The organism is Kribbella hippodromi, from assembly GCF_039531045.1.
Classification (GTDB): Bacteria; Actinomycetota; Actinomycetes; order Propionibacteriales; family Kribbellaceae; genus Kribbella; species Kribbella hippodromi.
In genome coordinates this window covers 1-57,187 of the sequence record NZ_BAAAPH010000016.1, presented here as the reverse complement: position 1 = coordinate 57,187, position 57,187 = coordinate 1, and the positions used below count along the sequence as shown (strand labels likewise).

General features: G+C 68.2%; 54 protein-coding genes (1 of these 54 cut by a window edge). 33 read left to right on the top strand and 21 right to left on the bottom strand.

Features of this window, described 5'->3' with window-relative positions:
* The 3 genes in view from ABD260_RS23770 to ABD260_RS23760 are tightly spaced (at most 48 nt apart) and all read left to right on the top strand, a layout consistent with a single transcriptional unit that may run on beyond the window.
* Positions 1-433: the 3' portion of an amino acid ABC transporter ATP-binding protein gene (locus ABD260_RS23770; RefSeq protein WP_344236463.1), read on the top strand. 344 nt of this gene lie to the left of the window's left edge; the window shows 433 of its 777 coding nt (coding positions 345-777); its start codon lies off the left edge, out of view; the stop codon is at positions 431-433.
* A gap of 48 nt (positions 434-481) precedes the next feature.
* A complete protein-coding gene (locus tag ABD260_RS23765; RefSeq protein WP_344236461.1) occupies positions 482-871 on the top strand; it encodes an ATP-binding protein in 390 nt (129 codons plus the stop codon).
* Positions 868-1,668, top strand: coding sequence for an RNA polymerase sigma factor SigF (locus tag ABD260_RS23760; RefSeq protein WP_344236459.1), 801 nt, complete (start codon positions 868-870; stop codon positions 1,666-1,668). The genes ABD260_RS23765 and ABD260_RS23760 overlap by 4 nt, the downstream gene beginning before the upstream one ends.
* A 123-nt stretch (positions 1,669-1,791) precedes the next feature.
* On the opposite strand, the gene ABD260_RS23755 is transcribed toward ABD260_RS23760, so the two are convergent.
* Positions 1,792-2,202: a hypothetical protein gene (locus ABD260_RS23755; protein WP_344236457.1), complete on the bottom strand. Its 411-nt coding sequence runs from the start codon at positions 2,200-2,202 to the stop codon at positions 1,792-1,794.
* Positions 2,203-2,586: 384 nt separating this feature from the next.
* Here ABD260_RS23755 and ABD260_RS23750 point away from each other — a divergent pair, with 384 nt between their 5' ends.
* Positions 2,587-2,838 carry a WhiB family transcriptional regulator gene (locus tag ABD260_RS23750; RefSeq protein ID WP_130383822.1) on the top strand — a complete coding sequence of 84 codons (252 nt, stop codon included), beginning with the start codon at positions 2,587-2,589 and terminating at the stop codon, positions 2,836-2,838.
* An 84-nt stretch (positions 2,839-2,922) separates the two neighbouring features.
* On the opposite strand, the gene ABD260_RS23745 is transcribed toward ABD260_RS23750, so the two are convergent.
* A complete protein-coding gene (locus ABD260_RS23745; protein ID WP_344236455.1) occupies positions 2,923-4,401 on the bottom strand; it encodes a sensor histidine kinase in 1,479 nt (492 codons plus the stop codon).
* Between the two features lie 105 nt (positions 4,402-4,506).
* On the opposite strand from ABD260_RS23745, the gene ABD260_RS23740 reads away from it, so the two are divergent.
* Positions 4,507-5,412 (top strand): DUF2785 domain-containing protein, encoded by a 906-nt coding sequence (locus ABD260_RS23740; RefSeq protein ID WP_344236453.1) that lies wholly within the window; start codon positions 4,507-4,509, stop codon positions 5,410-5,412.
* Here the strand turns inward: ABD260_RS23740 and ABD260_RS23735 are convergent.
* Positions 5,409-6,377, bottom strand: coding sequence for an endonuclease/exonuclease/phosphatase family protein (locus ABD260_RS23735; RefSeq protein ID WP_344236451.1), 969 nt, complete (start codon positions 6,375-6,377; stop codon positions 5,409-5,411). The two genes, ABD260_RS23740 and ABD260_RS23735, sit on opposite strands and share 4 nt — an antisense overlap.
* A gap of 81 nt (positions 6,378-6,458) precedes the next feature.
* Between ABD260_RS23735 and ABD260_RS23730 the strand changes: the two genes are divergently transcribed.
* From ABD260_RS23730 to ABD260_RS23720, 3 genes are all read left to right on the top strand, one after another.
* Positions 6,459-6,725 carry a DUF3311 domain-containing protein gene (locus tag ABD260_RS23730; RefSeq protein ID WP_344236449.1) on the top strand — a complete coding sequence of 89 codons (267 nt, stop codon included), beginning with the start codon at positions 6,459-6,461 and terminating at the stop codon, positions 6,723-6,725.
* Between the two features lie 62 nt (positions 6,726-6,787).
* Complete coding sequence (mctP, locus tag ABD260_RS23725) at positions 6,788-8,365, top strand: monocarboxylate uptake permease MctP (RefSeq protein ID WP_344236737.1); 1,578 nt, start codon at positions 6,788-6,790, stop codon at positions 8,363-8,365.
* Between the two features lie 223 nt (positions 8,366-8,588).
* A complete protein-coding gene (locus ABD260_RS23720) occupies positions 8,589-9,305 on the top strand; it encodes a DUF5317 domain-containing protein (protein ID WP_344236447.1) in 717 nt (238 codons plus the stop codon).
* On the opposite strand, the gene ABD260_RS23715 is transcribed toward ABD260_RS23720, so the two are convergent.
* Positions 9,270-10,496: an HD-GYP domain-containing protein gene (locus ABD260_RS23715; RefSeq protein ID WP_344236445.1), complete on the bottom strand. Its 1,227-nt coding sequence runs from the start codon at positions 10,494-10,496 to the stop codon at positions 9,270-9,272. The two genes, ABD260_RS23720 and ABD260_RS23715, sit on opposite strands and share 36 nt — an antisense overlap.
* A 47-nt stretch (positions 10,497-10,543) precedes the next feature.
* Positions 10,544-11,890, bottom strand: coding sequence for an HD-GYP domain-containing protein (locus tag ABD260_RS23710; RefSeq protein ID WP_344236443.1), 1,347 nt, complete (start codon positions 11,888-11,890; stop codon positions 10,544-10,546).
* A gap of 278 nt (positions 11,891-12,168) precedes the next feature.
* Between ABD260_RS23710 and ABD260_RS37625 the strand changes: the two genes are divergently transcribed.
* Positions 12,169-12,243, top strand: coding sequence for a 50S ribosomal protein bL37 (locus ABD260_RS37625; protein WP_369759046.1), 75 nt, complete (start codon positions 12,169-12,171; stop codon positions 12,241-12,243).
* Between the two features lie 293 nt (positions 12,244-12,536).
* Complete coding sequence (locus ABD260_RS23705; protein ID WP_344236442.1) at positions 12,537-14,996, top strand: helix-turn-helix domain-containing protein; 2,460 nt, start codon at positions 12,537-12,539, stop codon at positions 14,994-14,996.
* A gap of 15 nt (positions 14,997-15,011) precedes the next feature.
* Here ABD260_RS23705 and rsrA read toward each other — a convergent pair whose 3' ends face one another.
* Genes rsrA through ABD260_RS23685 form a run of 4 tightly spaced genes read right to left on the bottom strand, consistent with a single transcriptional unit; the run spans position 15,012 to position 17,537 of the window.
* The gene (rsrA, locus tag ABD260_RS23700) at positions 15,012-15,290 is read right to left on the bottom strand and encodes a mycothiol system anti-sigma-R factor (protein WP_344236441.1); all 279 of its coding nucleotides are present in this window, start codon (positions 15,288-15,290) and stop codon (positions 15,012-15,014) included.
* Positions 15,287-16,009, bottom strand: a complete 723-nt coding sequence (locus ABD260_RS23695) for a sigma-70 family RNA polymerase sigma factor (protein ID WP_425553380.1) — start codon at positions 16,007-16,009, stop codon at positions 15,287-15,289. The genes rsrA and ABD260_RS23695 overlap by 4 nt, the downstream gene beginning before the upstream one ends.
* Before the next feature lie 52 nt (positions 16,010-16,061).
* Positions 16,062-16,703 carry an alpha/beta hydrolase family protein gene (locus ABD260_RS23690; RefSeq protein ID WP_344236439.1) on the bottom strand — a complete coding sequence of 214 codons (642 nt, stop codon included), beginning with the start codon at positions 16,701-16,703 and terminating at the stop codon, positions 16,062-16,064.
* 48 nt (positions 16,704-16,751) lie between these two features.
* Positions 16,752-17,537: an SOS response-associated peptidase gene (locus tag ABD260_RS23685; RefSeq protein ID WP_344236438.1), complete on the bottom strand. Its 786-nt coding sequence runs from the start codon at positions 17,535-17,537 to the stop codon at positions 16,752-16,754.
* A gap of 81 nt (positions 17,538-17,618) precedes the next feature.
* On the opposite strand from ABD260_RS23685, the gene ABD260_RS23680 reads away from it, so the two are divergent.
* Positions 17,619-18,068: a MarR family winged helix-turn-helix transcriptional regulator gene (locus tag ABD260_RS23680; RefSeq protein ID WP_344236437.1), complete on the top strand. Its 450-nt coding sequence runs from the start codon at positions 17,619-17,621 to the stop codon at positions 18,066-18,068.
* Between the two features lie 4 nt (positions 18,069-18,072).
* Complete coding sequence (locus tag ABD260_RS23675; RefSeq protein WP_344236436.1) at positions 18,073-18,552, top strand: universal stress protein; 480 nt, start codon at positions 18,073-18,075, stop codon at positions 18,550-18,552.
* A 129-nt stretch (positions 18,553-18,681) separates the two neighbouring features.
* Here the strand turns inward: ABD260_RS23675 and ABD260_RS23670 are convergent, their stop codons facing one another.
* Positions 18,682-19,497 carry a hypothetical protein gene (locus ABD260_RS23670; RefSeq protein ID WP_344236434.1) on the bottom strand — a complete coding sequence of 272 codons (816 nt, stop codon included), beginning with the start codon at positions 19,495-19,497 and terminating at the stop codon, positions 18,682-18,684.
* Positions 19,498-19,794: 297 nt separating this feature from the next.
* On the opposite strand from ABD260_RS23670, the gene ABD260_RS23665 reads away from it, so the two are divergent.
* The 4 genes from ABD260_RS23665 (at position 19,795) to ABD260_RS23650 (ending at position 25,930) form a co-directional block, all read left to right on the top strand.
* Positions 19,795-22,113: a sigma-70 family RNA polymerase sigma factor gene (locus ABD260_RS23665; protein ID WP_344236432.1), complete on the top strand. Its 2,319-nt coding sequence runs from the start codon at positions 19,795-19,797 to the stop codon at positions 22,111-22,113.
* Between the two features lie 424 nt (positions 22,114-22,537).
* Positions 22,538-23,821 carry an aspartate--tRNA(Asn) ligase gene (gene aspS / locus ABD260_RS23660; RefSeq protein ID WP_344236430.1) on the top strand — a complete coding sequence of 428 codons (1,284 nt, stop codon included), beginning with the start codon at positions 22,538-22,540 and terminating at the stop codon, positions 23,819-23,821.
* Positions 23,821-24,678 (top strand): phosphotransferase family protein, encoded by an 858-nt coding sequence (locus ABD260_RS23655; protein WP_344236428.1) that lies wholly within the window; start codon positions 23,821-23,823, stop codon positions 24,676-24,678. Before aspS ends, ABD260_RS23655 begins: the two co-directional genes overlap by 1 nt.
* Positions 24,679-24,685: 7 nt before the next feature.
* The gene (locus ABD260_RS23650) at positions 24,686-25,930 is read left to right on the top strand and encodes a M20/M25/M40 family metallo-hydrolase (RefSeq protein ID WP_344236426.1); all 1,245 of its coding nucleotides are present in this window, start codon (positions 24,686-24,688) and stop codon (positions 25,928-25,930) included.
* On the opposite strand, the gene ABD260_RS23645 is transcribed toward ABD260_RS23650, so the two are convergent.
* From ABD260_RS23645 to ABD260_RS23635, 3 genes are all read right to left on the bottom strand, one after another.
* Positions 25,912-27,150: a serine hydrolase domain-containing protein gene (locus ABD260_RS23645; protein WP_344236424.1), complete on the bottom strand. Its 1,239-nt coding sequence runs from the start codon at positions 27,148-27,150 to the stop codon at positions 25,912-25,914. The two genes, ABD260_RS23650 and ABD260_RS23645, sit on opposite strands and share 19 nt — an antisense overlap.
* 31 nt (positions 27,151-27,181) lie before the next feature.
* Entirely contained in the window at positions 27,182-27,850 is a 669-nt protein-coding gene (locus ABD260_RS23640) for a DUF4097 family beta strand repeat-containing protein (protein ID WP_344236422.1), read from the bottom strand.
* A gap of 114 nt (positions 27,851-27,964) precedes the next feature.
* Positions 27,965-28,819 (bottom strand): aminoglycoside phosphotransferase family protein, encoded by an 855-nt coding sequence (locus ABD260_RS23635; protein WP_344236420.1) that lies wholly within the window; start codon positions 28,817-28,819, stop codon positions 27,965-27,967.
* Between the two features lie 70 nt (positions 28,820-28,889).
* Between ABD260_RS23635 and ABD260_RS23630 the strand changes: the two genes are divergently transcribed.
* From ABD260_RS23630 to rsgA, 5 genes are all read left to right on the top strand, one after another.
* Entirely contained in the window at positions 28,890-29,621 is a 732-nt protein-coding gene (locus ABD260_RS23630) for a DsbA family oxidoreductase (RefSeq protein WP_344236418.1), read from the top strand.
* A gap of 69 nt (positions 29,622-29,690) precedes the next feature.
* Positions 29,691-30,275 carry a DoxX family protein gene (locus ABD260_RS23625; RefSeq protein WP_344236416.1) on the top strand — a complete coding sequence of 195 codons (585 nt, stop codon included), beginning with the start codon at positions 29,691-29,693 and terminating at the stop codon, positions 30,273-30,275.
* A gap of 20 nt (positions 30,276-30,295) precedes the next feature.
* The gene (locus ABD260_RS23620) at positions 30,296-31,474 is read left to right on the top strand and encodes a hypothetical protein (protein WP_344236414.1); all 1,179 of its coding nucleotides are present in this window, start codon (positions 30,296-30,298) and stop codon (positions 31,472-31,474) included.
* Positions 31,475-31,528: 54 nt separating this feature from the next.
* The gene (gene aroA, locus ABD260_RS23615; RefSeq protein ID WP_344236412.1) at positions 31,529-32,800 is read left to right on the top strand and encodes a 3-phosphoshikimate 1-carboxyvinyltransferase; all 1,272 of its coding nucleotides are present in this window, start codon (positions 31,529-31,531) and stop codon (positions 32,798-32,800) included.
* A complete protein-coding gene (gene rsgA / locus ABD260_RS23610; RefSeq protein WP_344236410.1) occupies positions 32,800-33,789 on the top strand; it encodes a ribosome small subunit-dependent GTPase A in 990 nt (329 codons plus the stop codon). The genes aroA and rsgA overlap by 1 nt, the downstream gene beginning before the upstream one ends.
* 23 nt (positions 33,790-33,812) lie before the next feature.
* Here rsgA and ABD260_RS23605 read toward each other — a convergent pair whose 3' ends face one another.
* Positions 33,813-34,298, bottom strand: coding sequence for a DUF2231 domain-containing protein (locus ABD260_RS23605; RefSeq protein WP_344236408.1), 486 nt, complete (start codon positions 34,296-34,298; stop codon positions 33,813-33,815).
* A gap of 127 nt (positions 34,299-34,425) precedes the next feature.
* Here ABD260_RS23605 and hisN point away from each other — a divergent pair, with 127 nt between their 5' ends.
* Positions 34,426-35,205: a histidinol-phosphatase gene (hisN, locus tag ABD260_RS23600; protein WP_344236406.1), complete on the top strand. Its 780-nt coding sequence runs from the start codon at positions 34,426-34,428 to the stop codon at positions 35,203-35,205.
* Here the strand turns inward: hisN and ABD260_RS23595 are convergent.
* Entirely contained in the window at positions 35,189-36,520 is a 1,332-nt protein-coding gene (locus ABD260_RS23595) for an RNA polymerase sigma factor (RefSeq protein WP_344236404.1), read from the bottom strand. The two genes, hisN and ABD260_RS23595, sit on opposite strands and share 17 nt — an antisense overlap.
* A gap of 1 nt (position 36,521) precedes the next feature.
* Positions 36,522-36,869 (bottom strand): YciI family protein, encoded by a 348-nt coding sequence (locus ABD260_RS23590; RefSeq protein ID WP_344236402.1) that lies wholly within the window; start codon positions 36,867-36,869, stop codon positions 36,522-36,524.
* A gap of 279 nt (positions 36,870-37,148) precedes the next feature.
* Here ABD260_RS23590 and ABD260_RS23585 point away from each other — a divergent pair, with 279 nt between their 5' ends.
* From ABD260_RS23585 to ABD260_RS23575, 3 genes are read left to right on the top strand one after another with little or no spacing between them, the layout of a single operon-like run.
* Positions 37,149-38,507: a M16 family metallopeptidase gene (locus tag ABD260_RS23585; RefSeq protein ID WP_344236400.1), complete on the top strand. Its 1,359-nt coding sequence runs from the start codon at positions 37,149-37,151 to the stop codon at positions 38,505-38,507.
* Positions 38,504-39,853: a M16 family metallopeptidase gene (locus ABD260_RS23580; protein WP_344236398.1), complete on the top strand. Its 1,350-nt coding sequence runs from the start codon at positions 38,504-38,506 to the stop codon at positions 39,851-39,853. The genes ABD260_RS23585 and ABD260_RS23580 overlap by 4 nt, the downstream gene beginning before the upstream one ends.
* Before the next feature lie 46 nt (positions 39,854-39,899).
* Positions 39,900-40,295: a DUF4190 domain-containing protein gene (locus tag ABD260_RS23575; protein ID WP_344236396.1), complete on the top strand. Its 396-nt coding sequence runs from the start codon at positions 39,900-39,902 to the stop codon at positions 40,293-40,295.
* A 19-nt stretch (positions 40,296-40,314) separates the two neighbouring features.
* Here the strand turns inward: ABD260_RS23575 and ABD260_RS23570 are convergent, their stop codons facing one another.
* Complete coding sequence (locus ABD260_RS23570) at positions 40,315-40,740, bottom strand: CBS domain-containing protein (protein ID WP_344236394.1); 426 nt, start codon at positions 40,738-40,740, stop codon at positions 40,315-40,317.
* Between the two features lie 106 nt (positions 40,741-40,846).
* On the opposite strand from ABD260_RS23570, the gene ABD260_RS23565 reads away from it, so the two are divergent.
* From ABD260_RS23565 to ABD260_RS23545, 5 genes are all read left to right on the top strand, one after another.
* Positions 40,847-41,056, top strand: coding sequence for a hypothetical protein (locus tag ABD260_RS23565; protein ID WP_344236392.1), 210 nt, complete (start codon positions 40,847-40,849; stop codon positions 41,054-41,056).
* Positions 41,057-41,879: 823 nt separating this feature from the next.
* A complete protein-coding gene (locus tag ABD260_RS23560) occupies positions 41,880-43,151 on the top strand; it encodes an MFS transporter (protein WP_344236390.1) in 1,272 nt (423 codons plus the stop codon).
* Positions 43,148-43,804 carry a hypothetical protein gene (locus tag ABD260_RS23555; RefSeq protein WP_344236388.1) on the top strand — a complete coding sequence of 219 codons (657 nt, stop codon included), beginning with the start codon at positions 43,148-43,150 and terminating at the stop codon, positions 43,802-43,804. Before ABD260_RS23560 ends, ABD260_RS23555 begins: the two co-directional genes overlap by 4 nt.
* A 51-nt stretch (positions 43,805-43,855) precedes the next feature.
* A complete protein-coding gene (locus tag ABD260_RS23550; RefSeq protein ID WP_344236386.1) occupies positions 43,856-44,161 on the top strand; it encodes a trypco2 family protein in 306 nt (101 codons plus the stop codon).
* A 19-nt stretch (positions 44,162-44,180) separates the two neighbouring features.
* The gene (locus ABD260_RS23545) at positions 44,181-47,543 is read left to right on the top strand and encodes a S1 family peptidase (RefSeq protein WP_344236384.1); all 3,363 of its coding nucleotides are present in this window, start codon (positions 44,181-44,183) and stop codon (positions 47,541-47,543) included.
* Here ABD260_RS23545 and ABD260_RS23540 read toward each other — a convergent pair.
* The 4 genes from ABD260_RS23540 to ABD260_RS23525 all read right to left on the bottom strand — a co-directional run bounded on the left by ABD260_RS23540 (position 47,533) and on the right by ABD260_RS23525 (position 51,909).
* Positions 47,533-48,360 carry a carbohydrate ABC transporter permease gene (locus tag ABD260_RS23540; RefSeq protein ID WP_344236382.1) on the bottom strand — a complete coding sequence of 276 codons (828 nt, stop codon included), beginning with the start codon at positions 48,358-48,360 and terminating at the stop codon, positions 47,533-47,535. The two genes, ABD260_RS23545 and ABD260_RS23540, sit on opposite strands and share 11 nt — an antisense overlap.
* On the bottom strand, positions 48,357-49,283 hold the full coding sequence (locus tag ABD260_RS23535; protein WP_344236380.1) for a carbohydrate ABC transporter permease: 927 nt from the start codon (positions 49,281-49,283) through the stop codon (positions 48,357-48,359). Before ABD260_RS23535 ends, ABD260_RS23540 begins: the two co-directional genes overlap by 4 nt.
* Before the next feature lie 24 nt (positions 49,284-49,307).
* Positions 49,308-50,726, bottom strand: coding sequence for an extracellular solute-binding protein (locus ABD260_RS23530; protein ID WP_344236378.1), 1,419 nt, complete (start codon positions 50,724-50,726; stop codon positions 49,308-49,310).
* 190 nt (positions 50,727-50,916) lie between these two features.
* A complete protein-coding gene (locus ABD260_RS23525) occupies positions 50,917-51,909 on the bottom strand; it encodes a hypothetical protein (RefSeq protein ID WP_344236376.1) in 993 nt (330 codons plus the stop codon).
* Between the two features lie 102 nt (positions 51,910-52,011).
* Here ABD260_RS23525 and ABD260_RS23520 point away from each other — a divergent pair, with 102 nt between their 5' ends.
* The 3 genes from ABD260_RS23520 (at position 52,012) to ABD260_RS23510 (ending at position 55,986) form a co-directional block, all read left to right on the top strand.
* Positions 52,012-52,608 carry a TetR/AcrR family transcriptional regulator gene (locus tag ABD260_RS23520; protein ID WP_344236374.1) on the top strand — a complete coding sequence of 199 codons (597 nt, stop codon included), beginning with the start codon at positions 52,012-52,014 and terminating at the stop codon, positions 52,606-52,608.
* Between the two features lie 133 nt (positions 52,609-52,741).
* Positions 52,742-53,527: an ABC transporter ATP-binding protein gene (locus ABD260_RS23515; RefSeq protein WP_344236372.1), complete on the top strand. Its 786-nt coding sequence runs from the start codon at positions 52,742-52,744 to the stop codon at positions 53,525-53,527.
* A complete protein-coding gene (locus tag ABD260_RS23510) occupies positions 53,524-55,986 on the top strand; it encodes an ABC transporter permease (protein WP_344236369.1) in 2,463 nt (820 codons plus the stop codon). The genes ABD260_RS23515 and ABD260_RS23510 overlap by 4 nt, the downstream gene beginning before the upstream one ends.
* Positions 55,987-57,187 lie beyond the last annotated feature (1,201 nt).

Sequence of the window (57,187 nt, the reverse complement as noted above, 5' to 3'; positions counted from 1 at the left end):
GCAGGTCCGGCGGGAGGCGAAGAAGGCCGCGCGGGAACGGGCGATGAAGCTGCTCGACCGGGTCGGCCTGGCGGATCGCTGCGACGCGTACCCGGCGCAACTGTCCGGTGGGCAGCAGCAACGGGTCGCCATCGCGCGGGCGCTGGCGATGCAGCCGAAGCTGATGCTGTTCGACGAACCGACCTCGGCGCTGGACCCCGAACTGGTCGGCGAAGTACTCGCGGTGATGCGCGAGCTGGCGCTGGAAGGGATGACGATGATCGTGGTCACCCACGAAATGTCGTTCGCCCGCGAGGTCGCCGACACCGTCGTCTTCATGGACGCCGGCGTTGTGGTCGAGTCCGGTCCGCCCAAGGACGTGATCGGCAACCCGCAGCACCCCCGGACCCAGGCGTTCCTCGCCCGCCTCCGCTCGGAACACGAACACCTCTGAATTCAGGTACGGTCGGACCGATAGCAAGCCAACCGCGCAGGAGATGACGTGAGCAACGGTCGAGTCGACGAGGTGCGGCTGAGCATTCCGGCGGATGGTGCGTACGTCGCCGTACCGCGGTCCGTGGTCGGTAATCTCGCGGCCCGCAACGACTTCACCCTGGACGCGATCGACGACCTGCGGATCGCCGTCGACGAAGCCTGCGCGCTGCTGCTGCCGGAGGCCGTCGACGGTGTCCTGGAGTGCGTGTTCCTGATCGAGCCGCCGAAGCTGCTGGTCCGGGTGAGCGCGGTGGTCCCGAACGGCTGGACCCCGGACACCGACTCGTTCGGCTGGACCGTCCTGACCGCGCTGGTCGAATCGGCCGCCGCCGAGACGATCGACGGCCGGCTCACCATCACCGTGACGGCAACCGCCACCGCCACGGAGAGCCTGTGACCGACGCCGAAACTCCGGCCGTCGAAGGCCAGGACTACTCCGACCTGCGGTCCAGGACCGCCGGGTTCTTCCAGGCGATGGCGGACGCGGACGGCCCGAAGGACCCCGCGCACGCCGCCGCGCGGGACGGGCTGGTCGCGTTGCACATGCCGTTGGTGGAGCACCTGGCCCGCCGGTTCCGCAACCGGGGCGAGCCGTACGACGACCTGGTGCAGGTGGCAACCATCGGTTTGATCAAAGCGATCGACCGTTTCGACTCCGACCGGGGCGTCGAGTTCTCCACGTACGCGACGCCGACCATCCTCGGTGAGATCAAGCGGTACTTCCGGGACAAGGGCTGGGCGATCCGCGTACCGCGCCGGCTGCAGGAGCTGCGGTTGTCGCTGACTGCCGCGACCGCCGAGCTGACCCAGGAGCTCGGCCGGGCGCCGACGGTGGCGGAGCTGTCCGAACGGCTCGGCCTGGCCCCGGATCTGGTGATCGAGGGCCTGGAGTCCGCGAACGCGTACAACACCTTGTCCCTGGACGCTCCCGATCAGAACGAGACGGACACCTCGACGGTCCTGGACGGCCTCGGCGGCGAGGACGAGGCGCTGGAGAGCGTCGAGTACCGGGAATCGCTGAAGCCGCTGCTGGCGCAGCTGGACACCCGGGAGAAGCGCATCCTGACCCTGCGGTTCTTCCGCGGCATGACGCAGTCCCAGATCGCCGAGGAGATCGGCATCTCCCAGATGCACGTCTCCCGCCTACTGGCCCGCACCCTCACCGAACTCCGGACAGGTTTGCTGAAGGAGTAGCCGGAGTTTCTGGGGTGCTGGGGTCTTGGGGGTGCGCGGGGATATCTGCTCGCGTTGTGGGTTCTCCACTCGTGTACCGGTGGAGAACCCTCAACAGCAGTGGATATCCACCGCTGTGTGGGGTTACAGGACCGGGTGGTCGTTGTCGCCGCCGGCCAGGGCGTCGGTGGATGTCTTCTGGAAGACGCAGATCAGGACGGCGAGGCCGAGGACCGCGAGGGCCACCGCGACCACCTTCGTGCCGCCGCCCCAGAAGCTGTACGCGACCAGCAGCTGGATCAGCTGGGTGAACACCGTCGGCCCGCGGCTCCAGCGCGCCGCCCGCCAGAGGCCGCGAAAGGCGACCAGCCCGAGCCCGATTCCGTACACGACGAAGAAGGCGCTGGTGGTCGCGCCGAGGACCAGCCGGGAGCTCTGAATCGTGAAGGCTTCGGCAATTCCGAGAACGAACAGCACAAGCCCTTCCACAGCGACCACTGCCGCGGCTAGCTTGAGCGGTCTCGGAACGGTGGCTGCTGGCGAATCGGTCGGCACCGAGCCAGCTTAGTGCCAAGGTTTCCGGGGGATGTGCGTAACCAAAACGAAGTTGGAACGGTTACCTGCAGTGAACGGGTGCATGCGGAAAAGCCGCTCCGTCCGATTACCGGATGGAGAACACCGTTATGTGCCGGTTCGGAGTGTTAAGGAAGTGTTGTGATCGGATCGACAACTCCAGACCCCTTGTTTCACAAAGCTGAGATTGGGAACATGGTGTCGTTCGTGAACGCGTTCACAACACAGAGCAGAAGTTGTGTTGAGAGCAGCACGTCGCACGCCAGCACCCACGCCGTGCGAAACGGACCACGAGTACAGCATCGCTGATCGGGTACAGACCTGTCCGACAGCATACGTCAACTACTGAGAGAGATGGGATCCGCCATGGATTGGCGCCACCGGGCCGTATGCCTCGACGAGGACCCGGAACTGTTCTTCCCCATCGGCAACACCGGGCCCGCGATCATGCAGATCGAGGAAGCCAAGCAGGTGTGCCGACGCTGCGACGTGCGTGAGCAGTGCCTGGCCTGGGCACTCGAAGCCGGCCAGGACCACGGTGTCTGGGGCGGCCTGAGCGAGGACGAGCGCCGCGCTCTCAAGCGCCGCAACGCCCGCCAGCGCATCCGCACCGCCTGACCAAGCCTCTTCGAGGCCCCGCGGAGCGAACCGCGGGGCCTTTGTGTTTCCGCTCCCCTACTCCCCCACCAGTCCCCTACCGGCCTAGTCCTTCACCGGGATGTCCAGGGTGACCTGGGTGCCTGGCCGGCCATCGTGCCGGTTGCCGAAGGTGAGGGTGCCGTCGAGTTCGCCGATCACCAGGGTGCGGACGATCGACAGGCCCAGATTCCCGGACAGCTCCGAATCGAAGTTCGCCGGCAGCCCCTGGCCGTCGTCGATCACGGTGACTCGCAGCCGCCCGACCGAGCGGTCCGCGGTCAGTTCGATCGTCCCGGTCGCTTCGCCCCCGTCGCGGGCCCCGAACGCGTGCTCGACCGAGTTCTGCATCAGTTCGGTCAGTACCATCGCCAGCGGAGTCGCCACTTCGGAGTCCAGTACGCCGAACGTACCGCCGCGCCGCGTCTCCACGGCCGTCGCGACCGTCGACACGTCCGCGACCATCGCCGCGACCCGGTCCGCCACGTCGTCGAAGTCGACGTGCTCGTCGAACGATTCGGACAGCGTCTCGTGCACGATCGCGATCGACCCGACCCGGCGCACCGCCTCGGCCAGCGCGACCTGTCCTTCCGGCACCGTGATCCGCCGGGCCTGCATCCGGAGTAACGCGGCGACCGTCTGCAAGTTGTTCTTGACGCGATGATGAATCTCCCGGATGGTCGCCTCCTTGGTGACCAGCTCCCGCTCCCGGCTGCGCAGCTCCGTCACGTCCCGGAGCAGGATCAGCGCGCCGGTGTGCGCGCCGTCCGCGCGGAGCGGGATCGCCCGCAGGAAGAGCGTCGCCTGCGGGTTCTCGATCTCGATCTCCTGGGCGGCCCGCCCGGTCAGCACCGTGGCCAGGACGTCGTCGACCTTGCGGCCGGAGTGCAGCAGCTCGGCGGTGACATCCTTCAGCCGGCTGCCGACCAGATCGGTGACCAGTCCCATTCGCCGGTATGCGGACAACGCATTGGGGCTGGCGAACGTCACCATTGCGTGCCGATCGACCCGGATGCAGCCATCACCGACCCGTGGGGTGGTGGACAGCAGCCGTTCGCCGCCGTACGGGAAGATGCCGTCGGTGATCATCCGGGCCAGGTCCGTCGCGCTCTGCAGGTACGCGATCTCCAGCCGGGACGGCGTCCGGACGCCGAGCAGGTTGGTGTTCCGCGCGATCACCGCGATCACCCGGGAACCGCGCCGGACCGGGATCGTCTCGACCCGGACCGGTACGTCGTCGCGCCACTCCGGATCGCCCTCACGGCAGATCCGGCCGCCGTCGTACGCCTGGTCCAGCAGGTGCCGGCGCCCGCGCGGGATGAAACTGCCGACGATGTCGTCCAGGTACGCCGTCGGCCCGGTCGTCGGGCGCATCTGCGCACCGGCCCAGAACCCCAGCCCCTCGGTGTCCGGCAGCCAGAGCACCAGATCCGCGAAGGACAGGTCGGCGAGCATCTGCCAGTCGGATACCAGCAGCTGCAGGCGGTCGAGATCGGCTTGGTCGAGCGTGGTGTGGTTGCGCGCCACATCGGTCAAAGACGGCACGCTCAGATGGTATCGACTTGCTTATACCAGCCGATGCGGTGGTTCGCTCGACAAGTGGGTGTGTGTAGGTGTTGATTGATCAGGCACAAGTGAAAGGATGCTCGGGTGGAGTCGACGTACTGGCAGGACGTGATGGCCGCGGACTACGCGGTACCGCACGACCGCACGCTGACAGAGCTCACCGAGGAGCTCGTCCGCGACCTGGCCAGTACCGACCCCCGGGTCCGGGACGCGCTGGCCTATCCGACCCTGGCCACCTGGCTGGAGCGCGGGGTGTACGACGACCTGCTGCCCGGTTTCGGCGACGGCCTGTGCGCCGGACTGAACTACGGCCTGGGTGAGGACGGCACCGATTCGGTCTTCCGGCGCTCGTTCACCGCGCTGACGCTGGCGGAGGTGATCCACCGCGACAACGCCGAGTTCCTGGTCCACGACGAGGTGGTGATGCGCTGGGGCGACCGGCTGGCCACCTGGCTGCTGCGCGAGCGCGACCTGCGCGGGTACGTGGCGGACTGCGGCTGGGCGCATGCCGTTGCCCACGGCGCCGACGCGATCGGCGCACTGGCCCGGTCCCGGCACTGCGACGCCGGGGTACTACGGGCGCTGCTCGACGTGCTCGCGGACCGGATCGTCAAGGACACCCCGTACCGCTGGGTGCACGAGGAGCACGACCGGGTCGCGCACGCGGTGATGACGATCCTGCACCGGAACATGCTGACCAGCGACGAGCTGGAGCGCTGGCTGAAGCCGATCGCGGCGACCGCGGGCCAGCAGCCGCTGATGCACGAGACCCTGCCGGAGTGGCCGACTCCGAACGTGTTCAACGCCCGCGGGGTGCTGCACGTGCTGCTGAGCCAGCTGGCGATCGGAGTGAAGGGCTTCCCGATCCCCGGTGACGACGAGCTGTTCGGCCGCCCGATCGAGGCCCGCGCCGACCTCCTGCTGATGCTCACCGAGGCAGTGCAGTCCTCCCAGCCGTACATCTACCGTCCGGCACACCCGCAGGCTTAAGGCAGCACTGCGACTGTCGCGACCACCGCGCGGTGGTCAGTACCGCGGATCGGGTACGTGGTGAACCGCCCGGGCTGGAACTGCCTTGTCACGACCACATGATCGATCTGCGTACGCAGTACGGCCGGCTGGTCGGCCGGCCAGGTGCCCTGTAGTCCACCGCCAACTGTCGGACCCACACTGCGGCAGTAGCCACCTAGCGCTTGCCGGAAGTCAGCGTGGTCGACGGTCGCGTTGAAGTCGCCCGCAACGATCGTCGCCGGGTCCTCGGAACACCAGTGCCGTACTGCTTGCAGGTCCTGCTTCCAGGTCATCACGCCGTCGGTCAGCGGCGGGTACCCGTGGTACGCGATCAGCCTGACCCCCGCGAGCGTTCCACCGGTCACTACTACGTTCCCCAGTGTCGTACCAGGGTCAGACGCAAAGGTGACTGCGCCGAGTGAAGGTGCCACCAGCACGCTGGTAGCGCTCTCCACCACGGAGCTCGGTTGGGCGGTGTAGCCCTTGTACTGCTGGTCCTGCAGCAGTGCGCGGATCTGCTCGCGTACGTCGACCTGTGCCTCTGGCAACGAAACCAGATCCGGCTTCCGGTCCCGGATCAGTTGCGCTACGTCAGCAGCGTTCGCGCCACCGCCCAGCACGTTCGCCACCATGATGGTCAGTTGCCGTGCATCAGCCGGTGCCGGTCGTGCATGCGAGAAGTGCCGGGGCGCGACCAGTGCGCCACCTACCAGTGCCAGTACAGCTGCCAGTGACGCGGCGATCCGCCAACCACGCCGTACGAGCATGAGCAGCGCCAGCACGAGCAGTACCACCAGACTCTGCGGACGAAACGCCACCAGTTGCGGGAACGGCGTCACCTCATCCAGACCGAACAGCTCCGGGTACAGCGGCACAGCGACCACCACGAGGAACAGCACGGACAGTACGACGCGCCGTACGAACCATGCTCTTTCGTTATCCATGCCCCAGCCTGATGATCTAGATGACAGTCCGCTCGAACGGTACTGTGCTCGGTTGCGCCTGTTGTCCAGAGGAGGTTTGCAGTGTCCCGATTGTCCGCGATCAAACCCGCGTACTGGATCTCCGGTGTACTACTGGTGGCCGCTGTCGTAGTACCGCTGCTGGTGCCGACGTACGCCAAGAAGGACCCGCACTTGTGGGGCTTCCCGTTCTTCTACTGGTACCAGCTGCTCTGGGTGTTCCTGTCCGCGATCCTCGTCAGCATCAGCTACAAGCTGGTCCGGGCGGAGGAGCGCAAGCGCCGCGCGGCGCAGGGCCTCGGCGACGCCGAGAAGGAGGACGGCCGGTGAACACCAAGATCGACTGGGTCCAGCTGACCATCGTGGTGGTGATCTTCGCCGCCGTCACCGTGATGGGCTTCCTGGCCGCGCGCTGGCGCAGCGGCGGCCACCTGGACAGCCTGGACGAGTGGGGTCTGGGCGGGCGCGGGTTCGGTACGTTCATCACCTGGTTCCTGCTCGGTGGCGACCTCTACACCGCGTACACGTTCATCGCGGTGCCGGCGGCCATGTACGCGACCGGTGCGATCAGCGGCTTCTTCGCCGTGCCGTACACGATCGTCGCGTACCCGATCGTCTTCATCTTCATGGCCCGGCTGTGGTCGGTGTCGCACCGGCACGGGTACGTGACGCCGGCGGACTTCGTCGGTGGGCGGTACGGGAGCAAGCTGCTCTCGCTGGCGGTCGCGGTCACCGGCATCCTCGCCCTGATGCCGTACATCGCGCTGCAGCTGGTCGGGATGCAGGCGGTCTTCGAGACGATGGGGCTCGGCGGCAACAACACGCTCGCCAAGGACCTGCCGCTGCTGATCGCGTTCGCGGTGCTGGCCGCGTACACGTACTCCTCGGGGTTGCGGGCGCCGGCGATGATCGCGTTCGTCAAGGACTTCCTGATCTACGTGGTGATCCTGGTCGCGATCTTCTACCTGCCGCATGTGCTCGGCGGCTGGGACGGCATCTTCAGCGCCGCCCAGGAGAAGATGGCCAAGCCGAACCCGGCGACCGGCAAGCCGACCGGGTCGTTCATCCCGGGCGATGCGGGGTATGTGTCGTACTGGACGCTCGGACTGGGCTCCGCGATGGCGCTGTTCATGTACCCGCACTCGGTCACCGCCGTGCTGTCGACGAAGACGCGGAACGTGGTCCGCCGGAACGCGGCGATCCTGCCCGCGTACTCGCTGCTGCTCGGGCTGCTCGCACTGCTCGGCTTCATGGCGATCAAGGCGAACGTGAACGTGAAGGGCCTGGACGGGCTGGCGAATCCGCAGCTGGCGATTCCGCGGCTGTTCGACCAGGAGTTCCCGTCCTGGTTCGCCGGGATCGCGTTCGCGGCGATCGCGGTCGGCGCGCTGGTGCCGGCGGCGATCATGTCGATCGCGGCCGCCAATTTGTTCACCCGGAACATCTACCGCGCGTTCATCAAACCGGACGCCTCGCCGGCGCAGGAGGCCAAGGTCTCGAAGCTCGCCTCCCTCCTGGTGAAGGTCGGCGCGCTGGTGTTCGTGCTCGGGATGGACAAGACGATCGCGCTGAACCTGCAGCTGCTGGGCGGGATCTGGATTCTGCAGACGTTCCCGGCGATCGTGGTCGGGTTGTACACCCGCTGGTTCCACCGGTACGCATTGCTGGCCGGCTGGGCGGTGGCGATGGTGTTCGGCACCCTGTCCGCGTACAACGTGGTGAACCCGGCGACCGGCAAGCACTTCGGCGGATCGCTGGCGAAGATCCCGTTCACCGATACGCAGGCGTACATCGCGCTGACCGCTTTCGTACTGAACCTGCTGGTGGTGATCGTGCTGACGATCGCGTTCCGGGCGCTGAAGGTACCGGACGGTCAGGACACCACCCACCCGTCCGACTACACCGCCGACCGCGGCGACCCCGGCGTAGCCGACGTCATCACCGAAGGCCCCGCCCCCGCCAAACCGTGAGTCCGTGGGCCGTTTGAGAGGTTCACCTCTCAAACGGCCCGTTCACAACCCGCCTGCGGGGGGTGAACGGACAACTGCCGGGGTTAACCACTGAAATGGCGGGAGGCTTGGCGCCGGGGTGGCGCCGGTGCTGGTATGCGCGGGGTGACTTTTTGCGGTTGGTTCGACACGCTGCGAGGTCAGCTTGCCCGGTTTCGGGCTCCTGATTCGGCAGAATCACACCGTGCTGCTGGTCCTCCTCGTCATGGTGCTCGCCGCCGGGGTGGCCCTCGCGACCGGCGGGCGCTTCGGACGGCTCAGCAGCAATTCCCTGACCGGCCTCCATTGGCTGGCCGCCGCGGCGATCGGTCAGCTGCTCGGTTCACTGCTGGGCGGCAACGCGTACCCCGTCGGCCTGATCGGATCGGCCGTCTGCATCGCGGTTTTCCTCCGCCTCAACCTCCGCCACCCCGGCGTCGGTCTGCTCGCGGTCGGGTTCTTCGCCAACGCTTTGGTAGTAGCCCTGAACGGCGCGATGCCGGTCTCCCTCGCCGCGCTGCAACGCGCCGGCATCGGCGACGTCACCATCACCGACCCGCGCCACGAGCTCACCCACGCCGCCACCATCCTCCCGTGGCTAGGCGACGTAGTCCCGGTCGCTCTCCCCCACGCCGGCCAAGCAGTAAGCCCCGGCGACGTCCTCATCGCCGCCGGCGCCGGCCTCCTCCTGTACACAGGCATGGGCGCCTCCGGCCGCGTCCCCACCACCACCGCCCCCACCTGGACCGACCTGGAACCCTGCGCCGGCACCCCCGCCCTACTACACCTCTCCCCCCAAGCCACCCGCCAACTAACCACGCGTTCGGGTGATCGTGCGGGACGCCACAGCCGCCCCCCAGAAGTGAATGGTGATGAGCGGCAGGTGTCAGAACCTGAAGCCGCGGCCGACGATCCGGCGTAGTGACTCGACCACCACCGGGTCGTACTCGGCGCCGATCCCCAGCCCGATCGACTCCATCGCCTTCTCCGGCGACTGCCCCGACCCTTCCCCCACCAACTGCTCATACGCCAGCGCGACGTTCACAATCCCGCTCTCCAACGGAATATCCGCATTGTTCGCCCGCCCCTGCCGATACGGATCATTGGAGTGCCGAACGATCTCGGCCACATGATCCAGCACCCCCGACCGCTCGATCACCGACGCCCCGATCTCCGCCGCCCGCTGCCGCTCCGCCCGCGTACGCAACAACGACGCCCCACCCGGACTCGGATCAGCCAGCGCCAACTGCCCGACCCCCGACAACAACGCCGCGTACTCCAACGCCTCCATCCGCGCCGGCGTCAACCCCAGATCGTTGCCCACAGCCACCGCCAGCGCCGCCGTCCGCGCATTCTGCCCCGGACTGGAAAACCCGGCAATCTCCGTACTCCGAGCCATCGACCGAACCGTAGTCCGATAAGTCCGCTGCGCCGACGCATACCGCCGAAACGCAAACTGCGTCAGCAACAACGGCACCACAACCAAAGGCACGGCCCACAGACCGATCAGCGAGGTGCCCGCGGCCAGCAACATGCCGCTGATACCCATCGCGAGACCGATCCGGGTCATCACCGCCAATTCGTCCCGCAAGGCGGCAGGGAACGGGCGATTGAACTTCTCGGTGTCCTGCCCCGCGCCGACCAAGGCGTCAATGACTCCGGCCGAGAGCACGCCCAACAGCATCGCGCCAGTCAGCGCCATCGCGTGCAGCCACGACCCGTTCCAGGCAAGATGGTCGGGGATCACCAGCGCGAACGCGATCGCCGCGCAGGCCACCGACAGTACCCGTCGGCTCGAGATCACCAGATCCCACGGGAGGCCGGCCACCGCACGCGGAAACACTCCCGCGAGCGTCGCCAGCCCCGTGACTGCGACGATCTGCGCGACCTCCGGCGGATTGTCCAGTGCGGGACCGCGCAGCATGACGTAGCCGAGGGCGGCGCTGGTCGCGATCGGTGCCCGGTTCCGGCTCCCGTCGACCCGGAACTGGACCATTTCGCCGACTGCGATCAGCAGCCCGAAGACGATCGCGAACGGCCACTCGGTCACGCCTCGGCGTACGGTCAGAATCAGCGCCACGAAGCCGACCGCACAGCCGGCTACGGTCAGCACGATCCCGCTCCCCAACCGGCGTGGATCCTCCAGCTCGGTGGACCCGCTCATGCGGGCCCGGCCGCAGAACCAGAAGCGCCGCCGCTGCTGCCCAGGCTCAGGTCGTCGTGGTCGATGACTTGGACGCTGCCGTCCGGCGCCGGCTGCTCGACCGCCGCGGCCTTCCAGCCGTCGGTCCGGATGACCTCCACGAACGCGTCGACCAGTTCCGGATCGAAGTGCGTGGTCTTGTCCTGGACGAGAATCGCGAGCGTCTCGTCGATACTGCGCGCCGGGCGGTACGAGCGTGTCGACGTCAGGCAGTCGAAAGCATCGACGATGCCTATGATCCGGGCGAAGTACGGAATGTTGTCACCGCTCAGTCCGGCCGGATAGCCAGTACCGTCGTACTTCTCGTGATGGTGCAGTACCGCCGACTTGACCTCTTCCAGGAACGGGATGTTCCCGATCAGCTCCACGCCGCGCGCCGGATGCAACCGGATCGCATCCATCTCGCTGTCATCGAGCTTGCCCGGCTTACGAATGATGCTGGTCGGCACCCCGACCTTCCCGACATCGTGAAGCAGACCCGCGTGCTCGAGTGCCTGCTGCCGATCCTCCGGCAGCCGCAGGTACTTGCCCAGCATGCCCACGCCGACGCTGACTCGCTCGGAATGGCCGCGGGTGTACAGATCTTTGGTTTCGATGACCTGGATGAACGCGCGCATCGCCGCGGCCTGCGCGGCACGTTCGGCCTGGTACTGCGACATCGCCCAGCGGGCAACCATCAGCGGTACGACCACCAGGAAGCACGCCACGATGTTGAGTCCGCCGAGCCAGGTCACTGCCAACAGCACTCCCAAGCCGCTGTACCCCAGCATCGGGAAGAACGTCGGCAGGACGACCGAGCGCAGGAAGTCGATGACTCGTACCTGACCTTCGAGCCAGAGGATGAGGCTCACGAGCAAGGCATTCGTCAGTTGGTGGCCGACAGTACCGGCGATGGCCGCCAGGACCGTTTCCGGAATGTGCTGGAGTACGTCAGATCCGACTGGACCGCCTACAGCGGCGTACGCGAGACCACCGCCACCGGCGGCCAGAACGCGGTACGACGGATTGAAGATCCGTTTCACCAATGGAGATGGCTGTCTCAGCCCAGCAAGGTATCCGAACACCGCCACAGCCACCGCGTACCAGGGGCCGGCGATAACGAACACCGCGACCAGCGCGACAGAATCCAGGGCGGCGGGATGGTTCGGGAGCACCCGGAAACGCAGCGCGCCGCCAATCAACATCAGGAGACACAACGCCAGCGCAGTGAAGCCGAAAGTGATCTTCGTCAGTGCGATCCCCAGCACCACCAGAGCAGACAAGGCGACCGCGGCCACCGTCGCCCGTAGCAGTGAAGGTCTCACTGGGCCACCTCAAGCCTTTCACTACGCCATAGCTCACCAGTCCCAGCTGTCGCTCGACATCTTAGTCACCTCCGATCAGCGGTCGCAGTCTTACGCCTACTCCGGATCGGAGTGGACGCAGGGGGGCAGACAGCACGTCGCTGACTCGACTGGAATTTTGCTCATACCGGTCGCGCCGAAACACTGTAAGCCCAACCGTGACCCGCCGCCGACTGCGCAAGAGACGGCGTGCTATGAGAGACTGTGACTCTTTGCAGTTGTTTCAAGGAGGCTTAGAAATGGGTAAGACCGGCCGGAAGCGCCGTGCACGCAAGAAGAAGGGCGCTAACCACGGCAAGCGCCCCAACGCCTGACTCGGGCGGCTACAGACAGCGAGGACCTCGGAGAAATCCGGGGTCTTTGCAATTTGGTCACAGCTTTACGCCAGACCAGCCATCCAAGAGGTCCGTATTCAGAGAGTCCCCACACGCATACTGAATGCTATCTTTCAAACGATCGTTGGTCATTTGGTGGCCTGGTGTGGCGGTGTTGTGGATAACTACCGGCGGCTGTCGGTCGATCCCCCTAGAGTTAGGCCCGGACGTTTCCGGTACTGACCGAATCCGGCCCGGATTCGATGCACGGGGAGGCGAGACTGCTGAGCACGGTGAGCTTGAGCGAGCTGCTGCGCGCGTTCCGTACCCGGGCCGGCCTGACCCAGGCGGCGCTCGCCGAGAAGGCCGGGCTGAGCGAGCAGGCGATCAGTGTGCTCGAACGCGGCACCCGCAGCCGCCCCCGGCTCGACACCGTCCGCTCCCTCACCAAGGCCCTCGACCTCACCAGTACCGAAGCCGAAGAGTTCCTGTCCGTTGCCCGCGGCAAGGGTGGCCGGCCGCGGTCGCTGGTGCTGCCGAAGGACGCGGCAGCCGCGAGTGATCCGGTTCCGACGCCATGGCAACTACCTCCGGCCGCTCGCGACTTCACTGGTAGAGCAGCCCAGATCGACGCGATCCTTTCGGTGCTGCGTGTTCCGGCCGGCGCGGGCACCACTTCGGTGGGGCTGGTCACGGTCAGCGGGATGGGCGGGATCGGCAAGACCACGCTGGCGGTCCAGGCCGCGCACAAGTTGGCCGACAGCTACCCGGACGGCCATCTCTATCTCAATCTGCGCGGCTACGGGCCGGGCGCACCGATGACTACGACCGATGCCCAGCGGCATCTGCTGCGTTCGCTCGGTTCCGACATCGCCGCGATTCCGGACGACATCGAGGAAGCCGCCGCCCTGCTGCGATCCCAGCTGGCCGGCCGCCGGGTTCTCGTCCTGCTGGACAACGCCACCGACGTCGCACAGGTGCTGCCCTTGCTCCCCGGCAGCGCCGGCTCGGCGGCCATCATCACCAGCCGCGATTCGCTGGTGAACCTGGCAAGCGCGCGGCATATCCTGCTCGACGCATTGTCGGAGTCCGAGTCGGTCGAGCTGCTGTCCGGTGTCGTCGGCCCGGCCCGGGTGGCCGCCGAGCCGGACGCGGCCAGAACGCTCGCGAGCTATTCCGGCCGCCTCCCACTGGCCATCCGGCTGGTCGGCGGCCGGCTCGCGTCCCGTCCGGCTTGGCCGCTCCAGCATCTCGTCGATGCGCTCGAGGACGAAGCCAGCCGGCTCGACGGCCTCGGCTCCGACGAGACCAGTGTGCGGGCAAGCATCGCCAGCTCGTTGCACTTCCTGGAGACCAGCGATCGCGAGCTCGACCGGCAGGCGGCCGGCGCGCTTCCGCTGCTCGCCGTCCTTGACGGCTCCGATCTGATCACGGGCGTTACCGCCGCGCTGCTGGAGGTTCCGGCCCGCCGGGCCGGCGTGATCCTCGAACGTCTTGTCGACCTGAACCTGCTGGAGTCCGTCGCACCGGAGCGGTACCGCTTCCACGATCTGATCCGGGCGTTCAGCCGGGAGCGCGCCGAACAGACCGTCCCGCAGGCCGAACATGAACGAGCCCTTGAACGTGTGCTGCGCTTCTACATCGCGGCCGGCTGGTCCTGCCAGGCTTTGACCCACCCGGCAAGTCCCCGGCTGAAGCTTGCCAGTGCTCCGGCCACCGCGAAGCCATCGTTCGCCGACAGCGCGTCGGCGATGCGCTGGTTCGACGGCGAGCATCGCAACGTGATGGACCGGGCCGCCCAGGCGCTGGGCACCCCGCTGCGCCGGACGGCACTACTTCCCGAGCTCGCACTGGCCATGTTCGGCTACCACGAGCCGCGCCGTCGCTGGCTCGAGATGCAAGAGCTCGGGCGCACCATGGTCGCCCTCGCCGAGCAGCTCGGGCTGCCACTGATCGCGGCGTGGCTCCAGCACGACGCCGCCATCCCAGAGGTCGAGAACGGTGATCTCGAGGCCGCGGTTCCCTTGCTTTCCAGGGCTTTGACCATGTTCGAGGCGCAGGACGATCTCTCCGGACAGTCACGCTGCTGCTCTTCGCTCACCTATGTTCTCGGCCAGTTGGAGCGGCTGGACGAAGCGCTTGCGTTCGGCAACCGATCACTGCAGCTGAGTCACGCGCTGGGCGACACCACCTTGGAGGGGGTCGCCAACATCGCCGTCGGCAGCCTGTACAACCAGCTCGGCGACCATCAGCGCGCGGACCAGGCCTTCGATCGCGGCATCCGGCTGGGCGAAGAGTCCGGGGACCAGCGCTCGCTGTTCAAGCGCCTGGTGAACGCGGGCTTCTCACATCTGGTCGCGGGCCGGTTCGAGGAGTCGATCGTGCTGACGCAGCGTGCTCTCGAGGTCGCGGCACGGTCGCAGAACCAGATCGGCTTGAGCGAGGCACATCAGACTCTCGCCTCCGCGTTCGGTGTCCTGGGCGACTTCGAGACCGGGCTCCGGCATGCGGCCGCGGGCGTCGACGTGGCCCGCCGGGACAAGGACATCGCCCGTGAAGGCCGGGCGCTGCTCGAAATGGCGAGAATCAGCGCGGCGGCCGGAGCCCACTCGGACGCTATTGACCAGGCCAGAACCGCGGCGGCATTGCTGGCCGGCCGTTCACCCATTCACGAGAACTTTGCCGGCGAACTCGCCGCCCTCCTGGAGCGTGGCGAAACGTACACCTACGCCGTTGCCACGAACCCGATCTGAATCGGGCCGAAGACGTCAATCGGTGCGCGTCACCGTGGTGTCTATTTGGATTTGGGTTAGGCGGAGGAGGATTTTTTGGCGGAGGGCGTCGGGGGCGTGGTCGGAGCCGCAGGAGCGGTGGACCAGTTTTTTGACGCAGCGTTCCAGGTCGTATTCGTCCAGGCAGGGGGCGCACTCTTCGAGGTGCCGGCGGATGTCTTCGGTGCTGGCGTCTTCGAGTTCGTTGTCGATGAAGACGTAGACCCGCTGCAGGATTTCTCCGCAGTCGGTGTCGTGGGGCTCGCCGCAGCTCACGACTCCTCCTTCTCCGCGGCATCGCCGGCGGCCGTGGCCGTGCCGGTGCCTGCCGCGTCCGTGCTTTCGTCGGTGGCCGGGATCAGGCCGCGGTCCCGGGCGTAGTCGCCGAGCAGGTCGCGCAGCTGGCGGCGGCCCCGGTGCAGCCGGGACATCACGGTGCCGACCGGCGTACCCATGATCTCGGCGATCTCCTTGTACGCGAAACCTTCGACGTCGGCGAGGTACACGGCCAGCCGGAAGTCCTCCGGGATGGCCTGCAGGGCGCTCTTCACGTCGGAGTCGGGCAGATGCTCGAGGGCGACCGCCTCGGCCGACTTCAGCCCGCCGGGAGTGTGCGACTCGGCAGCGGTCAGCTGCCAGTCCTCGATCTCCTCGGTCGGTGACTGCGTGGGCTGGCGCTGCTTCTTCCGGTATCCGTTGATGAAGGTGTTCGTCAGGATCCGGTACAGCCACGCCTTCAGGTTGGTGCCCGGCGTGAACTGGTGGAACGAGCTGTACGCCTTCGCGAAGGTGTCCTGGACCAGGTCCTCGGCGTCGGCCGGATTGCGGGTCATCCGCATGGCCGCGGCGTACATCTGGTCCAGAAACGGCAAGGCTTCGCGCTCGAACCGCGCGGTGCGCTGCTCGGGTGTCTCGGTCGTGGTGGGAGTCGGCATCGGGATCGAGAATACCGGGGTCTTGCCGGTAACCCGCTCCGGAGCCTGTCTCGTCGCCATCATGTTCGTCACAACACGCCCGGCCACGGGGGCATTCCCGGCGTTGTCGCCGTTATCCGGACACTTCCCGGACCACCCATTCGAACACGGCTTCGACCAGCAGATCGTACGTCTCCTGCTGATCCAGCTCCGCCCGCTTCGGCACCTTGAACGAATGGTCGGCGTCCGGCACCACCGCCATCTCGGTCAGCGGCGGGAACTCCTCCGGCGTACCGAACGGGTCGCGCTCCCCCTGCACCACCAGCGTCGGCAGCCCCGCGCTCTGCAGCTCGGCCACCCGCGACTTCTCCGGCTTCCCCGGTGCATGCAGCGGAAAGGACAGCGCGAGTACGCCGGACGCGCCCAGCCCGCTCGCGGTCCGGCAGGCCACCCGGGCGCCGGCGCTACGGCCACCGAGGACCAGCGGCGTACGCACCCGGAGCTGCCCGATGATGGAGATCCACGCTTCGTCGAGCACCTTCGGCGCGGGCGCCAGCTTCTTGCCGGCGCGCCGCCAGGGCTGCTCGATCAGGAACACGTTGATGTCCTGTTTCGGCAGCCGTGCGGCCAGCGCGGCCAGGTCGCCGGACTCGATCCCGGCGCCGGCCCCATGACCGAGCGCCAGCGTCGCCACCGGGCGGCGCGCGCGGTACGCCACGATCCGGGCCTCACCGTGCGGGGTCCGCACCATCCGTTCGTCGGTCACCCGCCCCATCCTGTCATCACGACCGGTGAAGCGCGGGGCACGAAACTCAGGAACTGTTCAGAACAAGGTCGTCGGACTGTCCGGCGGGGATTCGCCGTCCGGCGGCAGCGGATCGAGCAGGTGCGGTCCGTTGTTCTTGACCGAACTGACCGCCTTCGACACCGCGTACGCCTCCAGCCGCCCCGGCGCCGCCGGAACCAGCAGCTCGAGCAGGTCGTCGGGGTCGGAGGACAGCGGGTCGAGCCACGCGTCGTACCGCTCGCGCTCGACCAGGAGCGGCATCCGGTCGTGAATCCGGCCCAGGTCGTCAGTGGACGAGGTGGTGAGGACGGTGCAGGTCCACAACCAGGCGTCGTCACGATCGGGGTCCTCGACCGATTTGTCGCGCCAGATCTCGTACAGACCGGCCATCGAGAGGACGCTGCCGTCCGGCGGATGGATGAAGTACGGCTGTTTGACCGGCTTGCCGTTCACCTTCTCCTCGGCGGTGTACCACTCGTAGTACCCGTCGGCGGGCAGGATGCAGCGCCGGGTCGCGAACGCCTTCTTGAACGCCGGCTTCTCCGCGACCGTCTCCATCCGGGCGTTGATCAGCCGGCTCCCGATCGAGGTGTCCTTGGCCCAGGACGGCACCAGCCCCCACTTGACCGTGGTCAGCTTCCGGACCGTGGTGTCCGGCTGCTCGCGGTTCTTCCGCTCGACCACCGCGATCACCTGGTTGGTCGGCGCGACGTTGTAGTTCTCGCCGAGCTCTTCGACGGACTCGCGGACGTTCCCGGCCTCGATCTCGAACTCGGCGACGAGATCGGACGGAGCCCGGCTGGAGGCATATCTACCGCACATACCGCCAGCCTAGACACCGGTACGGACAAACTGTGGCGATTTGCATAACCAAATCTATATAGCCCGGACTATACTTATCCCATGAGCACCCGTACTGCCCCGGTCGGCGAAGCGCTCTTCGCGCTGGCCGCGGTGGCGATCCGGCGCCGGCCGCGGACGTTGAGCCTGACGGCCGTCTCCGTGCTGTCCACGCTGGAGCGCACCGGCCCGCGGCGGCTGACCGACCTGGCCGTCAGCGAGGAGGTCACCCAGCCGTCGATGACCGCGCTGGTGACCCAGCTGGTGGGTCTCGGCCTGGCCGAGCGCCGCCGCGACCCCGCCGACGCCCGGGTCGTCCTGGTCGCCGGCACCGAGGCGGGCAGCCGGCAGTTACGCGAGATGCGCAGCGCGGGCGCGTTGACGGTGACCGAGCTGATCGACAAACTCGACGACCACGACACCGCGGCCCTCGACGCCGCGCTGCCGGCGCTGCTCCGGTTGATGGAGCTCGCCGACGAAAGCCAGGACGGCCGGACGCCGCCGAAGAGGTGACCAGATGAGCTACGACGCCGAAGCGCGACGGACCCGCGTACCCAAGGACCAGACCACCGGCATTCCGGCGATCGTGGTCGGGCTCGACGGTTCCGCGACCAGTTGGGACGCGTTCGCCTGGGCAGCCGGCGAGGCGCGGCGTACGCACGGCCGGCTGGTCGCCGTGTACGTGATGCCCTTCGCCGAGCCGACTGCCGCGCTCGGCGTCCCGTACGACTTCGCTGCCGCGCAGGCCGCCCGGCACGAACTGGCCGGCGAGATCGAGACCGAGGCGGTGATCCGCGCGGACGAGCTCGGCATCCCGTTCAGTTTCGTCGGTGAGTACGGCGACGCGATCGGCACGCTGGCCGATGTCGCGCGCGATGTCGACGCGCACCTGGTGGTCGTCGGCCGGTCGTCCAAGCGCTGGCACCGCCTGACCGGTTCCCTCGGCCACCGCCTGACCTGCCGCAAGGACGCCCCGGTCGTCGTGGTCGTGCCCTGAACAGTCGTGCCTTAAGAGACTTAAGAGAGCAGACAGGCCAAGGCGGCGGATCGCCCACCCCGTGTTAGGCGATCCGCCGCCGGACTGATGCGCCCGGGCGCCCCCCTGTAGGCGTCCGGACGCAAGTTCTCAGGGCCGGGTCAGCTCGTCGAGCAATCTCCCGGCCATCGCGTCGCTACCGGGCAGGCCCTCGATCCAGATCCGGGCCAGCTGCGGTACGTCGGTGTCGATCCGCCACTGCGTGATCAGGGCTCGTACCGTCGCGACCTGCTCCGGCAGGTTCGGCTCGCGGCCGACGAGCGCCGCCGCGCGGTGTGAGCCGACGCGGCCCAGTACGTCACCCCCGTAGAAGACGATCCGCAGGCATTCCGCGACGTCGACCAGCCGGAGTTCACGCTCGAACGGCGAAGTACCCGCCGGATTGAGCGGTTCGACAACCACCAGTGCATGGGTTTGCGGTACGGAAGTTCCACGGAATTCCGCCTCTCGGTAGAGCTCGCCGAGCCGGGACCGCAGGTGCGCCAGGCTGGACAGCCCAGTCAGCGGGTCCTCGCAGGACAGCGAGTGCAGATAGACAAGCGACGCCTCGGCCCAGCTGGAACTGAGTGCGCGTACCGCCGCGAAAGCCGGCTCGCCCCCGGCGATCGAGCGGTACAACGCACTCAGCCCATCAAGTGCCTCCATCAGCGAGACTCCGTCGGCCGCCAAGCGGCGCCCGACCTCGTCTGACGCAGGCACGACATCGGCTCCGTCCCGCAGCGCCTCGGCGATCGCGAGATAGGCGCTGTGGTCGGTGCCAGCTGTGCCGTGCGGCTCCCTCCGCCCGCACGGTTGTTCCTGGTACGACGCCTCCGGCGCGATCCGGGCGGGCGACCCCGCCAGGTTCAGGGACGATTTGCCGGGCCGCAGGTCGAACCGTCGGCGGATGTCCGCGAACAGCGACATGGCCCTCCTCAGTTGTCCCGTCAGTCTCCCGACCGGTCGGCCGGAAGCGTCGTACGCCGATGAGACAGACCGCCGGGAAGTTCATGACGCGGATTCGCGGAACTTTTTCCGGACTTTTTTCGGGCGTAACTTCGGGCCTGGTGTTCTCGTCAGGAAAGAGGCACAGTTCCGCGTCAGGAAAGATGCGTTCCGCCGTCGCACGTGGGAGCCTTGTCTCCGGCGGGAAGTGACGGACCGTCACGTTGCCGCACAGAGAGTTGCCGTACCGAGATTGTCAGAGACCCACGGGGGAGATGGATGGAGACGCCGGAAGGCCTGCCGGACGTACCGGGCGACGCGGAACTGATCGCGCGCGTCCGCAACGGCGACCTGGAGGCGTACGGGGAGCTGTACGCGCGGCACCATCACGCGGCCGAGCGGATGGCGCGGCAACTGGTCCCGGCCAACGACGCCGACGACCTGGCCAGTGACGCGTTCGCGAAGGTGCTGGACGCGCTCCGGGCCGGCGGTGGTCCCGACATCTCCTTCCGTGCCTATCTGCTGACCACGGTCCGGCGGGTGCACGTCGACCGGATCCGGTCCGGCAAGAAGGTGCAGACGACCGACGACATCGCCGCGTACGAGCGGGAGCCGGAAGGTTTCGACGATCCGACCGTCACCGGCTTCGAGAGCGGTGCGGCGGCGAAGGCGTTCGCCAGCCTGCCGGAGCGCTGGCAGGCGGTGCTCTGGCACACCGAGGTCGAGGGTGAGAAGCCGGCCGCGATCGCGCCGATGCTCGGCCTCACCGCGAACGGCGTGTCCGCGCTGGCGTACCGGGCGCGGGAAGGACTGCGGCAGGCGTACTTGCAGCAGCACCTGGCCGATGTCGCCGGAGACCGGTGCCGCTGGACTACGGAGCGGCTCGGTGCGTACGTACGCGGCGGACTGACCAAGCGGGAGAACCGCAACGTCCGGGAGCACATGGACGACTGCGCCAAGTGCACCGCGGTGTACTTGGAGCTGGTCGAGGTCAACAGTGCGCTGCCGGCACTGCTTGCTCCGGCCCTGCTGGGGACGGCGGGTCTTGGTTACCTGGCTGCGGCTGGTGGCGCGAAGGTTGGGCTGGTCGGGTTCTTCGTTACCGGGTGGCGCAAGGTCACCGAGAACAGCACTCGTACTGCCGTTGGCGCGGGGACTGTGGTGGTCGTCGCGGTCGCGGCGGCGCTGGCGGCGATGGCACTGACGGGGAAGGACACTCCCCCGGCGGCGATCGATCAGCCGAAGCCGCCCACTCAGCAGCCGTCGGTGCCGCCGGCCAAGCCGCCGGTGCCGCCAAGCAAGCCCTCGGCGAAGCCGCCGGTCAAGCCTCCCGTCAAGCCCCCGGTGCAACCACCGGCAAGCCAGCCGACGTCAGCACCAACCAGCGCCCCCACAACCGCGCCAACCACCGCACCAACCACGGCGCCGACGAAACCGACACCGACCACTCCGGTGCAGACACCAAGCAAGCCGACCCCACCGAAGCCGACTCCCACCACTCCGATCCGCTACCCCGGGATGGTGACGATCAGCATCCCGCCGGGCGGCGGCGGTGCTGCATTCCTTTCGCCCAGCGGCAGTGCGGCGGGCGCAGAGACTCAGGCGGCGGGGGCGTTGCGGTTTGTGGTGACGATTACGCCGCCGGCGGGGAACACGAATCCGGTGGTGATTTCGCTCAAGTACGGGGGCGAGCTGGACTGGCCGTTCCGGGGGAACCCGGCCGGCTGGAGCTGTGACAAGGCGACTGGATCGTGTACGGCGGCGAGTGCGACCGCGCCGCAGCCGATCCCGGTCAGCTTCGACGCGCCGACCGGTGGATCGGTCACCGACCGGACCTTCACGGTGAACGCGAAGACCGGCCGGCTGTACGACTACGCGTCACGGACCTTGGAGCCGAAGGCAAGTACCGACGAGAACCTGCTGAAGATCCTCGACGGCAAGGCCGATCCGGACGTACACCACCGCATCCTGACCGTCGCCCCGCGCGCCGGCCGCGCCAAGGTGACGCTGAAGCTCGGCTACGGCACAGCGCTCAAGTGGCCGATCGCGGCGAATCCGGCCGGCTGGAAGTGCACCGTCTCCGCCAAGACCTGCACCGCGCTGAACCCGGCCAAGCCCGCGCCGCTCCCGGCCGATTTCGACGTACCGGACGACTCGCCCGCGAAGGCGCGTACGTTCACGGTGACCGCGCAAGCGGACCTGGTCAGCGACACCGACAGCGAGGTGCTGCCGGCGCTCCAGCAGGACGATTCGCTGCTGCAGATCCTCACGCCGAAGCCGCACGACGACCCGAATCCGTACGCCTACAACCGTTTCCTCAAGCTGAACGGCGCGCAGGGGAAGCCGGTGACCCTGGACATCTCCTGGGGCAAGAACCTGTTCTTCCTGTGGTCGGCGAACCTCGGCTGGACCTGCGAGCGGTCCAGCGACATCCGCCGGGCGACGTGTACGACGAACGACTACCGGAAGCCGTTCAACTCGGAGTGGAGCGCCTGGCCGGGTACCGGTTCCACCAACACCCTGACCGTCCACGCCCGAGTCGGCGGCCGCGAAGACACCGACTCAGTCCAGATCCCCCCGAACACCCCCCGCCGCTGACCCCCACCCGCTGACCCCCGCAGCCACACAGCCAGAACCCACGCGCTCGAAACCGGCAGCTCGACAGTACGTATATGCCCACCGCGGGCGCTCCCACGCTGACCGACCGGCCGGACAACGGTCTAGTGGACACATACGTACTGTCCGCCCGCCGACACACCACCTCCGACAGAAAATGCGGTTGCGGTGTCGTTTACTCTCGGTCTGTTCGCGTTGACGGAACCAAGTAGCGCCGTACGCCACGTTCGAGAGAGTCGCCGGTAGCTGTGAAGGCGGCACGTGGAGCGGTGGTGAAGACACTCCTGAGCGACTGTTGCGCAAGAGGCCGGACCAGTTCCTGGTTCGGTGAAGGTGTGGTGGTACCGCGAGATTCCCCTTCGCCCACACCTCCGGGGTTCGAGACAAACCTGGAGGTGAAACAGCAATGCGCATTCTCAGCCATGAGATCCCCTCAGCAGTGGGCCAGTCCGTCACGGTGGCCGGCTGGGTGCACCGAAGACGACGGCTCGCAGCCGTCAGCTTCCTGATCCTGCGCGACCGGTCCGGCCTGACCCAGATCGTGGTCAAGGAATCGCCGGAGCAACTCGACGAGCTCACCGAGGAAACGGTGGTTCAGGTGACCGGTACGGTCGCCGCCAACCCGCAGGCGCCCGGCGGTGCCGAGCTGGTCGACCCGGTGATCGAGCCGCTCACCGAGCCGGCCGCGACGCCGCCGATCGAGCTCTGGCGTCCGGCCGTCGGCGCCGGGCTGCCGGTGGTGCTCGACAACGCGCCGGTCGCGCTCCGGCACCCGGTGATCCGGGCCGGCGCGGAGATCGCCGCGGCCGCCATGTACGGCTTCCGGTCGGCGCTCGGCGGTCAGGGCTTCACCGAGATCCAGACGCCCAAGATCGTTGGTACGGCCACCGAGTCCGGGGCCAACGTGTTCGCCCTCGACTACTTCGGCGGACCGGCGTACCTGGCGCAGTCGCCGCAGTTCTACAAGCAGACGATGGTCGGTGTGTTCGAGCGCGTCTTCGAGGTCGGTCCGGTGTTCCGGGCGGAGCCACATGACACGGTCCGGCACCTGGCCGAGTACGTGTCGCTCGACGCGGAGTTCGGTTTCATCACGGACCACCGCGACGTACTGGCGATGCTCCGGACGGCGATCGCCGGGATGCTCGAAGCGGTCGGTACGCGCGCCGGTGGTGCGTTGGAGCGGCTCGGCGTCGCGCTGCCGGAGATCCCGGTCGACGTCCCGGTGCTGCACTTCACCGAGGCGCTGAAGATCGCCGGCGCGAACCCGGACGAACCGGACCTGGCACCGGCCGACGAACGCGCGATCGGTGCGTGGGCGCTGGCGGAACACGGCAGCGACTTCGTCGCGGTCGAGGGGTACCCGATGGCGAAACGCCCGTTCTACACGCATCCGCAGCCGTCGGACCCGCAGTGGTCCAACTCGTTCGACCTGCTCTTCCGCGGCGTCGAACTGGTCACCGGCGGCCAGCGCCTGCACCGCTACTCCGACTACGCCGCCGCCCTCACCGCACGCGGCGAGTCACCCGACGCACCCGCGTACACGTCGTACCTGCAGGCGTTCAAGCATGGCATGCCACCGCACGGTGGTTTCGCCATCGGCCTGGAACGCTTCGTCAGCCGCCTGACCGGAGCCGAGAACATCCGCGAGGTCACCCTGTTCCCCCGCGACCTGCACCGGTTGACGCCCTGATGGAAACCACCGCGTCGGTTGTCGCCGAGCTGAACATTGCCCTGGGCACCGATTACCGGCTCGTGCGGCAACTGGCCGGTGGGTACCAGTCCGGGGCGTTCGAACTGACCGGTGGCGTCGTGCTCAAGTGGACGGACAACCCGGCATGGGCCACGCGGGTCCGGCAGGCGGCGGAGCTCGCCCGCCGGGCCCGGGCGGCCAGTTATCCCACGCCGGACTGGCTCACCGTCGGTACGACCGCGGCCGGTTCGCCGTACCAGCTGCAGGCCTTCGTCACCGGTACGCCCGTACGCGACTATTCGGTGATCGACGCATCGGTCGCCCGAGAGCTGATCGCGATCTGCGAACTGCAGCGGGATCTCGTACCCGAAGAGGCCACGAGCTGGTCGGCGTGGTCACGCGGCGTCGTGCTGGAGGGCTGGGACGGCGTGTGGGAGCGCGTCAGTGCGTACGGCGGGGAGGCCACGGAGCTGCTCCGCCGGTACGAAGCGCTGGCCGCGCCGTATCGCGACGCACTACTCCCGGAGAACGATTTCGTCCACGGTGACTTGAACCTCGGCAATGTGATCTTGGCCGACGGGAAGGTGGCCGGGATCATCGACATCGAGGCGGCCGGGAGCGGATCGCGCGCGTACGACCTGATCTCGCTGGCAACCTCGGCCGCCCGGGACGGCGCGGCGCCGGGAGTGGACGAGTTGTTCGTCGAAGCGGCGTTGCGGGCCGGTGGACGGGCAGCCGTCGCGCTGAGTGCGGCGGCGGCGTACGTGAGCATCGCCGAGTTCGCGCAGGAGAAGGCTGGCGATCCAGAGGTGATCCGGTACGGGGCGCGACGCGTACTGGAGTTGTTGGAGGCATGATGTGCGCATGGTGAGTGCGGATGAGCGGGCTGTACTGGCGGCGGTGGACGATGCGCGGATCGTGGATGAGCTGCGCGAGCTGGTGCGGATTCCGAGTGTGGACGGGACGGCCGCCGAGGTCGAGGTGCAGGCCTGGTGTGCGCGGCGGCTGAGCGAGCTGGGGCTGACTGTCGATCACTGGGAGCTGGATCTGGCCGGGCTGACGGCTGACCCGGAGTTCCCGGGGATGGAGGTTGAGCGCACCACCGCTTGGGGCTGCGTCGGCGTTCTGGGCGAAGGCCCGATGCCGGGGCTGGTGCTCAACGGGCATGTGGATGTGGTGCCCGGGACCGCGTTCGGGGCCGTGATCGAGGACGGCGTGATGTGGGGCCGCGGCACCTGTGACATGAAAGGTGGCGTCGCCGCGATCTTCGGCGCGGTCGCGGCGATTGTTGCTTCCGGCATCGAACTGCGCAAACCGTTGGCCGTGCACACGGTGATCGGCGAAGAGGACGGTGGTGCCGGCGCGTTCGCGACGCTGCGTCGCGGCCATCGTGGCGAGGCCTGTCTGATCGCCGAGCCGACCGCCGGGGCCGTCATCCCGGCCAACGCCGGCTCGCTGACCTTCCGCCTCGAGGTACCGGGTCTCGCGACCCACGGCTCGACCCGCAGCCGGGGCGTGAGCGCGATCGAGAAGTTCACCGTGCTCCAGTCCGCCCTGCTGGACCTCGAAGTCGCCCGCAACCTCGACCCGCACCCGCTGCTCGCACACCTCGACCTCGCGAACCCGCTCTCCGTCGGCACCATCGCGGCCGGCGACTGGGCGAGTACTGTCCCCGATCACCTGGTCGCGGAGGGCCGATACGGCGTACGCCTCGGCGAACCGCTCACCGACGCCCGCGCCGCCTTCGAGACCGCGATCGCCGAAGCCTGCGCGAAGGACGACTGGCTCCGAGACCACCCGGTCAAGGTCACCTGGCCGGGCGGCGAGTTCGCGTCCGGCCTGCTCCCGGATGGCGACCCACTGCTCGCGGACACCATCCAGGCAGTCGCCGACACGGGCAGTCCGGCTCCAGCGGTCCAGGGCGCTCCGTACGGCTCGGACCTGCGCCAGTACGCCGCCGCGGGCATCCCGACGCTGCAGTACGGTCCAGGCGACGTACGGTACGCGCACGCCGCCGACGAGCATGTCGTCCTCGCGGACGTCCTCCAGGCAGCCCGCGCGTACGCCCTGCTCGCGGTCCGGCGGTGCGGTCAGTCGTCGATCGCCTGATACAGCGTGGTCCAGAAGTCGTTCATCAACTGAACCGACCACGGCACAGTGGCGCCGACCTGGGTGAGCAGGATGCCGATGACCTGGTTCGCCGGGTCCGCGTACGTCGACGTACCGGCGCCACCGTCCCACCCGAACTGCCCGATCGGCGCGTAATCACCGCGGTACGTACGAACCGCCATCCCGTACCCCCAACCGCCCTGCTGCCCCTGCCCGAACGAGATGTGTACGTTGTCCCGCGCCAGCGTCTCGCGGGCAGCCAACTGCTCTGCCGTCAGGCTGTTGCTGGTCATCAACTCGACCGCCGGCCGGGACAGGATGCGCTGCCCCTTGTGCATGCCGTGGTTCAGCAGCATCCGGAAGTACGCGTGGTAGTCGTCGGCGGTCGAGTTCAGCCCGCCGCCACCGCTCGGGAACGCCGGTGGCGCGCTGTGCCGGCCGCCCTCGGCCTCGTCCCATACCTGGAACTCCCCCGTCGCCGGGTCCGGCGCGTACAGCGGTGGCAGCCGGTGGATGTCGTCAGCCGGCACCCAGAAGCCGGTGTCCTTCATCCCGAGCGGCTCGAAGATCCGCTCCCGCAGGAACTCCTCGTACGGCTGGCCGCTGACCCGCGCGACCAGCACCCCGAGGACGTCGTTGCTCATCTGGTACTGCCAGCGCTCGCCCGGCTGGTACATCAGCGGCAGCGTGCCGATGCGGCGCATCCACTCGTCCGGCTCGGGCATCGGCACCGGCGCGTTGGGCGTGATGTCCAGCGCGAACAGTGCGGCCATGATCGGCGTACCGATCATCGTCATGTCCATGCCCAGGCCGAACGTGGAGGACAGCAGGTCGCGTACGGTGATCGGCCGGCGCGCCGGGACAGTGTCGTCGATCTCGCTGTCGATCCGCTTCAGCACCTTGCGGTCGGCCAGCTCCGGCAGCCACTGATCGACCGTGTCGTCCAGCCGCAGCCGGCACTCGTCGAGCAGCACCATCGCGGCCGCCATCGACACCGGCTTGGACGTCGACGCCATCCGGAAGATGGTGTCCCGGGCCATCGCCGGGCCGCCGTCGTGACGCATCGTCCCGATCGTTTCGACGTGCGTGTGGTCGCCCTTGCTGACCAGCGCGACGACGCCGGGGATCTTCCCGGAGTCGACGTGCCGGGCCAGTACGTCGTGCACTTTGGACAGTCCGGCTTCGGTGAACCCGTTTGACCCGTTTGACCCGTTTGACATCAGTGTTGTGCTCCTTTTCGATCTGCGGAATTCAGAGGCTGTAGGCGCGGATGTCACCCATGGAGGTGGTCGCCTTGATGGTGAGCTCCGGGGCGGGGCCCTCGGTGTTGTGCAGCGAGTTGCTGATCCGGCCGCTGGCGGTTCCGGCGTCCAGGGAGGCCGAGACGCCCGGCGCGGCGCCGATCTCCACGTCGCCGGCTTCGGTGCGCAGCACGACCGCGCCGCGTACGGCTTCGGCCACCCGGATGTCACCCTGGCTGGTGCGGATCTCGGCCGGGCCGTTCAGCCGGCCGACGGTGACGTCACCGGCGCTGGTGGTGAGCTTGGCGCTCGCGACGTCCTCGAGGTCGATGGCGCCGTGCGCGCTGTTCACGGTCAGGTCGCCGAACCGCCCGACCGCCTTCAGCTCGACGCTGGCGGCCCGGACCTCGGCCTGGGAGCCGGCCGGCAGCTGGACCGTCACCGCGAGGCTGCCGGACGGACCGAAGTACTGGTTCTTCGCGGTGGACTCGATCCGCAGCACGCCGTCGCCGTACTCGACCTTGACCTGCTCGGCGACCTTCACGTCGCGGCTCTTCGAGGGGTCGGCGGGCCGGACCTCGACCACGGTGTCGGTCCGGTCGGTGGCGACCAGCTGGACGCGGCCGGCTGGGACGTCGAGGTGAGCGGAGATCGGCTGCGGGGTGTCGAAGGTCTTCATGGTGGTGCCTTTCTGGTTGGAGACTCCGTTGGTGTCTGAAACCAGATTCGAAGACAGGCCTGACACCAGGCCGCCATCGGGCTGACATGACCGCGAGCTGGTGTCAGGAGCCAGCTACGCGCCTGTCAGCCTCCGCAGCGCGGCATGGCCGATCGGGCCCCAATGTGCCTTCCCGCCGGGTAGTCCCTGGTCGCCGTTGAGCCCCATCGCGATCAGGAACATCGCCCGGTGCACGGCCCAGCCGCGCGCTCGCCGTACCGTTGCCTCGTCGGTTGAATACAGCTGGAAGAACCGGTCGGCGGCACCGTCCGGGAGCAGAATCCAGGCGGCCGCGAGGTCGTTCGCCGGGTCGCCCGCGCACACCTCCTCCAGGTCGATCACGCCGGCAAGCGTGCCGTCGGCAACTACCACGTTGGCCGGGTGCAGGTCGCCGTGCAGCCAGAGTGGTACGCCGTCCCACTCCGGCGCGGCCAGTGCGTCCTCCATGACTGTGCGGATGGTGTCAGCGCGGTCCACGTACTCGTGCAGGTTGTCGAAGCCCCACTGCAGTTCACGCGGCAGACTGCTGCGGATGCCCGCCGGTGCACCAGCTGGTGCCTCGGTGTGAAGTGCCTTCAGGAATCCGGCCAGTACGTCGGCGGACTGCTCCGTACTGATCGGACTCCAGTCAGCCGGCTCGCCTGGTACCCACGTGGTGATCAGCCACGGGCGAGGAAAGCGGTCCGAGGGTGCAGCGAGGCGTAATGGAGTCGGAACAGGTAGCGGAAGCCGGGCGGCCAGGTCAGGAACCCAGCGGTGCTCTCTGGTCAGCAGTTCAGGCGCGTCCAAGTGACGGGGGATCCGGATCGCCAGGTCGTTTCCGAGCCGCCACATCTGGTTGCCCCAGCCGCCATCGACCGCCCGCAGCTCCAGGTCGGCCAGATCGGGGAACTGCTCTTTCAACAGGGTCCGCACCAGTTCGTCGTCCATGAGGCGTCAGACGCGTCACACCACTGTCCGGTTGGGAATAGGTCCACGGACTGGTCAGTTGCCGTCTGACATGCGCATTGATGTGTGGTCCGACGTCGTCTGCCCCTGGTGCTACATCGGCAAGCGCCGGCTCGAAGCGGCGCTCGCCGCGAGCGGAGACACGGCGACGATCGTCTGGCACAGCTTCCAGCTCGACCCGTCGTCCACCAACGACGACCCGCGGGACCTGGCGACCCGGCTCGGTGAGAAGTACGGCCGCGGTCGCGAGTGGGGCCTGCAGGCGAATGCCCAGGTCACGGAGGTGGCGGCCGAGGACGGTCTGGAGTACCACCTCGACCAGGCGAAGCCGGTGAACACAGTCGACGCACACCGGTTGCTGCACCTCGCACTACACCTGGCCGAGTCCGGCGAGGTCCCCACTGACACGCAGGGCCGACTGAAAGAGCGGCTGCTCAAGGCGTACTTCACCGACGGCCTCCCGGTCGGTGACCACGCCACCCTGCTCGAGCTGGCCACCGAAGTAGGCCTCCCCGCCGACAAGGCGCGTGCGGTGCTGGACAGTACGACGTACGCGGATGACGTCGCCGCGGACCAAGCGCAGGCCGTCGCGTACGGAGCCAACGGCGTGCCGTTCTTCGTCATCGACGAGAAGTACGGCGTCAGCGGCGCACAGCCCGTCGAGGTGTTCCAGGAAGCACTGCGCCGGGCGAACGCGGACCGCAAGCCCGTGACCCTGATCACCGCACCGGGCGCGACCACCGACGGTGACGCGGCGTGCGGCCCGGACGGCTGCCCGATCTGATCGTTCTCCGGGTGAGGGCATCAGCGGTGGGTACCGGGAGTCGTACGAAACGTGGTGTATGAAGGAGGCATGACTGTCGTGCGCGCACTGGCCAGGCCGTTGCTGTCCGTCATTTTCGTCGTGCAAGGCGCGAACTCGATCCGCAATCCCGAGCCGCTGGTGCCCAAGGCCCAGCCAGTGACGGACCGGTTGGTGCCGATGGTGAAGAAGGTCGCGCCGCCGCAGGTGAGCGACCGGATTCCCGACACGACCGCCAACCTGGTCCGGCTGAACGGCGCGGCGCAGGTCGTCGGCGGGCTGGCGCTGGCGTCCGGCAAGGGCCGCCGGCTCGGTGCGTCGCTGCTGGCCGCCTCGCTGGTACCCACCACGCTCGCCGGGCACTCGTTCTGGCTGGAGAAGGACAAGGCGGTCCGGAACCAGCAGCGCATCCAGTTCATGAAGAACCTGGGGCTGCTGGGCGGACTGCTGCTGGCTGCGGTCGACACCGAGGGCAAGCCGGGCGTCGCCTGGCGGGCCACCCACGGCGCCAAGGCGGCGAAGCGGGAGACCAAGCGCGGCGCGAAGGTCGCCAAGCGCGAGACCAAGCAGCTGGCCCGTGAGGCGAAGCGGGCGGCGCGACTCGCCAAGGCGGAGCTCAAAGCTGAACTGAGCTGAATCAGTTCTACCCTTGCACAGTGCCGACGTACAGTGACGATGGCCAGTGGTGGTGGGACGGCCGCTCCTGGCAGCCGATTTCGACGCTCCCGCCCCAGCAAGCACCACAGCAGCAGGGTCAGCAGTACCCGCCGCAGGGTCCGCCGCCAGGACCTCCGCAGTACCCACCACAGCAGCCCCAGCCGTACGCCCAGCAGCGGCCGCAGCCTGGGCGACCGCGGAAGTCGAAGGGGCGGCGGGTGGTGCTCTGGGTGCTGGTCGCGGCGCTGGTGCTGGTGATCGGCATCCCGGCGGGCATCTACGGTTACAAGAAGCTGACCGGTGACGACGCGACCGCGGCGCCGCACGGCAAGACCATCGAGCCGGGTCAGCCGGTGACCGCGGCGAGCCTGGCCGAGGTCGACCCGGCGACGTTCTTCGAGGGCGTGGCCAAGCGGCAGATGACGCAGCCGCTGGCCCGGCTGAAGGTGGCGTACTTCCCCGATCAGCAGAAGTTCCTGAGCCGGACGGACCTGTGGCTGACGACCGATTCGGCGATCGACCACAAGACCGACAAGTTCTACCTCGCCACCACCGCGCGGCACGGTGCGGCCGACGACGAGCCGACCAACGCGATCTGCAAGGACGGCAAGAGCTACAGCTGGGGCAATTACGCCAAGAAATGGCAGGTCGTTCCGTTCGACTCCCCGGAGTGCCGGAAGAAGCCGTACACGTACACCGGGGACGGGCTGTTCTCCAGTGGGCTGACGGCTGATCAGGCCGACAAGGTGCTGGCCAAGCTGCGGGACTACACCGGGTACGTGAACCCGGAGCAGCCGACGCTGCTGTCCGCGGGCGGTCACACGTACGTACGCCAGGTGGTCGACTTCAAGCCGGTCAAGCTGGCGCACGACGAGGACGGCGGCTCGGCGATCTCGATGTGGGCGTTCAAGGAGTCGGGCAACGACCCGGTCAGCTGGCCGTGGTCGAACCCGTGGCCGCTGAGCACGGGCGTGCACGCCGTGTACTACCTGGACACCAAGACCCTGCTGCCGGTGGCGGCCTTCGAGAAGGGCATCAACCCGCCGTCCGGGTCCACGGAAGGACCGGGCGTACAGGTGGTCAACTACGCGTACCCGAAGACGCTGCCGGTGCCTGTGTTCAACAACTCGCCGCAGACGCTGTCGATGGTCCTGCCGCAGGGCTGGAAGCTCCAGTAGGCCGCGTGCCCTAGGCTCATCGTGAGAGAGACACTGATGAGCCTAGGGAGTGGCATGAGCGTGGATCAGGGGTGGCCGGCACCATCGGCCACGGGTGCGGTCAGCGGACGGGTCACCGTGCCCGGGTCGAAGTCGATCAGCAACCGGGCCCTCATCCTCGCCGCACTCGCGGACGGCCCGTCGCACCTGACCGGTCTGCTGGCGGCCCGGGACACCGCCCTGATGCGGTCCGCACTGGTCTCACTCGGCGTGGGCATCACCGAGAGCGGTTCGACCGTCACGGTCACCCCCGGTTCGCTCAAGGGCCCGGCGAGCGTCGACTGCGGCTTGGCCGGCACGGTGATGCGGTTCGTACCGCCGGTTGCCGCGCTCGCCGACGGTACGGTCGCGTTCGACGGTGATGCGTACGCCCGCGAGCGCCCGATGGGCGTGATCCTCGACGCGCTGCGTGCTCTCGGCGTACAGATCGACGACGGCGGTACCGGGCGGATGCCGTACACGGTGTCCGGGACCGGTTCGGTGCGCGGCGGTGTGGTGACGCTGGACGCGTCCGGCTCCAGCCAGTTCGTGTCCGCGCTGCTGCTGGCCGGCGCCCGGTACGACGCGGGTGTCGACATCCGCCACGACGGCAAGCCCGTACCGTCGCAGCCGCATCTGGACATGTCGGTGGCGATGCTGCGGGAGCGCGGCGTCCAGGTCGACGACGCCGAGCCGAACCGCTGGGTCGTTGCTCCCGGCCCCATCCGCGCGCTGGACACCGCGATCGAGCCCGACCTGTCGAACGCCGCGCCGTTCCTGGCCGCGGCGGTCCTGACCGGCGGCGAGGTCACCGTGACCGGCTGGCCGACCGAGACCACGCAGCCCGGCGACCATCTGCGCGACATCTTCAGCCGCTTCGGCGCCGACGTGACCCAAACCGCGGAGGGCCTGACCGTACGAGGGACCGGCCGGATCGTCGGCTGTGACCTCGACCTGAGCGAGGTCGGCGAGCTGTCCCCGGTGATCGCGGCGGTGGCCGCGTTCGCGGACGGGCCGTCGTACCTGCGGGGCATCGCGCACCTGCGCGGCCACGAGACGGACCGGCTGGCCGCGCTCGAAACCGAGTTCAACGCGCTGGGCGGTGACGTCACCCAGACCGCCGATGGCCTGGAGATCCGGCCGAAGCCGTTGCGCGGCGGGCTCTTCCACACGTACGCGGATCACCGGATGGCGCACGCGGCCGCCGTACTCGGTCTGCTCGTGGACGGGCTGCTGATCGAGAACATCGGCACCACCGCGAAGACCTTGCCAGAGTTCCCCGAACTGTGGTCGGAGCTCGTCAGCTGATGTCGCGGTACGACGAGGAGGCCCGGTACGACCGGCCCAAGCGCCGCACCCGGCCGCGGACCAAGGACCGCCCCTCGTACGACGATGCCGCCGAAGCCGTCGTGATCACCCGCGACCGCGGGCGGTACACCTGCTGGGCCGGTCCCACCGACGACGGCCATCAGGTGACCGCGATGAAGGCCCGGCAACTCGGCCGGACCGGCGTGATCGTGGGCGATCGGGTGAAACTCGACGGCGACGCGACCGGTGACGAAGGCACCCTGGCCCGGATCGTCGAGGTCCTCCCCCGCCGGACCTTGCTCCGGCGCTCGGCTGATGACGACGACCCGGTAGAGCGCCCACTGGTTGCCAATGCCGACCAACTGGTCATTGTGGTTGCGGTAGCGAACCCGGAACCCCGGACTGGTCTGATCGACCGCTTCCTGGTCGCCGCGTACGACGCGGGCATGCGACCGCTGCTCTGTCTGACCAAAACCGACCTGGCCGACCCGGACCCGTTGCTGTCCATCTACAGGCCGCTTGGTGTCGAGTCGGTCGCTACGCAGCAGGGCGGGGACCTGACGGCGCTGCGCGAGCAGTTGCAGGACCGCACCAGCGTGCTAGTCGGTCACTCCGGGGTTGGTAAGTCCACGCTGGTCAACGGGGTCATCCCGGGAGCAGGCCGGGCGATTGGCATCGTCAACGAGGTCACCGGGCGCGGACGGCATACGTCGACCAACACCGTCGTACTGCGGCTGCCCGGCGGTGGCTGGTTGATCGACACGCCCGGCATCCGCTCGTTCGGCCTGGCGCATGTCGATCCGGAAAAGCTGATCCACGCGTTCCCCGACCTGGCTGACCTCGCCCGGGACTGCCCGCGTGGGTGTACGCACGCGGCCGACGCGCCGGACTGTGCACTGGACGAGGCCGTGGCGGCGGGTCAGGCGGACGTCGACCGGGTCGCCTCGTTCCGCCGCCTGCTGGCCAGTCGCGCCACCACCATCTACTAGGTCTACGCCTCCGGACCGGCTGGCTACTTCTTGGGCAGGATGTTGCCCCAGACCGCGCGGGCACCGGCGTCACCGGTCAGGATGGTCTGGTAGATCACCACGGCCGCCATCACCACGACAGCCACGATCACCAGCAGCTCCAGCGGGCGGCTGATGGCTGCTCTGCCACCGGACAGTGCGGTCGGCCTGCCGAGTAGCAGGAAGGCGGCCACCACCAGTACAGCGAACGCCAGCACGAACCAGAGCAGCAGATTGCCGCGGGACCGGTGCAGCTGGACCAGCGGCAGCAGTTGCGGAAGGGCCGTCACGAACGCGTCCCCGCTCTTCTTCGCCACGAACGCGCACACCAGCGCCCCGACACCGAGTACCAGCGCCGGCCAGCGCAGGAGCCGCCGCCACTTCGGCACCGCCACGAACGCGATAGCGGTCAGCGCGCTCACCGGCAGCACCACCACGGCGAGGTGGATGACCAGCACGTGCAGTGGCAGGTTCCCGAGCTGCTCGAACATAGACGCCTCCCGGCAGTCGTGGGCCGTGTGCAAGCACCTATAGCACGGCCGACCGCCGGTTTCGGTTCAATCCGCTCGTCCGCGGTCCCCACTTCTGGCTGGTCGCCCGGCAGGCTAGCCTTCCGGCATGCCTTCGCACACGGATGACCTGCGGCTCGCCCACATCCTGGCCGACGACGCGGACTCCACCACGATGGACCGCTACAAGGCGCTGGACCTGCACGTCGCGACCAAGCCGGACCTGACGCCGGTGAGCGAGTCGGACAAGAAGGTCGAGGACGTGATGCGCAAGACGCTCGCCCGGGCCCGGCCGCGGGACGCGTTCGTCGGCGAAGAGGACGGTACGTCCGGGTGGGGCGTCCGCCGCTGGGTGGTCGACCCGATCGACGGCACCAAGAACTACATCCGCGGCGTACCGGTCTGGGCGACGCTGATCAGCCTGATGATCGAGGACCAGGTGGTCGTCGGCGTGGTGTCCGCGCCGGCGCTCGGGAAGCGCTGGTGGGCGTCGTACGGCGACGGCGCTTGGACCGGTCGCGCGCTGCACTCGTCGCAGCCGTGCCGGGTCAGCGATGTGAGCACGATCGACGACGCCTCGCTGTCGTACGCCTCGCTCAAGGGCTGGGAGAAGATCGGCAAGAAGAACCAGTGGTCCGAGCTGATGGACGCCTGCTGGCGGACCCGCGCGTACGGGGACTTCTGGTCGTACATGCTGGTTGCCGAGGGGGCTGTGGACATCGCGGCGGAGCCGGAGCTCAACCTGTACGACATGGCCGCGCTGGCGATCATCGTGGAGGAGGCGGGCGGGAAGTTCACGTCCGTCGACGGAGTGCCTGGGCCGAACGGGCCGAACGCCGTGGCCACCAATGGGCGGTTGCACGACGAGGTACTCAAGCGTCTGGAGTGATCCGGCGCTGCAGGAAGTCCGCTTCGACCGAGTTGCTGGTGAAGGCCAGTGCTTCCTCGTACGCCGCCTGCGCTTCGGCTGATCGGCCGGTACGGCGCAGGAGCTCGGCGCGGGTGGAGGCAAGGTACGGGTAGGTGGCGAGCGCCGGGTCGGTGCTGAGCTCTTCCAGTTGCTCCAGTGCTGTCGCTGGGCCGGCTACGTAGCTCAGTGCCACGATCCGATTGAGCGCCACAACCGGGGAGGGCCAGCGGCGGTACAGCACGTCGTACAGCCCCAAAATCTCCCCCCAATCAGTCTCTTCCCACCGCCCCGCCTCCGCATGCACAGCCCCCACCGCCGCCATCACCCCAAACCGCCCAACCCGCCCCCGGCCGCCCGTTCCGCCGGTAAGTGCCTCTGGCACCAAGCGCAGTCCCTCGGCGATCAACTGTTGGTCCCACAGCGTGCGGTCCTGGTTTTCCATCAGCACCAGCTGACCCGCCTCGTCCACCCGGGCAGGCCGTCGTGCTTCGGTGAGCAGTAGTAGGGCGAGCAGACCAGCAACCTCAGCGTCGTCAGGCAGCAGCATCCGCATCATCCGGGCCAGATCCAGCCCCCGGTCCGCCAGCTCCGGCCGCGTCAGCTCCGCACCATCACCAGCAGTGTGCCCAGCTGCGTACACCAGATGCACAACATCCAGCACCGCACCGATCCGCTCCGGCAGCTCCGCCACCCGCGGAATCCGGTACGGAATCCCCGACCGCGAGATCTTGTGCTTGGCCCGCGTGATCCGCGCCTGCATCGTCGCTTCCTTCACCAGGAACGCCGTCGCGATCTCCGCCGACGTCAACCCACACACCAGCCGCAACGTCAACGCAACCTGCGCCTCCTGCGCCAACGCCGGATGACAACACGTGAACACCAACCGCAACCGATCATCCGGAAACGCATCCACCCCACCGTCTGCATCTCGGCCAACCGCTTCCCCACCGACCGCATCCGAGCCGCCGAGCTCCCCTCCGACTGCTTCCCCACCAACCGGGTCCGCACCCACCGGGTCGACCAGCAGCGGCAGTTTCCGGCGCGCCACGTCAGCCCGCCGCCGCAGCTCCAGCGCCCGCCGCGTCGCGACCGTCGTCAGCCAAGCGCCCGGCCGCCGTGGCACACCGGCTTCCCGCCAGTGCACCAGCGCCTTCGCGTACGCGTCCTGTACACAGTCCTCGGCCAGATCCAGATCCGCCGCCACCCGCGCGGTCGCGGCGAGAACGAAGGCCCACTCCCGCACATGAGCCTCCGCCACCGCCGCCACCACGTCAGTCACCGTGTCAGTCGCCAAGTCAGTCACCGTTGACCAGCGGTCTGACCTCGACACCGCCCATCGGGGACGGGACCTGCTTGGCGATCGCGAGGGCCTCGTCCAGATCCGCCGCCTCGATCAGGTAGTACCCGCCCATCACCTCCTTGGTCTCGGCGAAAACGCCGTCCGTGACCACGAACCCACCGTTCCCGTCCGAGCGGATCGAGGTAGCGGTCGTGCTCTCTTCGAGCTGCCCGGACCCCCGGATCGCCGCCCCGTTCGCCGCCACAAAGGCCCGGTGGTTCACATGGTTGCGCTCCATCACCGACCCGTCGTCAGCGGCCCACTTCGCCTCGTCGTCGTAGATCATCACCAGGTACTTGCCCACTTCAGCTCACCTCTCCCGTCGCTCCCGATTCCAGCATTCACCATCCCGATGCGCGACCCCGGCCGAAATCGACAACCCCGGCAACGGAGTTTCGCGACCACGTAGAGGGTGCCTGGGAACTCTGCGCCGTAGCGAGCAGGTGCTCGGCGGAGTGCCTCGGCGCGCTGGAGGGGAGGGTTCGATGCGGAGCATCGTGCCCTTCGCTCCAGTGCGCCGAGGTGCCCGCCGAGTGCCGCGCAGTAGGCGCAGAGTTTCCAGGCACCCTCTAAGGTGGCCGGTATGCCCTTGACGTACCCCATCGCGGAGCAGACGCTCGACAACGGCCTGCGGGTCGTCGTCAGCTCGGACCGCGCGGTCCCGATCGTCGCCGTCAACCTCTGGTACGACGTCGGGTCGCGCCACGAACCGCCGGGCCTGACCGGGTTCGCGCACCTGTTCGAGCACCTGATGTTCCAGGGATCGCGCAACGTCGCCTCCGGTCAGCACTTCAGCCTGCTGGAGACTGCCGGCGCAAGCCTGAACGCGAGCACCTTCTTCGACCGCACCAACTACTTCGAGTCACTGCCCAGCGGCGGCCTGGACCTCGCCCTCTGGCTCGAGGCGGACCGGATGGGGTACCTGCTGGACGCGGTCAACCAGGAGAACCTGGACAACCAGCGGGACGTGGTCAAGGAGGAGAAGCGGCAAAGCTACGACAACCGGCCGTACGGTGATTCGTACGAGCGGCTGGTGAAGCTCGCCTTCCCCGCGGACCATCCGTACGCGCACATGACGATCGGCTCGATGGCCGATCTCGACGCCGCGTCGCTGGAGGACGTCCATGCCTTCTTCCGCAAGTACTACGGCCCGAACAACGCGGTGCTGACGATCGTCGGCGATGTGTCCGAGGACGACGCGTTCGACGCGGCCAAGCGGTACTTCGGGCATCTGCCCGCGATCCCCACGCCGCCGCCCGCGCCGGACGGGACGATCGGCCCGATGACCGACGTACGCCGCGACGACGTCGAATCCGACGTACCGTCCGACCTGGTGACGATGATGTTCCGCTTGCCGGTCGACGGCACGCCGGAGCTGGACGCGGCCGGGCTCGCGCTCGACATCCTCGCGGCCGGCCAGAGCGGACGGCTGAACCGGCGGCTGGTCCGCGACGAGCAGATCGCCCAGTCGGTGTCGGGCGGCGCGCTGCCGCTGATCGGCGGCGTCTCGTTCGGGACGCTGACAGGGATCGCTTCGGACGGGATCGATCTGCAGAAGGTCGAGGACGCGCTGCTCGAGGAGATCGAGAAACTCGCTGCGGACGGTGTCACCGAAGACGAGCTGGCGACCGTACAGGCACAGGCTGAGCGCGACTGGCTCGAGCAGCTGGCGACGTGCGCCGGCCGCGCGGACGAGATCTCGCATCACGCCCTGCTGTTCGGCGACGCGAACCGGATCAACACCCGGATCGACCAGGTCCAGGCCGTGACCGTCGAGCAGGTCCAGGCCGCCGCCGCGCAGTGGATTCGCGCGGCCGGGCGGGTGCAGGTCAGCTACCGCCGCAGTGAATCCGCTTCGGAGGAGCCGGTTTCGGGAGGGTCGGTTTCGGGAGAGCAGGTTTCGGGAGCGAAGGCTTCGGGAGAGTCGGGAGAGCAGGAATGAGCCAGGTTCTGACCACCCCGCCGGCCGTCGGCGCGCCGGGTCCGTGGAAGTTCCCGGAGTCGGTCACCACCCGGACCGCGGTCGGTACGCCGGTGCATGTCTTCGACCGACCGGGGCAGTACGTCGCGACCGTACGCGTCACGATCGCGATGCCGCTGATCGCCGAACCGCGTGACCTCGAAGGCGTCGCGACGATCATGTCGCGGACCCTCGACGAAGGCACCGAGCTGCACTCCGCGAACGAGTTCGCCGCCGCGCTGGAGCGGCACGGCGCCGCGTACGGGGTCGACGTCAGCTCGGATGCTCTCCACGTCGAGATCTCGGTCCCGGTATCGCACCTCGAGCCGGCCGTGCAGTTGCTGGCCGAGGCGATCACCCGGCCCGCGTTCAACCAGGCCGACGTCGGGCGGCATGTGACGATCCGGCTCGGCGAGATCAATCAGGAGCGCGCCAACGCCGGGTACCGGGCCCGGGAAGCGTTTGCGGCGCATTTGTTCGACACGTCGACGCGGCGCTCGCGGCCGACCGCTGGTACGCCGGACACGATCCGGCCGCTGACCAACGTCCAGGTCGCGGACTTCTACCGGAACAACATCGGGCCGGAGCGCGCGGAGATCCTGTTCGCGGGCGATGCGACCAGCGTGGATGTTGCCGGGATCATCGATTCCGCGTTCGGTACCTGGACCTCCTCGGCCGGAAGCGCGCTGGAGTCGCAGGAGCCCATCTACCTGCCGGGCAACCGCGTCGTACTGGTCGACCGGCCCGGCTCGGTGCAGAGCCAGCTGCTGATCGGCTGCGCGGGACCGGACCGGCGCGACCCCGCGTGGGGCTCGGCCGCGGTCGCGAACCACGTCGTCGGCGGCACGATCACCTCGCGCGTCGACACGGTGCTGCGGGAGGAGAAGGGCTACACGTACGGGACGCGGACCAGCTTCGCGGCACCGCGCAAGGGCGGGACGTTCAGCCTCGGCGGCGCCGTACGCACCGAGGTGACCGGCGCGGCGATCGGTGACGCGCTGCGGATCCTGCGCGAGGCCCGCGACGGCCTGACCGAGCAGGAGGTCCAGGAGGCGAAGGACAGCCTGATCCGGACCGCTCCCCTCCGGTACGAGCAGGCCGACTCGGTAGCGCAGCAGGTCGGCAGCAACATCGCCAACGGCGTACCGGTGGACTTCGCCGACACGTACCTCACCCAGATCGCCGCCACCACCGCGGCCGAGGCCACCGAGGCTTACCGGCGGTACGTCGGAACCGATGGGCTACTGGTCGTCGTCGTAGGGGAAGCGAAGGACGTACGCCCGCAGCTCGCGGGCCTCGACCTCGGCGACCTGATCGACCTGAGCTGACGGAACACACGGTTCCTCCGCTCAGCCGCTGAGCGGAGGAACCGCAATGACCTACCCCGAGCCGACCACGCGTCCTGCGCCGGCTACGCACTCCGGGCCGACCCAGTACCCCGAGCCGACCCGGTACCCCGAGCCGACGCGGTACCAGCTGCAGCCTGGTTACCAGGACCTGCCCGCGTACGGCGTACTGCGGGACCACTCGCAGGCAACGGTCGCGCTCGTCCTCGGGGTTGTTGCCTTCTGCACCGGATTCTTGTTCCTGTCCCCGATCGCGTGGTGGCTCGGCCGGCAGGCGGTACGGGAGATCGACGCCGCGCCCGGTGTGTACAACAACCGGGGCATGGCTCAAGCCGGGCAGATCTGCGGCCTCATCGGCACGATCCTGCTCGGAGCCGGCCTGCTGTTCGTCTTGGTGACGCTGGTGTTCGTGGTCAGCGTCTGAGGTCTGGCTGGGGGTTCGATCAGCTGCTGATGTAGTTGGAGAGCTGTTCCTTCTCGAACTCCAGCTCACCGATCCGGGACTTCACCACGTCCCCGATGCTCACCAGCCCGGCAAGGTTGCCGTCGACAACAACCGGTACGTGCCGGATCCGCCGATCCGTCATCATCCGCATCAGGTTGTCGATCAGGTCGTCCGGCGTACACGTATGCACCTCGGCCGTCATGATCGCGCTCACCCGCACGTCACCGGCCTCCGGCGTCCCGTTCCACAACCGCACCACGTCCCGCTCGGAAACAATCCCCGCGACCGACACCCCATCCGCGCTCACCACCACCGCGCCGATGTTGTGTTCAGCCAGCAAGGCAAGCAGTTCGGTGACAGTGGCTTCTGGGGAGATGGTGACGACCTGACTACCTTTACCACGCAGCACGTCATTAATCTTCACGGAGCCTCCTGCATCTAGAGGGACCAATACCTCAACCTACCCGCATTCCCCCACCCACCCCCAGTGACAACGACAGACAACCACCCACATCCACGCCCGGTGTGCGGTGAGTACGGCCGATGCGGCCGGTGCGGCCGGTGCGGCCGGTGCGGCCGGTGCGGCCGGTGCGGCCGATGCGGCCGATGCGGCCGATGCGGTGAGTGCGGCCGGTGCGGTCGGTGCGGTCGGTGCGGCGAATCCGGTGGGCGTGTTGAGTGCGGCGGATGCGGTGACTACGGCCGGTGCGGTGAGTCCGGCGATCCGGTGGGCGTGTTGAGTGCGGCGGATGCGGTGACTACGGCCGGTGCGGTGGGTGCGGCGAATCCTGTGGGGGTGTTGAGTGCGGCGGGTGCGGTGAGTGCGGGCCGGTGCGGTGAGGGTGATGGGTGCGGGGCGGCGGTTGGCAGCAGTTCCGTCGGCTGGGGCATCCATCGCACGACCGCGTACGACCCGCCCGGCACCGGGCCGCGCCGAACTCTCCGTCTGAGGGGTCATCCCCTCAGACGGTGGGTTGCCCCCTCAAATTCTCAGGGGGCAACCCACCACCTCAGGGGGCAAGCTGACCCGGCTGGGGCGGTCGTCTTAGCGGGCAAGCTGACCCGGCTGCGGCGGTCGTCCTCAGCGGGCAAGGTGGGGCGGCTGCGGTGGGTCGTTGGGCCGGGTTCGGGGCGGCCCCCGTGTGCGTACGCCGTGGCGGACCCGTTGAGTGGTCAACCCGTGGGTTTGCGCCTTCACCGGCCGCATCCGGGCGGTGAACGGGCATGTCAGGGGGTTAACCGCTCAAATGGTCCGCGGATCGGATCGGGCACACCGACCGGAATCCGATCCGGCAGGCCGGTGGCACGCCCGCCTGGCCGGTGCGGCAGGGTGCGCGGGGCGTGGGTGAGGTGGGACGCAGTCGAGCGCGGGTGGGTGGGACGCGGTAGGTAGTGCGCGGGTGAGGAGGGACGCAGTAGAGCGTGGGGTGGGCGGGGTAAAGCGTGAGGGTGGGCGGGGTAAAGCGTGGGTGGGTGGGCGTGGTGGGGTGGGGGTGGAGGTTAGGATCGCTCGGGCTTTGAGGTTTGTGGTCGGGCTTTGAGTTTGTGGTCGGGCTTTGAGGTGTGGGATCGGGCTTGAGCTGCTGGCTGGGTGTGAGTGGGTGGTGGGGAGAGGGGGCGGGGGTGGGGTTTCGGCGGGATTTGGTGGTGTTGCGGAATCGGGATGTTCGGGTTTTTGTTTTGGCTCGGTTTGTTTCGATTCTTGGGTCGACTATTGCGCCGGTAGCGCTGGTGTTTGCGGTGCTGGATGTGTCGGACTCGGCCGGGGCGGTCGGGACTGTGCTGGCTGCGCGGAGCATTCCGAATATCGTGTTCATGCTGATCGGTGGCGTGATCGCGGATCGGTTGCCGCGGCATCTGGTGCTGGTGGTGGCCAACACGGTCAGCGGGCTCACTCAGGGGCTGGCGGCGACGCTGGTGCTGACGGGGCACGCGACGATCTGGCAGCTCGCGGCGATCGAGGCGGTGAACGGGGCGGCGGCCGCGTTTGTGATGCCGGCGATGACGGGCATTCTGCCGTCGATCGTGGATCGGGCCGAACTCCCGCAGGCGAACGCGATCGCAGGGTTCGCGCGGTCGGCGGCGATGATCGGGGGCGGCGCGGTCGCGGGTGTGATCGTCGGGCTGACCGGGCCCGGGGTCGGGCTCGCGGTCGACGGGGTCACCTTTCTGATCGGCGCGTTTTTGCTGTCCAGGTTGACGATTCCGCGGATCACCCGCGCCGCCACCTCCGTACTGACCGATCTCAGAGAAGGCTGGAGCGAGTTCGTCTCGCGGCAGTGGGTCTGGGTGATCGTCCTCGCCTTCGGACTTCTGAACCTGATCTTCACCGCCTGCTACCAAACCCTCGGACCGGTCATCGCGGACCGTACGTTCGGCCGCGCCGGCTGGGGTCTGGTGAGCGCCTGCTTCGGTGCCGGTCTGGTGACGAGCGGCGTACTGATGCTCCGCCTCCGGCCGCGCCGCCCGCTCCGGATCGGCATGCTGGGCATGCTGCTGACCGTTCCGGTGATGCTGTCGCTCGCCCTGTACCCGAAGACGCCGGTGATGGCGGTGTCGGCGTTCCTGCTCGGTGTCGGTTTCGACGTGTTCGGGATCAGCTGGGAAACCGCGCTCGGCCAGCACGTACCGATCGACAAGCTTTCCCGCGTGGCCTCGTACGACATGCTCGGCTCTTTCATCGCCGGCCCGCTCGGCCAATTGACCGTCGGCTACCTTGCCGCCGCGATCAGCGTGAAAGCCGTCGAGTTGTACGGCGCCGGGCTCTTCGTCCTGATCACCGTGATCACACTGGTCGTACCAAGCGTGTGGAACTTGCGTAGGCTTGATACGTGAGCTCAATCGTTCCAGGACCCCGGAAGAAGCTCGAAGAGGAGATCACCGCGGCGCGCGCCGGCGCGAAGCCGCTGAATGCGAGTGATCTCAACCCGTCCGCGCCCCAGCACGCGGACCTGACGGGTCTCGACGACTGGCCGGACCCGCTGCGTACGACGGTGGAGACCGAACACGCCCGGGTCGAGGCCCTCGCGACGAACCGGCGTAAAACCGCGGACCTGACCGTGCCCGAACTGGTCCGGCAGCTCGGCACGCTCCTCGACCAGATCGCCGACGCGATCCAGGCCGCCCGCAAATCCAGCCCACCGGAAGAAGACCTGGAATCCGTCGCCGATCTCCTCGGCATCCCGGCCGAAGAGGCGAGCGCGTCGGCAGGCCGATCCGAGCGCCGCGCCGCCGCCCGTACGCTCAAACAGCTCCGCGGCCAGCTGAAGGACCTCGAGGCCACTCCGGACCACGGCCGCCTGACCAGGTTGACCACGTTCACGATCCGGCTCGCGCTGGTACTCGACCGTTCCCCGGAAGCGGGCGGTGCGCTGGCCCCGATCGCACTGGAGCGGTACGCCAACGCGATCCCCGACGCCCAGCGGGACTGGCCCTTCGACCGCAAACTCGCCTCCTGGCAGGACATTCATCGTACGCTCGGCGACTGATCGCGAACCGGCCCGCGCTTAGGGTGTGGGTCCAGGACTGAGGGAGGGTTCGTGAAGATCGAGTTGGCGACGGTGGTCTCGCAGCTCCGCGCCGAGTTGTCGGCGGCGCTGGCGGACGGCGCGGACGAGGACCTGCGGTTCGAGCTGGGACCGATCGAGCTGGAGCTGAACGTTGTCGTCGGCAAGGAGGCTGGGCCGGCGGCGAAGGTCAGGTTCTGGGTCGTCGATGCCGGTGCGGACGCGCGGTTCAGTACCGAATCCACGCAGCGGATCAAGCTCACGCTCAAACCACATCTCGCGAGCAACCCCGGCCACCGCCCGTGGATCGCCGGCGAGCCCGCCCCCGGCGAACGCTGACGTCCAGCGGGGACACGGCATGACGGAGATCGACGCGCATCGGGTCGCCGAGGTGATCGTCAAGGCTGCCGGTGGAATCGAGCGCCGCGGCTCCGGGTATCTGATCCGGCAGGGCCTCGTACTGACCGCGACGCACGTGATCGCCACCGCGCAATCCATCCGCGTGCGCTTCGACGCCGACCGCGTACCCGGCGAATGGTCGGCTTCCGGCGAACTCGTCTGGTCGGCCGGCGACGTCGCGGTACTCGCGATCACCCCGGCCGGCGACCCGGTTCCACCAGCGCGACTCGGCGGGATCGGCGACCGCGCCGCAAGCCTGCAAGTACGCGCGGTCGGCTTCCCCTGGTTCAAACTGCGCGCCGAGAGCGATCAGACCAGCTACCGCGACACGCATCAAGCCGACGGTACGGTCGCGACCCTGTCCAATCGCCGCGAAGGCACCCTCGAGGTCACTGTCAGCCCGCCCGCCGCGGACCCCGACCCGAAACGTTCGCCCTGGGACGGCATGTCCGGCGCCGCGCTGTTCGCCGGCGACCGGATCATCGGCGTACTGGCCGAACATCACCGCTCCGAAGGCCTCGGCCGGCTCTCCGCCGTACGGTTCGACGAGCGAGTCCTGACCGAGCTGGCCGACCTCCTCGGCGTACGCCCCGCGATGCTGGAGATCCATAGCCCGCACGAGCGAAACCAGCACGCCCGCCTGCTCGCACTCTCGAACACGATCGCACCGGACCAGCTACTCGATCGCACCGACGAACTCGCCGAGCTGGCAGCCTTCTGTGCAAGCGACGAGCCGTCGCACGCCCGCGACGTGGAGCACGAGGCAACCAACGAACTCGTCCGCGTTCTCCGCGGCCCGGACCGTCCGGTGATCGGCCTGCTCGCGGCCTCCGGAGGTGGTCTGAACAAGGAGGATCTGGCCGAGCTCACTGGACGATCCCGCTTCGACATCGCCGAGCAGTTCGCGGGTGCCCTCGGACGCAGCGTCCGGCTGACCGAGGCCGGGTACGTGTTCAGCCACGACGCCCTCCGCGCCACCGCCGAGGAGCAGCTCGGCGGCGAGGTCGTGCAACGACGCCGCGAACTCCACGCCTGGGCGGAGACCTACCAGCACCGGCATTGGCCCGAAGGCACACCGGACTACCTCCTGCGCACCTATCCACACCTGCTAGCCGCCGTCGGCGATCTGGACGGTCTGCTCTGGTGCGCCGAGGACAACGAACGCCACGACCGGCTGCGAGCCTGGACCGGAGCGGATCAGCTCGCCCTGTCCGAGCTGTTCTTGGCGCACCGTCTCAACACCATGCAGCAGCTTCCTGACTTGACGGTGGCGATGCGGCTCGCCGTACGACGTGCCAATCTGGCCGCTCGGTATGCCGGAATGCCCGCCTGCCTGCCCGCGGTACTCGAACTACTCGGTGAACGCACGCTGGCCGAAGCACTGGCGTACTCGATGACCGACTCCCGGCCGCGTGCCCTGGTCGAGCTGGCTCAGGTCGTCGCCGACACCGACCCCGACCGCGCCCAGTCGCTGGTAGGTCAGGTCCGCGACAATGCCGAGCGAACCGCCGCAATGGCGTGGCTGGCAGACCGGGCCGGTGATCATCGGCAAGCATCCAGCTTCGCCAGGACGGTCGACGACTACGACGTACGCGCCTCGCTCTGCACGGACTTGGCAGCCACGGCCGAAGCGGCAGCCGACTACGCGCGCGCCGACGAGTACACCGAGAGCATGGACCTGGTTCCGTTCACCCGGAGCCGCATCCTGCTGGCGCGTGCGCGGGCCGCGGCCGGGCGGGGCGATCTGTACCGCGCCGAGTCCTTGTACCGCTCGAACACCACCCACGTCTGGCCCGGCGATCGTGGCAACGTGCTCGTCGACCTGATCGGGGCCGCCCGCGCAAACGGCGCCAACGGCCGCGTCGAGGAACTCCTCGCCGAGGCGCGGGCGATCCGCGACGACGTACCACCGAGACTGGCCGCGTTCCTTGCGAACAGCTTCGAGAACAGCTCCGAGGCCGCGCTTCTGGCCGAGTACGGGAGCGGGCGATGCAACCAGGAAGTGGCCGAGGCTTTCGCTGCCATGGGCAACTATCGTCGGGCCGAAGACCACTGCAGGGCAGAACAGCACTGCCAAGCGCACGAGAAGTGCCAAGCCGAGGTGTACGCCCTAGTGGCGAAGCAGGCGGCGCTCGCGGGGAACAACCAGCAGGCCAGCTACTTCGTCGACCAGTGCCACCGGATCATGGCGTCGGCCGGTGGCGCGTCGCCGCTGGACCGCGTCGGCCCGATCGACCTGATCCTGCTCACCGTTGCCGCCGGGCAGCTCGACCGGGCCAGATCCATCGTCAGCTCGACGAGCGATCCCGAGCTGCGGATCGTCCTGCGTTGCGCCCTCGCCCACGCCCTGGCCCGGCAGCACGAACTGAGCGCGGCGACCGCGGTACTTCAGAACGTGGCGCCGACCTTGCTGTCCTGGATGGACTCGTCCCGGTCCCCGATGAACGCGAAGACGGCCTACGAGGAGGCGTTCCCGGCGGCGCTGCTGACCGGCGACCTCGAACTGGCCCGGCGTACGTTCCTGGCCGCCTCGCCGGTCCTGTACTCCCGCGCAGGCCCCAATCTGTTCGCATCCGCGGCTGCCGATCACGTCGAGCCGATCCGGTCGATGATTCGCGAGTTGCGGACGACGACCGACCGTGCTGCCGCGACGGTGGACTTCGCCACGACGCTGCTGCCACACCACCCGTCCACCGCGGCCGAGCTGGCGCGGGAAGTGTTCACTCTGCTGACCGGCTCGCAGCAGGACTACGACCTGCACCTCATCCTCGAGGCCGCCACCTGTACGCCCGGCGACGCCCACGCGATGGTCGAGTACGTCCGATCCGCCGTACCGGCGTTCAAGCTCCCGGAGTTCAGCTCCTCCCTGGCTCGTGCCTTGGCGACCGCCGGTGACTACCCGGCTGCCGATGCGGCACTGCGGAGCCGTTCCGACGACGACGAGTATCTGACCGAGATCTACGCCCAGCTGGCCCTCGCCGCCGTACACAACCGGGATCTGGAGCAGGCCCAGGTGTATCGCGACCGCGCGGTCACTCTGCTCGGTCGAGTGCCCTGGGACGAACGCCGGCTGTACGCGTACCGCATCATCTCCGAGGTCACCGACAAACTGGGCGAGACCGCCGCTGCCGACTCGTACGCCGCGAGCCTCCGCCTGCCGTTCGGCCAGGCGCTGGTCTTCCTGCACCTGGCCGACAAGGGCTCCGACAAACAGATCCGCCGCAGACTCGCCGAAGCACTGTGGATCGACCTGCCGGCAGACGCGATCAAACGCGCGGTGGACCTCGACCCCGGCTGTCTGAACCCCTTGCTCAGCCCTTGATCGCGCCGCCCAGGGCGAAGGCGCCGCCGAGCTTCTTGCTGAGCAGAAGGTACAGCAGCAGGACCGGCATCGTGTAGATGATCGAGTACGCCGCCAGCTGCCCGTAGTTCGGTTCGCCGTACTGGCTGAAGAACGTGAAGATGCTGACCGACGCCGGCAACCGCTCCGGCGAGAGCAGCAGCATGAACGGGACGAAGAAGTTGCCCCACATGCCGATGAACGTGAAGATCAGCACCACCGCGATCCCCGGCCACATCAGCGGCAGCACGATCGCCCGCAGCGCGCGCATGTTGCCGGCGCCGTCGACCCAGGCCGCTTCCTCCAGCGAGATCGGTACGCCGTCCATGAACGTCTTGGTCAGCCAGATCGCGAACGGCAACGAACTGGTCGCCATGAACATGATGGTGCCACCAATGGTGTCGACCAAGTTCAGCTGCACGAACAGCCCGTACACCGGGACCATCACCGCGGTGATCGGCAGGCCGGTGCAGAACAGCACCGTGAGCAGGAACGGCCGGTTGAACCTGGTCTTGAAGCGCGACAGCGGGTACGCCGCCAGCACCGCGCAGACCATCGTCAGCAACGCGGATCCACCGCACAGCACCAGACCGTTCAGCACCGGGCGGTAGGTCGTGTCGGTGTTCAGTACGGCCTTGAAGTTGCCCAGCGTCGGATGCGTCGGGAACTCGACCCGCAGCCCGGCCGTCCGGTTGATCGACGCGAACAGCACCCACAGCAAGGGCAGTACGAACAGCACGCCGATCGCCAGCAGGACCAGGTTCGACGCGAGTTTACTGAGCTTGTCCCGCGCGATCATGCGGCCTCCGAGTTCAATCCACGCAGGTAGATCAGTGAGAAGACCGCACCGATCGCCAGCATCACCAGGGCGATCGCGGTGCCGTACCCGATCTGGGAGAAGCTGAACGCCTGCTCGTACATGTACAGCGGCAACGTCTGGCTCTTCGTCCCCGGGCCGCCGCGGGTCATCGCGTAGATCAGGCCGAACACGCTCAGCGTCTGCAGCGTGATCAGCATCAGGTTGGTCATGATCGCCCGGCTGATCATCGGCAGCGTGACGAACACCAGCCGGCGGAACCCGGCCGCGCCGTCCATCTCGGCCGACTCCTCGATCTCCTTCGGCACTTCGCTCAGCGCCGCGGAGTACACCAGCATCGAGAACGCCGTACCGCGCCAGATGTTGGCCAGCGACACCGCGATGATCGGTGCCGCGTACAACCAGTCCTGACCGGGCAGGCCGACCGCGTGCAGCATCACGTTCAGCGTGCCGTTGTCGTTGAAGAACGCGCTCAGCAGGTACGCCGCGACCACCTCAGGCAGGACCCAAGCGCCGATCACCGCGGTGCCGACGAAGTTCCGTACCACCTTGGTGGACCGGCGCATCAGCAGCGCGAGCCCGAGACCGAGGGTGTTCTGGCCGATGATCGCGGAGATCAGCGTGAACACCAGGGTCATCCAGATCGCGTTCGTGAACGCGTTGCTGCCGAAGGCCTTGCGGAAGTTGTCCAGGCCGACGAACTGCACGTTCGCCGCGCCGGTACCGGTGAGCGCCATGTTCGTGAACGCGGCGTACACGCAGTAGAGGATCGGGCCGGCCAGGAAGACCAGCATCAGCCCGATGGCCGGCGTCAGCGGCAGCATCTTGACCAGTTTGGCGCCCCGCGGCCGCCCGCTCCGGTTCGGAGCGGGGGCAGCCGCGGACGGCGCGACAGTCGTCGTCACAGCGGGGATCCCTTCGAGCCGGGACTACTGTCCGGTGCTCTGGGTGGTTGTCTTGTCCTTGCCGCCGACGATGCCCTCGACCGCCTGGTCGTAGTTCTTCGCGGCGTCGTCCGGCGACGACTGGCCGGTCATCACCGCCTCCATCGCGGTGATGATCTCGTTCGACACCTTCGGGTACTCCGGCAGCGCCGGCCGGTACACGGTCACCGAGACCAGGTCGGTGAAGAACTGCGTGCTCTTCGAGGACTCCTTGTACGAGGTGTCCGACGCGACGTCCTTGCGGACCGCGATCTGCGCGCCGTCGGTGGCGTACTTGATCGCGTTCTTCTGCGTCTGCAGGGTCTTGATGAAGTCCCAGGCGGCGTCCGGCGACTTCGACTTGGCCGGGATCGCCCAGGTCCAGCCACCGGAGAGGCTGACCTTGCCCTTGCCGCCACCGTCCTGGGTCGGCATCGCGGCCTGGCCGAGCGTCTCGCTCCACGCCGGCCACGGCTTCGGGCCGGTCTTCAGCCAGTTGTTGTACAGCCACGAGCCGTCCAGCGCGATCCCCAGCTTGCCGCCCGGCAGCAGCTCGCTGCCGACCCGGGAGCCCATGTTCGGGTCGAGCGCTTCCTTCGGCGACGGGCCGATGCCTTCGGTGTAGACGGTCTTGATGAAGTTCAGCGCGTCCTTGAAGCCCTGACTGCCGACGACCCACTTCTTCTGGTCGTAGTTGTACAGCGTGTCCTTGGTGCCGTAGAGCAGCATCTCGAAGCCCTGCATGGCCGAGGCTTCACCCATCGGCTTGCCGGAGTAGATGTTGAACGGCGTCACGCCAGGCACCTTCTGCTTGATGGCGCGCGCGGCCGCGAGAACGTCGTCCCAGTTCTTCGGCTGCCAGTCGGCCGGCAGGCCTGCCTTGGCGAAGATCTGGCGGTTGTACCAGAGGGCGCGCGTGTCGGTGCCGTCCGGAATGCCGTACGTCTTGCCGTCCTGGCCCTTCGCCGCGCCCTTCGCGGTCTCCTCGAACTGGTTCCAGTCCGGCCAGCCCTTGATGTAGTCGTCGAGCGGCTTCAGGTACCCCGCGGTGATGTCGGAGTTGATCAGGAAGGTGTCCTCGTAGACGATGTCCGGCGCCGTGTTCGGCGAGCGCATCATCAGCTGCAGCTTGGTGTAGTAGTCGTTCTCGCTGGCAACGATCGGCACGATCTCGACCTGCGAGCCGGGATGCGCGGACTCGTACTCGGACTTCACGCCGGTGAGGAACTGCTTCATCACCGTGCCCGGACCCCACTGCTGGTACGCGATCTTGATGTGCGCGGGACCGGCGCTCTGCGAACCGCCGGAGTCCGGCTGCTTCGTCGTCGAGCCCTGACTGCAGGCCGTGACCGCGAGCAGAAGTGCGCTCACGGCGGCTGCCGCCTTGATTCCGAGGCCTGCTTTGAAACGTTTCCTGGTCAGCATCAGGTCCACCTTCGGGCAATCGTTGTCATGCCGGTACCACTACCCAAACCCTGCGGGCTTTCCCGTGACCGTAGGAGCGCTCCCAGGCCGAAGTCAATGCTTGACAGACAACGTTGTCGCGGCAGTTACGTGCTGACGCGGTGACCTGGACGTAACGATCCGGTCACCGCGTTGTCATACCCGTACTTTGTCAGGCCGGGACCGCATTCGCCTCCTGACCAGCGGGTACGGCGCGTCCCCGGGAGCGCAGTGCGCCGAGCCCGCAGAAGAGCAGTCCGGCGAGCAGCCAGCAGCTCAGTACGACGAGCGGGCGGCCGGCGCCGGCACCGTCGAAAAAGCTGACCGAGCGCAACGCCGTACCGGCTGCTCCAGGCGGCAGCAACTGTCCGAGCGCGCCCCAGCCACTCGGCAGCATCTCGGGCGCGCTCGTCATCCCGGAGAGCGGGTTGCCGAGGAGCATCATCACCGCGCCGCCGAGCGCGAGCCCCGGCGTGCCGAGCAGCCATTCGAGACCGAGCAAGGTCAGGCTGATGGCCGCGATCGACATCGCGATCACACCCGCGTTGCCGAGATAACTGCCTTCGAACGAGCCGAGCCAGTACTGCAGTACGGCCGCCAGCGCGAGCCCACCGGTGATCGCGAACGTGATCGCGCCGATCATCCGCCGCGGCCCGGAGCGCACCAGCTTCGTCAGCGCGGCCGCGGCGAGAATCCCACCGAGTACGAGCGGCAATGCGCCCGCGGCCAGCCCGGCGCCACGCGGATCGTCCTTGGGCAACGGCACCAGATCAGTCACCTTCGCCGGCGTCGGCATCCGGCCGGCCAGCTGGGTCAGGATCTGCGCGACCGCCGGACCACCGGCTGACGCGGTCAGTACCTCGGGTTGTGCGGTCTCCAGCACGATGGCGCCGTACGCGTCCCGGTCTTTGATTTGCTGCACCGCTGCCGCTCGATCGGCTACGGCGGTGAGCTCGAAACCACCCGGCATCGCCTGGTCGAGGGCCGCCTTGACCTGCGCGACCGCCGGCGCTGGACCGGCCACCGCGAGCGGAACGTCGCGCGGTTCGGAGCGGGCCGACGGCCAGGCGAACGCGATCAGGAGCACGGTGAGGATCGCGGTCAGCAGGGTGACGACAGCGATCAAGGGCGGCCGGCGTGGGGCCGCGTGCGCCTCGGTGGTCATGGCTGTTCTCCCTATAAACCGAATGATCGTTCTTTATCAGTTCGAGCCTGGCGCGAGGCCTGCCGACTTGTCAAGAACGGACATTCGTTTTAAGTTGCGAAGGTGCCGAAGGTCACCGAGGAACACCGCCTGGCCCGCCGCGCCCAGATCGTCGCCGCGGCCCGGACCTGCGTGATCGAGGAGGGCTTCCACAAGACCACGATGGCGGACGTGATCCGGGTGTCCGGCCTGTCCGCGGGGGCCGTCTACGGCTACTTCAAGAGCAAGGAAGAGATCGTCGCCGCAATCGCCGAGGAGGCGCTGAGTACGGTCGACGAACTCTTCGACCACATCCTCGAGACCGGCGAGCCGCTGACCCCGCTGGCCGCGATGGAGGCGACCATCGAGCACGTGGTCACGATCGCCGAGGCACCGGGCGGCGACGTCACCCGGGTGGGGATCCAGGCCTGGTCCGAGTCGCTCCGCAACGAGGCGATCCGCGAGGTCGCGAAGAGCAAGTACATGAAGCTGCGCGGCCACTTCCTGGAGATCGCCCGCCGCGCGCAGGCCGACGGCACGGTCGACCCGGACACCGACCCGGAGGCGATCGCGCAGGTGATGTTCGGGATGATCCCCGGATTCATCCTGCAGCGCCTGATCATCGGCGACGTCACCCCGGCCAGCTACCGGGCCGGTCTACGCGCTCTTCTCCGCTCCTAACCCACTTTTCGCGCTGAACTGCGCTGGCTCGCGGGAGTGTTCCGGAGAGCAGACAGAAGGTGGTGTTTTGTCCACCCGGGCAGTCGACTGAACACCATCGAGGTGAGCGCCGCCACTCCGTAGCGTCGTCGGCATGAGAAAGCGCACGCAGGAACACGTCGACGGCACCGGGTACTCGGTCGTGCTGGACGACGTACGACGGGTCTACGGACGCGGTGGCAACGCGGTCACCGCTCTGAACGGGATCTCGATGAAGTTCGCCCCCGGCACCTTCACCGCGGTGATGGGTCCGTCCGGCTCGGGCAAGAGCACCTTTCTGCACTGCGCCGCCGGGCTCGACCGGCCGACCTCCGGCAGCGTCCTGATCGACGGGCAGCCGCTGGCCGGGCTGAGCGAGCGCAAGCTGACCGAGCTGCGCCGGGAGCGGATCGGGTTCGTCTTCCAGTCCTTCAACCTGCTGCCCGCGCTCACCGTCTGGCAGAACGTCTGCCTGCCGCAGGAACTCGACGGCCGCCGCGTGAACAAGGAAGCGGTCCGTCAGGTCCTCGACCGGGTCGGCCTCGCCAACCGGCACAAGCACCGCCCGGGCGAACTGTCCGGCGGTCAGCAGCAGCGCGTCGCGATCGCCCGCGCGCTCGTCGCCCGTCCGGCGGTGATCTTCGCGGACGAGCCGACCGGTGCCCTCGACACGCAGACCGCGGCCGACGTACTCGAACTGCTCCGTGAGCCGGTGCGCACCCAAGGTCAGACCGTGGTGATGGTCACGCACGATCCGGTCGCGGCATCGTACGCCGACCAGGTCGTGTTCCTCGCCGACGGCGTACTGGCCGGCAGCCTGACCGCGCCGACGGCCGAACAGGTCGCGGACCGGATGACCCACCTCGGCGCCCGCTCGAACCTTCAGGTCGTGGCCGGATGATGCGCCTGGCCGTTCGTACGCTGCGCTTCCGCAAGAGCGGATTCATCGCCACCTTCGTCGCCGTCATCTTCGGGACCGCGATCGTGATGGCCTGCGGCGGTTTGATGGAGACCGGCATCCGGTCCAACGTCCAGCCGGAGCGCCTGGCCGCCACCTCACTTGTTGTCACCGGCAACCAATCGCACCTGCGGCCCGGCGCCGAAGACGCCACTCCCCTGCCGGAGCGGGTCGGTGTACCGGTCGACCTGCTTGCCAAGATCCGTTCTACTGAAGGGGTTTCGTCCGCGACGGGCGACTACACCTTCCCGGCTGTGGGTCCGACGGCCTCTGAGGGGCACAACTGGTCCGGTGCATCGCTTGCTCCGTACACGCTGACGGCTGGCCGCGCGCCGCGTACCGGTGAGGTCGTGGTTTCGTCCGGCAAGGTCGGCAGTCAGGCTGTGTTCCTGATCGACGGCACGCCGAAGACGTTCAGGGTCAGCGGTGTCGCGCGTGGTCCGGCCGGTCATGCGTTCTTCGCCGACCAGGACGCCGCTCAGCTCGTACGCAACCCCGATCGCTTCGCGGACGTCGGCGTACAAGTTGCCACCGGCACTGATCTGGACGCCGTCAAGAAGCGCCTGGAGAAGCTCGACGGCAACCTGACGGTCCGGTCCGGTGTCGACCGTGGCCTGGCCGAGCACCCGGACGCCGAGTCGCACCGGACGGCGCTGATCTCGATCTCCGGCTCGTTCGGCGGGATCGCGGTGATGACGATGATGTTCGTGGTCGCGTCCACGCTCGCGCTCTCCGCACAGCACCGGGAACGCGAGTTCGCCCTGCTGCGCGGCATCGGCACCACTCCGGGCCAGGTCCGGAAGATGATCCTCGGCGAGTCGCTGATGGTGGCGCTGCCGGCGGTTCTGCTCGGTTGTGTGCCGGGGATCTTCCTCGGCCGGTTCCTGTTCGAGCAGCTCGGTTCGCACGGCGTCGCGTCGCCGGTGGTCGAGTTCTCCCAGGGCTGGATTCCGTTCGCGGCCGGCGCGGGCGCGGCAGTACTCGCGGCCATCGGCGCGGCCCTGATCGCGGCGCGGAAGTCGGCCAAGATCCGTCCGGTCGAGGCTTTGGTCGAGGCGTCGCTGCAGCGGAAGTGGTTCGGCTGGGTACGTCTGTTCTTCGGCCTGGCTTTCCTGGGTGGCGGACTCGCGCTGCTGATCGTCACCATGGCGGTCATGACCGGACCGCTGGCCGGCGCGACGGCGGGACCGTCGGTGCTGTGCTGGGCAATCGGGGTCGCGTTGCTCGGACCGTTCTGGACGAAGCTGGTGCTGGCGTTCTGGCGCTGGCCGGTGCAGGCGCTGACCCGGGTCAACGGGCGGCTCGCGATTCGCAACCTGTCGGCGCGGTCGGTGGCGATGTCGGCCGCGGTGATGCCGGTGATGCTCGCCGTCGGTATCTCGACTGCGAACCTCTACATGCAGACCACGCAGGTCCATGCGGCCTCGGAAGCCTTCACTCGTGACCTCCGGGCGGACGCTGTCCTCGCGTCGGATGCAGGGATGTCGTCGGCGCTGCTCAAGCAGGTACGTGCGGTTCCTGGCGTGACTAGTGCGTCGGCGTTCGTCCGCAGTACTGCCGCCATCGACGAACCGCGGAACGCTCCGTTCGACGAGGACGGTGCGCCGGTGATCGGCGTGGACGCGCAGGGCAAGGACGGTACTGCGCCGGTGCGGCTGACTTCCGGTTCGCTGAGTGGTCTGACTGGATCGACCGCTGCGATTCCGGAGTACATGGCGTCGAAGACCGGGCGTGGTGTCGGGTCGGAAATCGCGCTGACTTTGGGCGACGGTACGCCGGTGAAGCTGCGGGTGGTCGCTACGTTCGCGGCGGAGCGTGGGTACGAGATGCTCATCCTGCCCGCGTCGTTGGTTGCTGCACACACGACCGATGGTCTGACGAAGCAGGTGCTGGTACGTACCGCGCCTGGCACGGACCTCGGCCCCGCGTTGGCGAAGGTCGCCGCGGCGCATCCGGGCGTACACGTCGCTGATCGCAGCACACTGGTCACCGCGAACGCGGCGGATCTGCAGACGCAGGCGTGGGTGAACTACATGCTCGTCGGGATGCTGATCGCGTACACCGCGGTGTCCGTGGTGAACACGCTCGTGTCGACAACGCTACGCCGGCGCCGCGAGTTCTCCCTGCAGCGCCTGACCGGCTCCACCCGCTTCCAGATCCTCCGAATGCTCACCACCGAGAGCACCCTCATCACTCTGGCCGGCATCACGCTAGGCACGGCAGTTGCCCTCGCCTGCCTGATCCCCTTCTCCGCAACCATCTCCACCAGCGCCCTCCCCGCCGGCCCAATCTCCATCTACCTGACCATCGCCGCCACCGCGGCCGTCCTCACCTTCACCTCCACCCTCATCCCCGCACTAGCCGCCCTCCGCCACGCCCCCACCAGCCCCAACCACGACTAACACCCCCAACCAGCACCCCCCAACCAACCGCTGGCACCGGCACCCAGACAAACGATGACCACACAACCCGCCACATCACCACCCGCCACCCCACCCACCCACTCAGCACTGGCCGAGGCGGGCAGCACGCCGGGCCAGCACGCCCGGGCCAGCACGGGCGAGGCAGCACGAGGCAGTACAGCGTCAGGCCGGGCAACATCAGGCCGGGGCAGCATCAGGCCGGGGCAGCACCAGGCCGGCAGCACCGGGGCGGGCAGCACCAGGCAGGGCAGCACCGGGGCGTGCAGCACCAGGCAGGGCAGCACCGCCCCACCAACCACTCACCCCAAGCACCCACCCACCACACGCATGCATCCGCCCACCACACGCCTGCACCCACCTAACACCGGGTCGACCGCCTCGCCCAGGCTTCACCCACCACTCACCCGAGAACCCGACCACCCCACGCCCGCACCCACCTCCACCCAGCCGACCGCCCCCACCCATGCCTCACCAACCACCCACCCCAAGCACCCCTCCACCGCACCCCTGCACCCCCTTGCACCGGACCGACCGCCCGCCCAGGCCTAACCAACCACCCACCTCGAGCACCCGCCCACCCCACGCCCGACCCACCTACACGGGACCAACCGCCTGGCTCAAGCGTCGCCAACCACCCGGGGCCCCGCCACCCACCCACCGCCCGCCTGCTCCCGCCCAGCCCACGCACTTATCCGCGCCGGGGTGGGCGGTTGGCTCCGGACCAACGCCCGCCGTCCCGGCGCCATTTCAGAGGTGAACCCCCGCGGTTGCCCCTTCACCACCCGCATGCGTGGCGTGAACGGACAACCGCGGGGGTTAACCCCTCAAGTGATCGGTGCCGAGGGGCAGCTGAAGCGCCAGACAGGCAGGCTTGCCCCCTCAGGTGGAGGGTTGCCCCCTGAAAATTCGAGGGGCCAACCCTCCATTCGAGGGGGCAACCCTCTAGTTGAGGGGATGACCCCCGTTACCTTCTTCGTGATCCCGCGGTGCGGGGTTCTGGTCGCTGGGTTCGGTATGACTTACTGCCCCTGTCGTAGGCATGATCCGGGGGGTGTTGTCGCCGGGCCTGGTGGCGTTGGTTGACCGCTGATAGGGACAGGGCCACCCGGTTGTGGGTAGGTCTCTTCGTAACGTGGGTGCCGGCATCCTTCGCCTGATCTGATCGGCCAGTGGATTCGAC

Bases quoted from the DNA above. Each gene is read 5' to 3' on its own strand.
- ABD260_RS23575 (WP_344236396.1), top strand. From the start codon at position 39,900: ATGACCTACCCCGAGCCGACCACGCGTCCTGCGCCGGCTACGCACTCC.
- ABD260_RS23545 (WP_344236384.1), top strand. From the start codon at position 44,181: ATGACGGAGATCGACGCGCATCGGGTCGCCGAGGTGATCGTCAAGGCT.
- ABD260_RS23675 (WP_344236436.1), top strand. From the start codon at position 18,073: ATGAGCTACGACGCCGAAGCGCGACGGACCCGCGTACCCAAGGACCAG.
- ABD260_RS23665 (WP_344236432.1), top strand. From the start codon at position 19,795: ATGGAGACGCCGGAAGGCCTGCCGGACGTACCGGGCGACGCGGAACTG.
- ABD260_RS23645 (WP_344236424.1), bottom strand. From the start codon at position 27,150: ATGTCAAACGGGTCAAACGGGTCAAACGGGTTCACCGAAGCCGGACTG.
- ABD260_RS23685 (WP_344236438.1), bottom strand. From the start codon at position 17,537: ATGTGCGGTAGATATGCCTCCAGCCGGGCTCCGTCCGATCTCGTCGCC.
- ABD260_RS23635 (WP_344236420.1), bottom strand. From the start codon at position 28,819: ATGGACGACGAACTGGTGCGGACCCTGTTGAAAGAGCAGTTCCCCGAT.
- ABD260_RS23650 (WP_344236426.1), top strand. From the start codon at position 24,686: ATGGTGAGTGCGGATGAGCGGGCTGTACTGGCGGCGGTGGACGATGCG.
- ABD260_RS23540 (WP_344236382.1), bottom strand. From the start codon at position 48,360: ATGATCGCGCGGGACAAGCTCAGTAAACTCGCGTCGAACCTGGTCCTG.
- ABD260_RS23585 (WP_344236400.1), top strand. From the start codon at position 37,149: ATGCCCTTGACGTACCCCATCGCGGAGCAGACGCTCGACAACGGCCTG.
- mctP (WP_344236737.1), top strand. From the start codon at position 6,788: ATGGGCTTCCTGGCCGCGCGCTGGCGCAGCGGCGGCCACCTGGACAGC.
- ABD260_RS23515 (WP_344236372.1), top strand. From the start codon at position 52,742: ATGAGAAAGCGCACGCAGGAACACGTCGACGGCACCGGGTACTCGGTC.
- rsgA (WP_344236410.1), top strand. From the start codon at position 32,800: ATGTCGCGGTACGACGAGGAGGCCCGGTACGACCGGCCCAAGCGCCGC.
- ABD260_RS23695 (WP_425553380.1), bottom strand. From the start codon at position 16,009: ATGGCGACGAGACAGGCTCCGGAGCGGGTTACCGGCAAGACCCCGGTA.
- hisN (WP_344236406.1), top strand. From the start codon at position 34,426: ATGCCTTCGCACACGGATGACCTGCGGCTCGCCCACATCCTGGCCGAC.
- aroA (WP_344236412.1), top strand. From the start codon at position 31,529: ATGAGCGTGGATCAGGGGTGGCCGGCACCATCGGCCACGGGTGCGGTC.
- ABD260_RS23510 (WP_344236369.1), top strand. From the start codon at position 53,524: ATGATGCGCCTGGCCGTTCGTACGCTGCGCTTCCGCAAGAGCGGATTC.
- ABD260_RS23680 (WP_344236437.1), top strand. From the start codon at position 17,619: ATGAGCACCCGTACTGCCCCGGTCGGCGAAGCGCTCTTCGCGCTGGCC.
- ABD260_RS23630 (WP_344236418.1), top strand. From the start codon at position 28,890: ATGCGCATTGATGTGTGGTCCGACGTCGTCTGCCCCTGGTGCTACATC.
- ABD260_RS23750 (WP_130383822.1), top strand. From the start codon at position 2,587: ATGGATTGGCGCCACCGGGCCGTATGCCTCGACGAGGACCCGGAACTG.
- aspS (WP_344236430.1), top strand. From the start codon at position 22,538: ATGCGCATTCTCAGCCATGAGATCCCCTCAGCAGTGGGCCAGTCCGTC.
- ABD260_RS23525 (WP_344236376.1), bottom strand. From the start codon at position 51,909: ATGACCACCGAGGCGCACGCGGCCCCACGCCGGCCGCCCTTGATCGCT.
- ABD260_RS23735 (WP_344236451.1), bottom strand. From the start codon at position 6,377: ATGGATAACGAAAGAGCATGGTTCGTACGGCGCGTCGTACTGTCCGTG.
- ABD260_RS23580 (WP_344236398.1), top strand. From the start codon at position 38,504: ATGAGCCAGGTTCTGACCACCCCGCCGGCCGTCGGCGCGCCGGGTCCG.
- ABD260_RS23625 (WP_344236416.1), top strand. From the start codon at position 29,691: ATGACTGTCGTGCGCGCACTGGCCAGGCCGTTGCTGTCCGTCATTTTC.
- ABD260_RS23655 (WP_344236428.1), top strand. From the start codon at position 23,821: ATGGAAACCACCGCGTCGGTTGTCGCCGAGCTGAACATTGCCCTGGGC.
- ABD260_RS23670 (WP_344236434.1), bottom strand. From the start codon at position 19,497: ATGTCGCTGTTCGCGGACATCCGCCGACGGTTCGACCTGCGGCCCGGC.
- ABD260_RS23605 (WP_344236408.1), bottom strand. From the start codon at position 34,298: ATGTTCGAGCAGCTCGGGAACCTGCCACTGCACGTGCTGGTCATCCAC.
- ABD260_RS23530 (WP_344236378.1), bottom strand. From the start codon at position 50,726: ATGCTGACCAGGAAACGTTTCAAAGCAGGCCTCGGAATCAAGGCGGCA.
- ABD260_RS23690 (WP_344236439.1), bottom strand. From the start codon at position 16,703: ATGGGGCGGGTGACCGACGAACGGATGGTGCGGACCCCGCACGGTGAG.
- ABD260_RS23640 (WP_344236422.1), bottom strand. From the start codon at position 27,850: ATGAAGACCTTCGACACCCCGCAGCCGATCTCCGCTCACCTCGACGTC.